36 protein-coding genes and 2 pseudogenes (1 of these 38 cut by a window edge) are annotated in these 45,879 nt (G+C 72.1%); 11 read left to right on the top strand and 27 right to left on the bottom strand.

Going from position 1 to position 45,879, the window contains the following annotated elements:
- Positions 1–222 (bottom strand): annotated as a pseudogene (locus H6X67_RS04900) (hypothetical protein); the annotation flags it as partial.
- Between the two features lie 57 nt (positions 223–279).
- On the opposite strand from H6X67_RS04900, the gene H6X67_RS04895 reads away from it, so the two are divergent.
- Positions 280–819: a SprT-like domain-containing protein gene (locus tag H6X67_RS04895; protein ID WP_249369606.1), complete on the top strand. Its 540-nt coding sequence runs from the start codon at positions 280–282 to the stop codon at positions 817–819.
- Here H6X67_RS04895 and H6X67_RS04890 read toward each other — a convergent pair.
- Genes H6X67_RS04890 through H6X67_RS04870 form a run of 5 tightly spaced genes read right to left on the bottom strand, consistent with a single transcriptional unit; the run spans position 756 to position 8,100 of the window.
- On the bottom strand, positions 756–1,640 hold the full coding sequence (locus H6X67_RS04890; RefSeq protein ID WP_249369608.1) for an anchored repeat-type ABC transporter permease subunit: 885 nt from the start codon (positions 1,638–1,640) through the stop codon (positions 756–758). The genes H6X67_RS04895 and H6X67_RS04890 overlap by 64 nt on opposite strands.
- Positions 1,640–2,389: an anchored repeat-type ABC transporter ATP-binding subunit gene (locus H6X67_RS04885; RefSeq protein ID WP_249369610.1), complete on the bottom strand. Its 750-nt coding sequence runs from the start codon at positions 2,387–2,389 to the stop codon at positions 1,640–1,642. Before H6X67_RS04885 ends, H6X67_RS04890 begins: the two co-directional genes overlap by 1 nt.
- Entirely contained in the window at positions 2,373–3,557 is a 1,185-nt protein-coding gene (locus H6X67_RS04880) for a choice-of-anchor M domain-containing protein (protein ID WP_249369612.1), read from the bottom strand. Before H6X67_RS04880 ends, H6X67_RS04885 begins: the two co-directional genes overlap by 17 nt.
- Positions 3,554–5,257 carry an anchored repeat ABC transporter, substrate-binding protein gene (locus H6X67_RS04875; RefSeq protein WP_249435463.1) on the bottom strand — a complete coding sequence of 568 codons (1,704 nt, stop codon included), beginning with the start codon at positions 5,255–5,257 and terminating at the stop codon, positions 3,554–3,556. Before H6X67_RS04875 ends, H6X67_RS04880 begins: the two co-directional genes overlap by 4 nt.
- Entirely contained in the window at positions 5,254–8,100 is a 2,847-nt protein-coding gene (locus H6X67_RS04870) for a TIGR03773 family transporter-associated surface protein (protein ID WP_249435462.1), read from the bottom strand. The genes H6X67_RS04875 and H6X67_RS04870 overlap by 4 nt, the downstream gene beginning before the upstream one ends.
- Before the next feature lie 563 nt (positions 8,101–8,663).
- Here H6X67_RS04870 and H6X67_RS04865 point away from each other — a divergent pair.
- Positions 8,664–8,993, top strand: a complete 330-nt coding sequence (locus H6X67_RS04865) for a heavy metal-binding domain-containing protein (protein WP_249369972.1) — start codon at positions 8,664–8,666, stop codon at positions 8,991–8,993.
- Positions 8,994–9,456: 463 nt separating this feature from the next.
- On the opposite strand, the gene H6X67_RS04860 is transcribed toward H6X67_RS04865, so the two are convergent.
- Positions 9,457–10,407 (bottom strand): ROK family glucokinase, encoded by a 951-nt coding sequence (locus H6X67_RS04860; RefSeq protein WP_249368675.1) that lies wholly within the window; start codon positions 10,405–10,407, stop codon positions 9,457–9,459.
- Positions 10,408–10,746: 339 nt separating this feature from the next.
- On the opposite strand from H6X67_RS04860, the gene H6X67_RS04855 reads away from it, so the two are divergent.
- Together H6X67_RS04855 and H6X67_RS04850 are read left to right on the top strand one after the other, a co-directional pair.
- Positions 10,747–11,838, top strand: coding sequence for a Gfo/Idh/MocA family protein (locus H6X67_RS04855; protein ID WP_249368676.1), 1,092 nt, complete (start codon positions 10,747–10,749; stop codon positions 11,836–11,838).
- A 41-nt stretch (positions 11,839–11,879) separates the two neighbouring features.
- Complete coding sequence (locus H6X67_RS04850) at positions 11,880–14,252, top strand: prolyl oligopeptidase family serine peptidase (protein ID WP_249368677.1); 2,373 nt, start codon at positions 11,880–11,882, stop codon at positions 14,250–14,252.
- 71 nt (positions 14,253–14,323) lie between these two features.
- Here H6X67_RS04850 and H6X67_RS04845 read toward each other — a convergent pair whose 3' ends face one another.
- Both H6X67_RS04845 and H6X67_RS04840 read right to left on the bottom strand, forming a co-directional pair.
- Positions 14,324–15,805 (bottom strand): DHA2 family efflux MFS transporter permease subunit, encoded by a 1,482-nt coding sequence (locus tag H6X67_RS04845; protein ID WP_249368678.1) that lies wholly within the window; start codon positions 15,803–15,805, stop codon positions 14,324–14,326.
- Between the two features lie 88 nt (positions 15,806–15,893).
- On the bottom strand, positions 15,894–16,619 hold the full coding sequence (locus H6X67_RS04840) for a sugar O-acetyltransferase (RefSeq protein WP_249368679.1): 726 nt from the start codon (positions 16,617–16,619) through the stop codon (positions 15,894–15,896).
- 653 nt (positions 16,620–17,272) lie between these two features.
- Between H6X67_RS04840 and H6X67_RS04835 the strand changes: the two genes are divergently transcribed.
- Entirely contained in the window at positions 17,273–18,979 is a 1,707-nt protein-coding gene (locus H6X67_RS04835; protein ID WP_249368680.1) for a GMC oxidoreductase, read from the top strand.
- A 642-nt stretch (positions 18,980–19,621) separates the two neighbouring features.
- On the opposite strand, the gene H6X67_RS04830 is transcribed toward H6X67_RS04835, so the two are convergent.
- From H6X67_RS04830 to H6X67_RS04795, 8 genes are all read right to left on the bottom strand, one after another.
- Positions 19,622–19,936, bottom strand: coding sequence for a hypothetical protein (locus H6X67_RS04830; RefSeq protein WP_249368681.1), 315 nt, complete (start codon positions 19,934–19,936; stop codon positions 19,622–19,624).
- 67 nt (positions 19,937–20,003) lie between these two features.
- Positions 20,004–21,005, bottom strand: coding sequence for a sugar phosphate isomerase/epimerase family protein (locus tag H6X67_RS04825; RefSeq protein ID WP_249368682.1), 1,002 nt, complete (start codon positions 21,003–21,005; stop codon positions 20,004–20,006).
- Between the two features lie 11 nt (positions 21,006–21,016).
- Positions 21,017–21,430, bottom strand: a complete 414-nt coding sequence (locus tag H6X67_RS04820) for a C-glycoside deglycosidase beta subunit domain-containing protein (RefSeq protein ID WP_249368683.1) — start codon at positions 21,428–21,430, stop codon at positions 21,017–21,019.
- A gap of 149 nt (positions 21,431–21,579) precedes the next feature.
- Positions 21,580–22,596, bottom strand: a complete 1,017-nt coding sequence (locus tag H6X67_RS04815) for a sugar phosphate isomerase/epimerase family protein (RefSeq protein ID WP_249368684.1) — start codon at positions 22,594–22,596, stop codon at positions 21,580–21,582.
- Positions 22,593–22,994: a C-glycoside deglycosidase beta subunit domain-containing protein gene (locus tag H6X67_RS04810; protein ID WP_249368685.1), complete on the bottom strand. Its 402-nt coding sequence runs from the start codon at positions 22,992–22,994 to the stop codon at positions 22,593–22,595. Before H6X67_RS04810 ends, H6X67_RS04815 begins: the two co-directional genes overlap by 4 nt.
- Positions 22,991–23,386 carry a C-glycoside deglycosidase beta subunit domain-containing protein gene (locus tag H6X67_RS04805; RefSeq protein ID WP_249368686.1) on the bottom strand — a complete coding sequence of 132 codons (396 nt, stop codon included), beginning with the start codon at positions 23,384–23,386 and terminating at the stop codon, positions 22,991–22,993. Before H6X67_RS04805 ends, H6X67_RS04810 begins: the two co-directional genes overlap by 4 nt.
- A 3-nt stretch (positions 23,387–23,389) precedes the next feature.
- A complete protein-coding gene (locus tag H6X67_RS04800; protein WP_249368687.1) occupies positions 23,390–24,415 on the bottom strand; it encodes a sugar phosphate isomerase/epimerase family protein in 1,026 nt (341 codons plus the stop codon).
- Between the two features lie 115 nt (positions 24,416–24,530).
- The gene (locus H6X67_RS04795) at positions 24,531–25,655 is read right to left on the bottom strand and encodes a Gfo/Idh/MocA family protein (protein WP_249368688.1); all 1,125 of its coding nucleotides are present in this window, start codon (positions 25,653–25,655) and stop codon (positions 24,531–24,533) included.
- Between the two features lie 254 nt (positions 25,656–25,909).
- Here H6X67_RS04795 and H6X67_RS04790 point away from each other — a divergent pair, with 254 nt between their 5' ends.
- Together H6X67_RS04790 and H6X67_RS04785 are read left to right on the top strand one after the other, a co-directional pair.
- Positions 25,910–27,226: an AAA family ATPase gene (locus H6X67_RS04790; RefSeq protein ID WP_249368689.1), complete on the top strand. Its 1,317-nt coding sequence runs from the start codon at positions 25,910–25,912 to the stop codon at positions 27,224–27,226.
- Positions 27,227–27,362: 136 nt separating this feature from the next.
- On the top strand, positions 27,363–27,524 hold the full coding sequence (locus H6X67_RS04785) for a hypothetical protein (RefSeq protein WP_249368690.1): 162 nt from the start codon (positions 27,363–27,365) through the stop codon (positions 27,522–27,524).
- Positions 27,525–27,894: 370 nt separating this feature from the next.
- Here H6X67_RS04785 and H6X67_RS04780 read toward each other — a convergent pair whose 3' ends face one another.
- The 6 genes from H6X67_RS04780 to H6X67_RS11825 all read right to left on the bottom strand — a co-directional run bounded on the left by H6X67_RS04780 (position 27,895) and on the right by H6X67_RS11825 (position 37,543).
- Positions 27,895–30,792, bottom strand: coding sequence for a glycosyl hydrolase (locus tag H6X67_RS04780; protein WP_249377061.1), 2,898 nt, complete (start codon positions 30,790–30,792; stop codon positions 27,895–27,897).
- Between the two features lie 124 nt (positions 30,793–30,916).
- Positions 30,917–32,449 carry a family 43 glycosylhydrolase gene (locus tag H6X67_RS04775; protein ID WP_249369853.1) on the bottom strand — a complete coding sequence of 511 codons (1,533 nt, stop codon included), beginning with the start codon at positions 32,447–32,449 and terminating at the stop codon, positions 30,917–30,919.
- Between the two features lie 56 nt (positions 32,450–32,505).
- Positions 32,506–33,324 (bottom strand): alpha/beta hydrolase fold domain-containing protein, encoded by an 819-nt coding sequence (locus H6X67_RS04770; protein WP_311765865.1) that lies wholly within the window; start codon positions 33,322–33,324, stop codon positions 32,506–32,508.
- A 303-nt stretch (positions 33,325–33,627) separates the two neighbouring features.
- A complete protein-coding gene (locus H6X67_RS11835; RefSeq protein ID WP_349305312.1) occupies positions 33,628–35,871 on the bottom strand; it encodes a glycoside hydrolase family 3 N-terminal domain-containing protein in 2,244 nt (747 codons plus the stop codon).
- Between the two features lie 185 nt (positions 35,872–36,056).
- A complete protein-coding gene (locus H6X67_RS11830) occupies positions 36,057–36,593 on the bottom strand; it encodes an MFS transporter (RefSeq protein ID WP_250738907.1) in 537 nt (178 codons plus the stop codon).
- Positions 36,575–37,543, bottom strand: coding sequence for an MFS transporter (locus H6X67_RS11825; protein WP_250738909.1), 969 nt, complete (start codon positions 37,541–37,543; stop codon positions 36,575–36,577). The genes H6X67_RS11830 and H6X67_RS11825 overlap by 19 nt, the downstream gene beginning before the upstream one ends.
- A gap of 252 nt (positions 37,544–37,795) precedes the next feature.
- Between H6X67_RS11825 and H6X67_RS04750 the strand changes: the two genes are divergently transcribed.
- Positions 37,796–39,145, top strand: a complete 1,350-nt coding sequence (locus tag H6X67_RS04750) for an ROK family protein (RefSeq protein ID WP_249368512.1) — start codon at positions 37,796–37,798, stop codon at positions 39,143–39,145.
- A gap of 288 nt (positions 39,146–39,433) precedes the next feature.
- Here H6X67_RS04750 and H6X67_RS04745 read toward each other — a convergent pair whose 3' ends face one another.
- Entirely contained in the window at positions 39,434–40,876 is a 1,443-nt protein-coding gene (locus tag H6X67_RS04745; RefSeq protein WP_249368511.1) for an MFS transporter, read from the bottom strand.
- A 259-nt stretch (positions 40,877–41,135) separates the two neighbouring features.
- On the opposite strand from H6X67_RS04745, the gene H6X67_RS04740 reads away from it, so the two are divergent.
- The 3 genes and pseudogenes from H6X67_RS04740 to H6X67_RS04730 form a co-directional block, all read left to right on the top strand.
- On the top strand, positions 41,136–41,999 hold the full coding sequence (locus tag H6X67_RS04740; protein ID WP_249368510.1) for an ROK family protein: 864 nt from the start codon (positions 41,136–41,138) through the stop codon (positions 41,997–41,999).
- A gap of 275 nt (positions 42,000–42,274) precedes the next feature.
- On the top strand, positions 42,275–42,580 hold the full coding sequence (locus H6X67_RS04735) for a nucleotidyltransferase family protein (protein ID WP_249368509.1): 306 nt from the start codon (positions 42,275–42,277) through the stop codon (positions 42,578–42,580).
- 80 nt (positions 42,581–42,660) lie between these two features.
- Positions 42,661–42,942, top strand: a pseudogene (locus H6X67_RS04730) (HepT-like ribonuclease domain-containing protein); the annotation flags it as partial.
- Between the two features lie 315 nt (positions 42,943–43,257).
- On the opposite strand, the gene H6X67_RS04725 reads toward H6X67_RS04730, so the two are convergent.
- The 3 genes from H6X67_RS04725 to H6X67_RS04715 all read right to left on the bottom strand — a co-directional run.
- Positions 43,258–44,847, bottom strand: coding sequence for a DUF5597 domain-containing protein (locus tag H6X67_RS04725; protein ID WP_249368508.1), 1,590 nt, complete (start codon positions 44,845–44,847; stop codon positions 43,258–43,260).
- 111 nt (positions 44,848–44,958) lie between these two features.
- Complete coding sequence (locus H6X67_RS04720; RefSeq protein ID WP_249368507.1) at positions 44,959–45,354, bottom strand: C-glycoside deglycosidase beta subunit domain-containing protein; 396 nt, start codon at positions 45,352–45,354, stop codon at positions 44,959–44,961.
- A 15-nt stretch (positions 45,355–45,369) separates the two neighbouring features.
- Positions 45,370–45,879, bottom strand: the final stretch of a protein-coding gene (locus H6X67_RS04715; protein WP_249368506.1) for a sugar phosphate isomerase/epimerase family protein. The gene runs 516 nt beyond the window's last position; the window shows 510 of its 1,026 coding nt (coding positions 517–1,026); its start codon lies beyond the right edge, outside the window; it ends in the stop codon at positions 45,370–45,372.

Here is a 45,879-nt window from a genome sequence, read left to right as displayed (position 1 = left end):
GGTGCGGGGTGCGGGGCTCGCCTGCTCGGTGGGGCCTGCGGCCCGGGCGGCCGGTGCCGTCGGAGGGGCCTGCTCGGCGGGGGCCACCGGCTCGGTGGCACGGTGGCGGCCGGAGGCGGCACGCGAGGCCCTGGTGGCCGGCGCCGTCGGGGGCGTGGCCCGGTGACGGCCGGCGCCGTCGGGCTGCGCGGCAGTGGGCCTGGGGTCCTGCTGGTCGCTCATCGTGGACATGCTGCCACACCGGAGGGGGTCCGGCATGCCGCTCGCTACCCTCGGGCCATGGAGATCCCCGCCGTGCTCGCCCTCGCGCGCGCCCTCATGCAGGAGCACGGGGTCGGCGACTGGGGGCTCGAGCTCGACCGGGCGCGCAGGCGCGCCGGCCTGACGGACCACGCCCGCCACCGCATCACGCTCTCGCGCGCTCTCATGGGCCTGTACGACGAGACCGAGGTCCGTGAGACCGTCCTGCACGAGATCGCCCACGCGCGTGTGGGCGCCCGCCACGGGCACGACGCCGTGTGGCGGGCGGAGGCCCAGCGCCTGGGCGCGAGCGGCCGCCGCCTCGTGCCCCGTGGGGCGCCGCAGGTCGAGGGACGCTGGCGCGGCACCTGCCCGGCGGGCCACACGGTGGCGCGCCTGCGCCGTCCCTCCGTCCCGCTGGCCTGCGCGGCCTGCGGCCGCTCCTTCAGCCTCGACAACCTGCTGAGCTGGACCTACGACGGGCGCAGCGTCACGGAGCAGGAGATCGGGCCGCGTTACGCCCGTGCGCTGGCGGCGGCGCGGCGGCGGCTCGATACCCACCGCGCGAGCGCGCCGTGACGCGGGGCGGCCAGCCAGGCCAGGGCGAAGGCCGCGGTGAGCAGCAGGACGATCGTCGCCCCCGTGGGCACGTCCACGGCCCAGGACAGGTAGAGGCCGACGACGCCCCCCAGGGCCCCGATGAGCGGGGCGAGCCACAGCATCGTCGTGAGCCGGTCGGTGAGCAGGCGGGCGGTGGCCGCGGGCGTCACGAGCAGCGCGAGGACAAGGACGTTGCCGATGGTCTGCACGGAGATGACGACGGCGAGGGACACGGCCGTGTAGAGGGCGACGTCGAGCAGGAGCACGGGCACCCCGGCGGCCCGGGCGGTCTCCCGGTCGAGGCTGACGGCGGTGAGCGGGCGGTGCAGGAGCAGGACGAGGCCGACGACGAGCCCTCCCCCGGCCAGGACGACGGGCACGTCCGAGGCGGGCACACCGGTGATGGAGCCGAAGAGGAAGTCCTGGAGGCTGCCGGCGTAGCCGGGGGCACGCGAGATGATGACGACGCCGAGGGCGAAGGCCCCGACGAACAGGACCCCGATGACGGAGTCCTCCTTGAGCCTCCTGCTCTGGCTCAGCAGGGCGACGAGCACTGCCGTCGTCACGCCCGCCACGGCCCCGCCGAGCACGAGGGATCCGGACAGGAGGAAGGCGACGGCGAGCCCGGGGAACACGGAGTGGGCGACGGCGTCGCCGATGAAGGCCATGCCGCGCAGGACGACGTGGACGCCGACGAGCCCGCACACGAGGGCGCACACGACCGCCATGAGCAGCGCCCGGGGCAGGAAGGCGAGGACCGGGTTGAACAGGTCCATGAGGAAGTCGAGGGGCGTGAGCATCAGGCCACCCCCAGGGCCGCCAGCAGCGGGTTGTCCTCGCGCAGGCGGAAGGTCCGCACCCAGGGCTCGGGGCTGGACAGGTTCTCGGGGGCGCCGGAGGCGATGACGGTCCCGGCGACGAGGTAGAGGCGGTCGCACTGGGCGCGTGCCGCGACGAGGTCGTGGGTGGTCATGAGGACGGCGCAGCCCTCGTCGGCGAGGTCGCGGAACAGGTCCCCGAGCATCTCCTGGGTGGGCATGTCGAGGCCGGTGAAGGGCTCGTCCAGGAGCAGGAGCCTCGGGCTCAGGGCCAGGGCGCGGGCGACGAGGACGCGCTGGCGCTGGCCGCCGGAGAGCTCGCCGACGGGACGGTCCGCCAGGCCGCGCATGCGCACCCGTCCGAGCGCGCTCTCCACGGCGCGCTGGTGCTCCAGGCGGGGGCGGCTGATGAGCCCCAGGCGCAGGGTGAGGGCGCTCATGACGGCCTCGCGGACGGTGAGGGGGAACTCCCAGGCGAACTCGTGGCGCTGGGGGACGTAGCCGACGCGGGGGGCGGGGTCCGCCGTCGTGACGGTGCCCGCGCGCCGTGGGGTCAGGCCCAGGACGGCGCGCAGGAGGGTCGTCTTGCCGGCCCCGTTGGGCCCGATGAGGCCGACGAGCTCGCCGGGGCGCACCTGCAGGTCGACGTCCCTCAGGACCGTCCGGCCTCCGAGGTCGACGGCCAGGCCGCTGACCTCCAGCGGCAGCCGCGCCTCACTCGTCCCCGTCACGCGGTGCCTCCTCGGTCTGCGGCTCGGCGTCCGTCTCCGGGCTGAGGGAGTCCTGGGCGTCGGCCCACTGACGGGCCTCGTGCTGCTCGCGGGCGACGGCGCGGCTGCGGCGGGCCAGCAGCGCGCCGAGCGCCCCGACGGCGGCGAGGGCGACGCCCAGCCACAGCGCGCCGGTGCTCAGGCCGGTGCGGCGGGTGCCGGCCTCGGCGGGAGCGTCGGCACTGTCAGCACTGCCTGCGCTGTCGGCCTGCGCGGCGCCGTCGGCACTGTCAGCACTGCCGGCAGTGCCGTCCTGCGCGGCGCCCTCGGCGTCGGGGGCCGGGGCGGCCAGGGCCTCGTCGGTGCTCGTGGCGTCGCCGACGGCGAAGCGCAGGAGGGTCGAGCCGGTCAGCTCGGTGCCCTCGGGGGTGGTGGCGCTGAAGGACAGCCTGGCCGTGTACACGCCGGGCTCGGTGAACACCCAGTTGGCGTGCACGTGCGTGTTGGCGTCCACCCACACGTCCTGCGGCTCGTGCTTCTGGCCGTCGACGAGCAGCAGGGGCTCGCCGAAGGTGCCGGACTGGGTGAACATCCAGGAGCGGCCCGGGCCCTCGACGGGGCCGATCGTCATGGTGACGCCGCGGTCGACGGCGGAGACGACGCCGGGGTCCTGGGTGTTCCAGCCCAGCCACACGACGTCGGCGGCCTGGGTCTGGGGGATGACGTACCACTGCTGGCCCTCCTCGGCCCCCATGAAGGCGTAGGCCTCGTCGGTGGGGGCGGGCAGCAGGGCGGTGTCGCGCACGCGCAGGACGACCTCGCCGGGGTCGCGCCACACGGGCGAGGGGCCGGAGTCGTCGCGCATCATGACCCGCCACTGGCCGTCGGCGTAGCGGGGGCCGAGGTCGACGTGGCCGACGTCGATGACGGCGGCCCCCTGGCCGATGGACTCCCCGGAGGTGACGGTCTGCTGCAGGTCGGGGTCCTGGGCCTCCGCGGTCGAGGTGGTGGTGGCCGGGCGCGCGGCGCCCAGGGCCGTGGTCGCCGGCCCCTGGCTGGTCGTGGCCGGCGCCGCGAGGGCGGGGGCGGTGAGCACGGGCACAGGGAGCGCGGGCGCCGCCAGGCCCAGGGCGAGCAGGGCGCCGGCCGCCAGGTGGGCGGCGCGCCGGGCGTGCGGGAGGTGGGTCATGGTCTCTCCTTGGAGGGGGTGCCGCCCAGGCACTGGGCGAGGGAGTCGGCGTTGAACCGCATCATGTCGATGTAGGTGGGGGCGGCCTCGTCTAGGGTGTCGCCGTACAGGGGGCAGACGGCCACCCCGGCCTCCTGGGCGACCGTGCGCAGCACCGAGCGGGTGCGGGCGAGGTTCGGCTCGAGGAAGACGGCGGGGATGCCGAGGTCGCGCAGGGTGGCGGCCAGGCGCACGCGGTCGGCGACGCTGGGCTCGACCCCCGGGTTGGGGGCGATGAAGCCGGACACGCTCAGCCCGTAGGCGTTGGCGAGGTAGCCGTAGGCGTCGTGGGTGGTCACGAGGTGGCGCCGGTCCTCGGGGATGGTGCCCAGGGTGGCGGACACCTGCTCGTCGAGCTCCTCGAGGCGGGCGAGGTAGGCGGAGGCGTTGGCCCGGTAGGTACCGGCACCGTCGGGGTCGACGGCGATGAGGGAGTCCTCGATGACGCGCACGTAGGCGGCGGCGTTGTGGACATCGTGCCACAGGTGAGGGTCGATGTCGCCGTGGACGTGCTTGCCGAGCACCGCCTGGGGCAGGACGTAGGCGTCCGAGCCGGGCTCGCCGACGAAGCGGTAGCCGCTGCTGCCGGGCACCTGGGTGAGGGTGCGCGGCGGGACCTCGAGGACGACGTCATCGAGGCTGACGACGCTCATGGCGGCCGCGAGGCCGCCCGCGTCCTGGGCCCGGGGGGCGAGGTCCTCGGGCAGGGAGGCGGTGTCGACGGCGAGGGCCACGCCGCCGGCCCCGCCCCCGGCGGGCTGCGCGGACAGGTTGGCGGTGAGGTCGGCGTGCCCGGCGCCCAGGAGGCTGCGCCCCTCGGCGGCGGCGACCTCGGCGCCGGAGACGCCGACGGCGAAGACGGCGGTGGCGGAGCCGAGCTCGACGGGCGCAGTCCCGTCTGTGCCGTCTGTGCTGCGGGCGCCGTCGGGGTGGAGCACGGCCCTGAAGGTGAGGCGGTAGATGCCGGGCTTGGTGAAGGCCCAGGACATGTGCTGGTGGGCGTCGGCCGGCAGGACGGAGGTGTCGGAGTCGGCGCTCACGCCGTCGGAGGTGGTGAAGCCGACCTCCGGGGCGCCGAAGGAGGTGACGAGGTAGGCGCTGGCCTGGCCGGGGCCCTCGGCGGCGGTGAGGATGAGGTCCACGGTGGAGGAGCGGTTGGCGCCGTGGGAGGCGCCGTCGCCGAGCACCCTCATACCCAGCCAGACGGTGTCCAGGGAGCGGTCCTCGACGAGCGGCAGGATAGTGGCCCCGTTCTTGGCGGCCTCCTCCGCGACGGACACGCTCATGGCCGTGGCCGGCAGGTTGGAGTCGAGGGTGCGGATGAGGGCGTGCTCCTCCAGGAGGAGGTAGTTCGACAGCGCGAGGTCGGCGTAGGCGACGTCGCGCACGGAGCGCAGCGAGGGCTCCCAGGAGTGGGGGTCGGCGCCGTCGGGCACCATCTGGGTGACGTGGGCGCGGTCCCCGGCGACGTTGCGGGCCAGGTCGGCGAGGATGCCGGTGGTGGCCACGACGTTGAGGACGCCGTCCCGGGCGGGGTCGGTGCGGCCCAGGCTGCTGGCGGGCAGGGCGCAGCCGCCCGCCAGGGCGGTGACCAGGGTGCTCGCGAGGAGCCCCGTGGTCACCGCCCTGCGGGTGAGGCCGTGCCGGGGTGGGCGTCTCACGCGCTCACGGCCTGACGGCGGCGGGCGGCCACGAGGACGAGGCCGGCCAGGACGAGCACGGCGGAGGCGACCAGGCTGTCGCCCGAGTCGGCGCCGGTGCGGGCCAGGCTGAGGTCGCAGGGCTTGCCGTCGGGTGTGCGGCCGACGACCTCCTTGACCATCGGGCGGCCGTTGGGGCCCTTCTCCCCGGTGACGGAGAGGGTCCCGGCGGCGCCGGCACCGCCCGCGCCGCTGGTGGAGCCCTTGAGGTCCGCGCCCGTGGGGGTGACGGTCATGGTGAGCGTGAGCGTGTACGTGCCGGGCTCGGTGAACACCCAGTTCTGGTGGGCGTGGGTGTTGGCCGCCAGGTGGTAGGCGGTGCCCGCGCCGTCGAAGACGTGCTCGCCAACGCCGCTGCCGAGGGACCCGGCGTTGAAGACGGCGACCTTGCCGGGGCCGTTGACGGCGTCGAGGCTGAAGGTGACGCCGCCCTTGGTGCCGTTGACGACCTCCTCGCGCTGGGAGTTCATGCCCAGCCAGGGCACGCCGGCGATCTGGGTGGAGGGGATCATCCACACGGTCTGGCCCTCGTTGGCGACGAAGGACAGGGCCGCGGGGGCCTTGATCGCGGCCCCGTCGCCCAGGGCGAAGGTGAGGGACTCGGGCGAGACCCAGCTCGCGGGCTGGTTGCGGTCGTCCTTGACACGGGCGACGAGGGTGCCGTCCTCGATGGCGGGGCCGAGGTCGAAGTGGCCCTCGGTGGCGTTGCCGGTGGCGCCGGGACCCACCTGGAAGGTGAGGGTCGTCGTCGCGCTGTTGGCGGTGGCGCCGGAGCCGCCCGCGGAGGCGGAGCCGCCGGCGAGGCGAGTGGCCTCCTCCTCGGTGGCCTCGCGGGTGATCGTCGTGGCGACGCACTGACCGGAGGAGGCGGCGCCGGAGGCACCCGCACCACCCGCGCGGCCGGAGGACGTGCCGAGGACGGAGGAGGCCTGGCCGATGACGTTGGAGGACGCCTGGGGGCCGGAGGGCGCCGGGGCGTCGCCCGAGCCGCTGGGGGCCGCGGGGGCAGCCGGCTGCTGGTCGGTGCCCGGCTTCTGCGGGGCGGAGGGGGTCACGCAGCTGGAGCGCTCGCCCACGTCGATGGTGTAGGTGTGCTCGCTCGTCTGGGCGGTGGCGGAGCCGTCGGCCTTGGTGGCCGTCGCCTTGACGGTGAGGACGTAGCGCCCGGCGTGGGAGAAGACCCAGGTCACGTGCTTGTGGGCCGCGTACGGCTGGGTGATGGTGGAGCCGGAGGGGTCGAGGCGGTAGCCGCCGTCGGAGAGCACGGACTCCAGTCCGAGGAGGCTGCCGCCGGCGAAGGCGTGGATGGTCCCGTTCTCCGGGCCGGTGTAGCTCACCCGGAAGGTCGCGGCGTTGTACCCGCCCTGGCGGGCCGCGAGCGTGTCCCAGCCGGGCCACAGGACGTGGGCCTGGTCGGCGCCGTTGGCGTCGAGGACGTAGCCGGCCTCGGGCAGGGTCGGGATCTGGTCACGCAGGCCCTGGGGCAGCTGGGTGTAGGTCGACTCCTCACGGGCGGGCTGGCCGTTCGTGGCGGGGACCGTGTAACGCTCCTTGACCTTGAGCAGGACGCTGCCGGGCTCGCGCAGGACACCCTGGCCGGTGACGTCCTCCTTGAGCTTGAGGGACAGGGTGCCGGAGGCGTCGCTCGTGAGGTCGAACATGTCGACGTGGCCGTGGTCGAGGACGGTCGCGAAGCCCTCGGTGCTGCCCACGAGGTCGCAGGAGGTGGTGCCCGTGGTGCCGGGGGCCGGCGTCGGGCCGGCCGACGGCGTGGCGCCGGGCTCGGTGGTGGCCGGGGCGGTCGGGGTTGCCGGGGCCTGGGGGCTCGGCTGGGTCGTGGGCTCGACGGCGGGGTCGGTCGCGGGCGCCGTGGTGGGCGCTGCCGTGGGCTCGTCCTCCGGCTCGTCACCGGGCTCGTCGGTGGAGGGGTCGGTGGCCGGGGCGGTGGGCTCCTCCGCCTGCGGGGTGGTCTCGCCGACCTGGATCGTGTAGGTCACGGCCTCGGTCCGGTTGGAGTAGACCGACCCAGTGCTGCGCGAGGAGAGCGCGGTGGCGGTGAGGGTGTAGGTGCCGGGCTGGGTGAAGACCCACGTGGCGACGCCCTCCATCGGGGCGGCCTCGGCCTGGCCTGCGCCCTGGCGCCCCAGCGCCAGGGCGTCGTTACCACTCACGCCCTCGTCGTCGGGGCCGACGCCGGGGGCCAGCTCCAGGGAGCCGGAGCGCAGCAGGGGCTTGAGGTCGGCCGTCTCGCCGGTGGGGTCGTACTGGGCGAGGAAGACCTTCGCGCCCTCGGGCCCGGTCCAGCCCAGGCGCACGCTGGAGCCGTCGTAGAGGTAGGGGTCGGCGGCGACGGAGGAGGCGTCCCAGCCCAGGGCGAGGGGGCCGCCGGGGGCGACGGTCCAGCCGGAGGTCGCGCCCGCGGCCACGAGGGCCGGGTCGGTGACGGGGGCGGCGGCGCCGGGGACGGACACGAGGGTCGTCTCCGGGTCGGCGAGGTCGTCGTCGACCGTCATACCCAGGCCGATGGCACCGGTCCCGGCGTCGGTGCCGAAGAGGTGGAAGAGGTTGACCCGGCCGGTGCTCACCCGCTCCTGCTCGTCGGGCTGCACGGCGGCGGCCTGCGGGGCCAGGGCCGGGACGGCGCCGGCGAGGGCCAGGGCGAGGACGGCCAGGAGGCTCAGGAGGGCGGCGAGGGAGGTGGCCGGGGCGCTGGCGCGGGTCGCGCACGAGGCTGCGGGTCGTGGTCCTGCCAGGCGTGGGAGCCGGGGCTCCCGCTGCCGCAGGTGAAGGAAGGGGCTGGCCATGAGACGGACCTTTCCAGCGTCGGGTAATGGGAATCGTTCTCGACCCAAGTAGACCTCAGACCCGCATGACAAGGCAAACCCACAGGACGAGGCAGCAGCACCGGCACCAGGCCAAGGACCCCGCCCGGGGAACACATCCGCAGCCCCGGGGCAGCAGCACCCCCGGCAGTGGTCTCGGTAACACCCTGCCCCGGCAGCACCCCGGCAACACGGCCGGCAGGTCGCAGGCACCGTCTCCAAGCCGCTCGCGCAGGCGCCACCGGCAGCACGGCCGGCAGCGCGGGCGGCGGAGCCGGGCCGCCCGAGGCGCGCGGGCAACCGGACCCGAGCACCCGGGGGCGAGCGCACCCCGCCGTCAGCCAGTCATCTCCGGGCCCGGGCCCCGGGGCGCGCTCTGGCTCGCTCAGGGGCGCGAGTCGTGGACGATTCCGGGCCCACCCCCGGGGGCGCACCCCTCGCTGCGACACGGCCGTCGGCTCGCGGCATGATGTCCACCACACAGGGACCCCGGGCGTCACGGACGCCGCGCACCCGAGCGCGGTCCCCCACCTTGAGGAGGACGCATGATCGTCACCACCACCCCCACCGTCGAGGGCTACCCCGTCTCCCAGTACCTGCGCGTCGTGTGCGGCGAGACCATCGCCGGCGTCAACATGCTCAAGGACATCGGCGCGGGCCTGCGCAACCTCGTCGGCGGCCGGTCGGAGGGCTACGAGCGCGAGCTCGTCCAGGCGCGCGAGACCGCCCTGGCGGAGATGGTCCAGCGCGCCGCGGAGCTCGGGGCGGAGGGCGTCGTCGGCGTCGACATCGACTACGAGACCCTCGGCTCGGACAACGGTATGCTCATGGTGACCGCATCGGGCACCGCCGTGCGCTTCACCCCCGTGCAGTAGCCGCGAGCCCGGTCGGAGCTCTCGCCCCCCGCAACACCCCACGCGCCCCGCGAACGCCCCCACGCACCACGAGCACCCCCACACGCACCCCGCGAGCGCGCCATGCAAGGACAACCTTCACGCGGCAGGACAACTTGCGCCTCCAAGGACAACCCATTGGCATCCAACAGGTTGTCCTTGGACCGGCAGGTTGTCCAGACACACGCACGTTGTCCTTGCGAGCGCAGGTTGTCCTTGTGCGCACACGTTGCCCAAACCGGGACCGCACGTTGAGCCCTGAGCCTTCACGCTGAGACCTGACCGGAAGTGTCAGGCCCCAGCGTGAGAGCTCAGGGCTCAGCGAGGAGAAGCGAAGCGGCTCAGCGCGCGGGCACCCGGGGCACCTGAGACGCCAGGTCCCAGGGCCCCGGACCCCGGGCCCCGACCACTCAGGCACCCGGAGCCCCGGCGGGCGTCCGACCGCTCAGGCGCCCTGGCGGGCGAGGTCGGCGGCGCCGATGAGGCCGGCGTCCTGGCCGGAGGAGGAGATGAGGACGAGGATCTCCGGGCGGCGCGAGCGAGCCGTGAGGTAGGTGGCGAAGGCCTCCTTGACCGGGCCGAGGAGGATGTCGCCGGCCTCGGTCATGCCGCCGGTGAGGACGACGACCTCGGGGTCGAGCACAGCGGACAGGTCTGCCAGCCCCTGGCCGAGCGCGTCACCGAGGTGCCGGTAGCACTCGAGCGCGGCGGCGTCGCCCTCGCGCGCGGCCATCGTCACGGCCTTGCCGGAGATGTCGCGCACCTGGCCGCCCGACAGCTCGATGATGCGGGCGGCGTAGTCGGGACGGAAGCGGGCGAGCTCGAGGCCGTTCATGCCCAGGGCGGTGCCCGAGCCGTAGCGCTCGAGACAGCCGCGCAGGCCGCAGCCGCAGGGGCGGCCGTTCGGCACGATGTTGATGTGGCCGATCTCGGCGGCGAAGCCGGCGGCGCCGCGCACGAGGTGCCCGTCGATGATGACGGCGCCTCCGACGCCGGTGCCCAGGGTGACGACGAGGACGTTGGAGCGGCCGGCTCCGGCCCCGAAGCGGGCCTCGGCCCAGCCGGCGGCGTTGGCGTCGTTCTCCACGACGACCGGCAGGCCGGTGCCGGCGGAGACGACGTCGCCGATCTTGACGCCGGTCCAGTCGAGGTTGGTCCCCGAGGCCATGGTGTTGCGGTCGCTGGAGACGAAGCCGGCGGCGCCGACGCCGACGGTCGCCACGCCCTCGGCCTGGGCCTTGAGCTCGTTGACGCAGTCGATGATCGTCGTCATGATCGCGTCGCGGTTGTTGGCCGGGGAGTCCTTCTGGAGGCGGGCGATGACCTTGCCCTCGTCGTCGACCACACCGGCCGCGATCTTGGTCCCGCCGACGTCGACGCCGATGCTCAGTGCCATGACTTGCTCCTCATCGTTGAGACGAGCCCCGCGAGGGGACTCGTGTACGTGGTGCGGGCCGGTTGGGCCCCTGGTGCTGATTGTCGCCGATCGGGCCGACGACGGCATCCCGCCACCCCGCCTTCTTCTGCACCCTGCACGCAGAAGGGGCGGTGCCACGCTCCCGGCGCCCGGCCGCCCTGAGGAGAGCGAGCCGGACCACCCCTTTTTACCTCACCGCGCACAAGTGGGACCGCCACCCCTGACGGCCCACGGCCCACCGCCCGTACCGTCAGGGCACCGCGAGGCGGACGCGACGATGCGGCCGCTGTGCGCCGAGGAGAACCACAGGAGGTCACCATGTCCACCACCACCCACCGGCTCGTCATCATCGGCTACGGCACCCAGGGCGTTTACCACACCCGCAACCTGCGCGCCCTGGAGGACGTGGCGATCCACGTCGTCGGCGTCTACGACACGGACCCTCGCGCCCACGAGGACGCCACCACGGACGGCCTGGCCGTCTACGACTCCTTCCAGGCCGTGCTCGACGACGACTCCATCGACATCGTCTTCATCTGCACACCCAACGACTCCCACCACGGTTACGCGGTCCGGGCCATGCACGCCGGCAAGCACGTGCTGTGCGAGAAGCCCGCGATGATGACCTCCAAGGAGATGCGCGACGTCGCCGCCGTGGCCTTGGAGACGGGCCGCATGTTCATGGTCCACCAGAACCGCCGCTGGGACCCGGACTTCAACGTCATCAAGAAGGTCTACGACGAGCGTCTCATCGGCGAGCCGACCTACCTCGCCCAGCGCATCCACGGCTCGCGGGGCATCCCCGGCGACTGGCGCCAGCTGCCCGAGCACGGCGGCGGCATGATCCTCGACTGGGGCGTGCACACGGTGGACCGCCTGCTGACGATGGTCGACTCCCCCGTCGTCGACGTCTACGGCGAGCTGTCCTTCGCCCTGGGCCACGAGGTCGACGACGGCTTCCGCGCGCACCTGACCTTCGCCGACGGCTTCAAGGCGGTGGTGGACGTCTCGACGACGGCCTTCGTGCCGGAGGCGAAGTTCTGGATGCAGTCGGCCGAGGGCACGGTCGTCATCGAGGACTGGGAGATGAACGGCCGCCTCGTGCGCCGCACGGGCGCCGAGGAGGAGGACGCCACCCCGATCCAGGCGGGGGTCGGGCTGACGAAGACGATGGCGCCGCGCATCCTCGACTACAAGACGCTGGCGACCACGACCCCGCCGGTGGAGGTCCTGGACCTGCCCGAGGTCGACGTCGACGTCATGGACTTCTACCGCAACGCCCGTGACGTCGTCGACGGCGTGGCCGAGCCGGTCATCACCAACGCCTCCGTCATCCGCTGCCTGGTGGTGCTCGAGGCGCTGGTCGAGTCGGCGCGGCGCCACGAGGTGGTCCACCCCGAGCAGGCCTGAGCGGCCCCTCACCCCCGCCCACTCGTGCTGGGATAACCCGTATGCACGACGACGTGACCGCCGACGCCACGACCGCCGCCCCCGGGGGCGGTGCCGCAGCGCTCCCAGAGGAGCGCCCCAGCGCCCCCGCTCCCCTGCCCGAGGCCCCCGCCTGGCTCGACGAGATCACCGGGGAGCGGGCCCTGGCCTGGGTGGCAGAGCGCAACGCGGAGGCCGAGTCCCGCCTCGCCTCCGAGGAGCTGGAGGACCTGGCCCGGGACCTCACCGCGGTCCTCGACGCCCCCGACCGCATCCCGCCCGTCGCCCACCGCGCGGGCATGGTCTACGGCTTCTGGACCGACGCCGAGCACCCGCGCGGCGTCTGGCGGCGCGCCTCCTGGCTGTCCTACGTCGCCGGCGCCCCCTCCCGGGCGGACCGCGTCCCGGAGCCCACCGAGTGGGAGACCCTCCTCGACCTCGACGCCCTGGCCACGGAGAGGGGGAGGCCGCTCGTGTGGGGCGGCGCCCAGGTCCTCACCACCGGCACCCGCGCGGGCCGCCGCGCGCTCGTGACGCTCTCCGACGGCGGCTCCGACACGAGCACCACGCGCGAGTACGACCTGGACGAGCGGCGCTTCGTGGGGCGCGACGACGGCGGATTCCACCGGCCGCCGTCGAAGGGCTCCCTGTCCTGGGGCGACGAGGAGGGCGAGTGCGTCATCGTCTCGGCGGACTTCGGCCCGGGCTCCCTGTCCGCCGCCGGCTACCCGCGCCAGGTGCGCCGCCTGGGGCGGGGCGCCGCCGTCGAGGAGGCCGAGGTCCTGGTGACGGCCGCCCCCGGCTCGGTGGCGGCGGGGGCGGCGCGCGACCCCTGGGGCCGCACGTGGTTGACGACGATGCCCAGCTTCTACGGCACCCGCATCTGGCTGCTGCCCGACGAGGTCGCCTGCCCCTGCGGCGAGGAGGCGGCGCGGGCGGCGCTCGACGGCGCGCCCCACCCGGCTCTGCCCGCTCCTACCGCCGAGGGCGACCTGGTGCCGGCGGGCGCGGTCCGCCTGGATGTGCCGGAGAGCGCGAGCGCCGGGGTCGGCCGGGACTGGCTCACCATCGAGCTGCGCGCGCCGTGGCAGGTCGGTGGGCGCACCTACGCCCCGGGCACGCTGCTGGGCGCGGACCTGGCCGCCTACCTGGCGGGCGGGCGCGACCTCGAGGTCCTGTTCGAGCCAACGGCGGCGACGACGCTGCTGTCGGCCACCTGGACCCGCAGCCACCTGGTCCTCACGGTGCTCGACGACGTCGCCAGCCGCCTCGAGGTGTGCACGCCTCCGCCCGCGGGCGCGGCCCCGGGCACGCCCTGGGCGCACCACTGGGTGGACCTCACGGGCGCGGGAGACCTGCCCGGCCGCCCGGAGGGGGACAGCACGCTGCTGCGGCCGGGGCGCGCGCTGCTGAGCGTGTCGGTCTCGGCCCTGGACCCGGCGGGCTCGGACTACCTGTGGGTCTCGGCCTCAGGGTGGACGACGCCGTCGACCCTCACGGTCGCCCGGCTGACCGAGCAGGGGGAGATGACGGGGATGTCGGTCGTGCGCCAGGCGCCGGCCCGCTTCGACGCGACGGGGGTGCGGGTGTCCCAGCACGTGGCGAGGAGCGCGGACGGCACGCGCGTGCCCTACTTCGAGATCGGGCGCCCGGTGCCCGGGGGCGGGCCGGGCCGGGTCCTCGTGCACGCCTACGGTGCCTTCGGCACGGCGCTGACCCCCGGCTACGAGCCGGTGACCGGCAAGGCGTGGCTGGAGCGCGGCGGCACGTACATCGTGGCGAGCACGCGCGGGGGCGGCGAGTACGGGCCCGACTGGCACCGGCAGGCGACGGGCCGGGGCCGCCACCTCGTGCTGGAGGACCTGACGGCGGTGGTCGACTCGGTGGTGGCGCGGAGCGTGGCCGAGGCCGGCTCGGTGGTGGTGCACGGCTCCTCGGCGGGCGGGCTGCTCGCCGGCGAGCTGCTGGCCCGCCACCCGCAGCGGGTCGGGGCGGTGGTGCTGGAGGTGCCGCTGCTGGACATGCGCCGCTACTCGCACCTGCTGGCGGGGGCCTCGTGGGTGCCGGAGTTCGGAGACCCCGACGACGAGTCCCAGTGGGAGTGGATGCGCGGGCACTCGCCCTACCACCTGCTTGAGCAGGGGCGCTCGTACCCGCCGGTGCTGCTGCTGACGTCCACGCGCGACGACCGGGTGCACCCGGCGCACGCGCGCACGATGGCGTGGCGGCTGGCCGCGCTGGGCCAGGACGTGACGTACGTGGAGACGACCGAGGGCGGGCACTCGGGCTTCGCGACGAGCGCGCAGCGCGCCCGCACGAGCGCCCTCATCCACGCCTTCGCCTGGGAGCACGCCCGCCACCCCCACCACGAGCTGAGGACTGAGTCTTCGCGTTGAGCCCCGACCTTTCCGATCAGAGCTCAACGCGAGAGCTCAGGGCTCGCGGTGCACGAGGCGACAGCGGGCGCTCAGGCGATCACCTCGGCCGGCTCCTCCCCCTCCGGCACCACCCGTGCGCCCGGCAGGCGGAAGGCGAGGAGCAGGGCGATGCCCATGAAGAGGGTCGGAACCCAGAAGGCGCGGGCGAAGACCCCGGCCGCCTGCGCACGCCCGGCCTCCAGCGCCTGGCCGCTCAGCTCGCCGGCGACGGTCGCGGCGCCCAGGTCCGTGGCCGCGAGCAGCAGGGCGAGGGCGACGGAGACGACGGCGATGCCGACGGCGCCGAAGACCTGCTGGCCGATGTTGAACAGGGTGGTGGCGTTGCCGACCTCGCGGCGGGGCACGGCCTGGAGGGCCGCGGCGGACACGGGCATCATGGTGCCGCCGATGCCCAGGCCCTGGAGGGTCATGATGGCGGCGAGGTACCACAGGCTCGTGCCCGCACCGACCTGGGTCAGCAGCAGGACGGACAGGAACATGGCGCCCATGCCCCAGGGGATGACCCTGCGCGGGGCGAGGCGGTCGATCATGCTCGCGGCGACCGGCATGGTGATGAGGGCGCCGAGCCCGGTGGGGGCGATGAACAGGCCCGCAGCCATGGCTCCCATGCCGCGCACCTGCTGGAAGTAGGAGGGCAGGAGCAGCAGGTCGGCGGTGAAGGCGGCCTGGAAGGCGACGGCGAGGAGGATCGCCGTGCGGTAGGGGCGCAGGCGCAGGATGGTGAGGTCGAGCAGCGGGTGCTCGAGCGTGAGCGAGCGGCGCACGAACAGCGCCACCATGGCCAGTCCGAGGACGAGCGGCAACCACACCGCCGGGCTGGTGACGGCGGTGCCGGAGCCGGCGTTGGACACGCCCCACAGGACGAGGGCGAGGCCGGGGGACATGAGCAGCACGCCGAGCCGGTCGAGGGGGACGGCCCCCGTGCCCGCGGCCCGGGGCAGGAAGACCAGGCCGAGACCCGCGGCGGCGAGGCCGAAGGGCACGTTGATGAGGAAGACCCAGTGCCAGGAGGCGGCCTCGACGAGCCAGCCGCCGAGAATGGGGCCGATGATGGGGGCGATGAGCATGGGGATGCCCATGAGGCTCATCATCCGGCCCAGGCGGTCCCCGGCGACGGAGGCCACGAGGGCGGTGCCCACCGGCATGATGCAGCCGCCGCACAGGCCCTGGATGACGCGCAGGGCGATGAGGGCCCCGAGGCTGGGGGCCAGGGCGCAGGCAACGGAGGCGGCGGTGAACAGCAGGATGGAGCCGATGTACATCCAGCGGTGACCGATGCGCTTGAGGCCGTAGTCGGTCAGCGGGATGATCGCGGCGGTCGCGAGCGCGTAGCCGGTGATCGTCCAGGCGACCGAGGAGTAGGCGGGCAGGGTGCCGTCAGCGGCGGCGTAGTAGTTCTGCAGGGCCGGGATGGCGACGTTGATGATGGTGCCGTCGAGGACCGCCATGAAGGAGCCGATCATGACGACGGCGGCGACCTTGTAGGGGTTCACCGGGGCGTGCGTGGGCATGGGGGTGTGCGCTTTCTGGGAGGACGGTGCGGGGACTGACCTGTCTCGGCGCCGGCCACGGCGGTCGCTGTGGTGGCCGGCCCGGCAGTCAATCCGAGCCCGCGCCGGCGGGGTGCCGCTCGCTGCTCAGCCTGCCGAAGACGGCGGAGGTCGGGGAGGTCACGGAGTCGGCCTCGGTGATCCGGCGGACGGGCCGGGCGGGGGTGCCGACCGCGAGCCAGCCGGCGGGCACGTCGTGGGTGACGACGCTGCCGGCGCCGATGACGGCGTCGTGGCCGATGGTGACGCCGGACAGGATGGCGCTGTTGGCGCCGATCCACACGCGGTCCTCGATGACGACGGGGTCGCCGTACTCGGCACCGCCGGTGTGCCCGTCGGGGTAGGTCAGGTGGAGGCGCTCGGCGGCGAGCAGCGGGTGCGTGCCGGCGGCGATCGTGACGCCAGGGGCCAGCTGGACGTCGTCGCCGATGGTGACGGGGACGTCGTCGAGGAGGGTGACGTTGAAGTTGGCGAAGAAGCGCCTGCCGATGCGGGTGTGGAAGCCGCAGTTGACGTAGAGGGGGCCGCGGATGTGGAAGCCCTCGCCGATCTCGGCGAAGACCTGCGTCGGGATCTCGGCCCGGGCCGGGTCGGCCTCGTCGAGCTGGTTGTAGCGGCGGCACAGGTCGTGGGTGCGGGCCTTGAGCGTCTTGTAGGGAGGCCAGGCGGTGTCGAAGAGAAGGCCGGCGCGGGCACGGGCGTCCTGGTCCTCCATGCCCCAGGAGCGCGGGTCTCCGTCAACGGTCGTCACGTCTGCCCCCTCCCCTGCGGTCATGCGGTCAGGGTATCGGCGCCGGGAGGCGGGGCGAGGTCGTCGTCCCCCGCACTTCCGCCCGGCGGGGGCAGAATCGAGGTCCGGGCGGCGCCCAGCGCTCCGCCCGCAGCCCGCAGCCCGCAGCCCGCAGCCCACAGCCCACAGCCCACAGCCCACAGCCCACAGCCCACAGCCCACAGCCCACAGCCCACAGCCCAGGTTGCACGCTCATGTGAGTCGGCGCTGCGCACGACCCGCGTGATTCCGTGGTTTCCAGCGCACCCGTCTCACGACCTCTGACTCCCATGTGCATGGCTGACACTCACGCACATGGGAGCCGTGTCAGCCGTTTCCAACCCCAGGGCTCAATCGCTGGCATTTCAGCGAAAACCCTGGATCGCGGGAATCACGCCCGTCACATGAACGTGCAACGCCCATCCGGCACCGGCCTGGAGGCCGTGCGGACGGTGGCGGTCCGGGCCCCCACAGTCAGGACCTTTCACTTCCCATGGGCAGAAGCCGGGCGCCAGGGGCCTCCGCCCAGGGGCTGGCCTTCGTAGCCTGGCCCTCATCCGGCAGCGGCGCCGGGCGGTCACCACCTCGCGGGCCCCGACGTCGTCGACCCAGCACCAGCCCACAGCACCACAGCGCCCCGGGCGCGGAAAGGCGGACAGATGTCCCCCACAATCGACCGTCACTTCGACGCGATCGTCATCGGCTCCGGGCCCGCCGGCTCGACGGCGGTGCGCGAGCTGACCGAGGCCGGCATGAGCGTGCTGCTGCTCGAGGCGGGCCGCGAGCTCACTGAGGAGGACTTCACTCCCCCGGTCTACGGCGAGCCCAAGGGCATGGGCCTGGACCTGGGGGTGCGCGCCAGGCGCGTCCTGCTGGACCACCAGTGGAACCAGGCGCGCCGCTCCTTCTACTCGGACACCTCCTCGCGCTTCCTCGTCAACGACGCCGAGCACCCCTACACCTACCCGCTCGACGCCCCCTTCCTGTACATCCGCTCGCGCCTGCTGGGCGGACGCATGCACGCCTACGGGCGCGTGCTCCAGCGCATGAGCGACATCGACTTCAAGGCGGCCACGCTCGACGGCTACGGGGTGGACTGGCCCTTCGAGTACAAGGACCTCGCCCCCTACTACGACCGGGTGGAGGAGCTGGTCGGCCTCTACGGCGACGACGACCCGGGTGTGGAGCACCCTCCGGCCGGCAAGTACATCGGCCCCTCCCACCTCAACGAGATGGAGACGGAGTTCAAGCGCGTCGTCGAGGAGCGCTGGCCCGAGCGCCACGTCATCGGCTACCGCTTCCAGGCCCCGTTCCTGGACCGCACGCCCCCGGGCATCCGTGAGGCCCGTAAGACGGGCAACCTCACGATCCGCACGCACGCCGTCGTCACCCGGGTGACGACGGACCCGCGCACGGGCCTGGCGACGGGTGCGGTCTTCGTCGACGCCCGCACCAAGCAGGAGCACAAGGTGGTCGGGGATGTCGTGCTGCTGTGCGCCTCCGCCTTCGAGTCCGTGCGGCTGCTGCTCAACTCGGGCGGCTCGCGCCACCCGGAGGGGCTGGCCAACCGCAACGGCCTCGTGGGCCGTTACCTGCTCGAGCAGGCGCTGGCGCTGGGCTACGGGGACGACCCGCGGCGCCCGGGTTACTTCGGCCCGTCGACCCAGGCCGAGCCGGACCCGTTCTACGGCGGCAGCGGCGGCTTCCTCATCCCCCGCTACCAGAACCTCCACGGCCAGACCGAGCCCTTCAAGCGCGGCTACTCCTTCCAGGGCCTGGCGGGGCGCGTGCCCGTCCCGCAGGACGCGCCGGGCATGTTCGGCTTCGGCGCGGGCATCGAGATGCTGCCCCAGTACGGCAACCACCTGTCCCTGTCGCGCCGAGTCAAGGACAAGTGGGGGGTGCCGGCGCCGCACATCGTCATCCGCAACAATGACAACGACCGCACGATGGTGGCTGCAGCGGTGCGCGACATCAACGAGATGATGGACGCGGCCGGCCTGCGCAAGAACTTCGTGGCCTCGAGCTTCGGGATCCACTCCAAGACCGTGTGGCCGGACTTCAACCCGCTGCAGCGGGCGATCTTCCGCGTCGGCATCCGCATGTCGGTGATGAACGGCGTCTCGATCCACGAGGCGGGCGGCGCCCGCATGGGTCACGACCCGGCTATGAGCGTGCTCAACGGCGTCAACCAGACGTGGGACGTGCCGAACCTGTTCGTCACGGACGCGGCCTCCTTCCCCACCGGCTCGACGGAGGGCCCGGCCCTGACGATCATGGCGGTGACGGCGCGCGCCTGCGACTACATCGTCAAGGCGCACGCGGCCGGCGAGCTCACGAGGCCGACGCAGGACGTCATCCTCTGAGGCGGGGCCTCACCTCAGAGCGGTTCCGAGTGGTGGGCGGTCCTGGGCGCGTGAGCGCCGGGGCCTCCCACCGCCGTCTGGGCGCCGGGGAGGGGCCAACGGCGTGGGGCGCGTCACCCGGTTCGGGCCGGATCGTGCAAAAGTTGGCAACAAGGACACAATGCAGTGACCGTGATTTTTTGGCGCGATCCCAACAGATTCTACGAGCATAAGATAACCATGTGGGCATGCGCACACCAACCCGTGCACAATCGGCACCGGGATGCCGGTGATATTCTTAAGCCACGACGAACGAAGGCAGCGTTCCATAAGGAAAGTCCTTCGGACGTCGGACACAACAGAACCTCACCGAAAGGAACGCCTCATGTTCTTCAACGCCATTGACGCCAACACCGTCCGCGCCTACGCCGAGATGGTCAGCGAGCAGCTCAAGGAGCGCGCCACCGACGACGAGAACTGACGGAGCAGCGCGCCACGGCCGCGCACCCGGCGCGACCCGAGACACCAGGCCGGAGACACCGTGGTCTCCGGCCATTGTTGTGCCCGCCGCACGGCCACGTGTCACGCCCCAGGCCATTGCCTCAGGGACGGCCGCACTCCACACGGCGGAACCGCGGAATCATGCGGCCGCGTGCACCACTCTCAGCGCCTCGAGGGCGCAATGGCCTGAGCAGTGACAGCGCGCAGGGCCCACAGGCCTCCCAGGCCGATGAGCGGCGGCGCCACCGCGAGCACGACGGCCAGGACGGGGACCACGCCGCCCCAGCCCAGCCAGCTCGCACCGGCGAGCGTGGAGAGCACCACCGCCTCGTTGACCTCCACCATGCGCAGCGCGATGCGCTCACGCACCGGGCACCGGGAGCGCACCCACGGCTGGGCGGTCAGGCCCAGCACGATGAGGCACAACAGCGCCCCCGTCCTGCCCGGGCTCGTCCCGTTCCAGCCGTCGGCTCTCAACAGCCGGGTCCCGCACGGCGGCTCGACCACCACCGTGCGGGACCCGACGTCGCGGAGCCCGACGTCCTCACAGGCTCTCGCGGATGCTCCTGCCCAGCGTGAGGTGTCGCCCGACCTGCTCGTCGGCGTCGTCGAGGTAGAAGGCGTGACCCTCGTACTCGGTGATGAACACGCCCTGGAACCCGCCCTCGGCCAGGATCGACAGCGCCCTCTCGTAGGGGATCGTGGGCTCGTAGAGCCTGCCGTCCTCGTCCAGCTCGAGGTGGTAGAACTTGCCGTGCACGTAGGTGACGTAGGGCACCATCGCGGCGAAGGAGTCGAGCTCGGCCGGAGCGAAGGACAGGTAGCCGAACCACTCGGAGATCGCGACCTTCTCGCCCTCACCGCCGCCCATCCTCATGGCGACGTGCTCCTGCATCTCCTCCTCGCTCATGCCGTTGTGGCGGTTGGCGATGATCCAGTCGAGGTTCTCGCGCGTGGCGCCCAGGCCGATGTAGCGGTTGATGGCGATCTCGGTGGGGCGCTCGATGAACATGCCGAAGTCCGGCACGAGGGCGAAGCTCTTGAGGTTCTTCTCCTTGATGACGCGCATGAACTCGGCGACCACCGGGTCGGCCGGGGTGTGCGGGGCGTGGATCTCGAAGCCGATCCGGATGCCGTGCTCCTCGCCGATGGCGTTGACGGCCTCGGCCATGTCCGGGCCGAAGCCGGTGGCGCGCAGGAACTTGGCGCCGAGCCTGCGGGCGGTCATGATGTCGAGGCGGATGTCGGAGAGGATGTCCTCGCGGCTCATGGCGTGGCCGGTCACGCGCCCGAGGTCCACGTAGCCGCCGTAGGAGAAGACCTCGACGCCGTGCCTGCGGGAGGCCTCGAGCACGGCCTGGATCTCGTCCTCGCGCGGGACGGGGTACTGCTGGAAGGTCTGGGCGCCGACGAGCTCGACCTTGGTGACGCCCTGGGCGGCGACGTGGGCGAAGACCGTGTCGATCGTCCAGTCGTCGTTCTTGATGAACTGCTCGGTGTAGCTGTAGCAGGAGACGCCCTGCTCGATGCCGTTGATCGTTGCCATGGGGTCAGTCCTCAGCTCTCGGAGACGGTCAGGGTGGCGGTGGCGGAGGCGTCGAACATGCCGAAGACGCCGGGCGCGAGCTGCATGTAGACGACGCGGGCCTCGCACACGAGGTCGACCTCGTGCTCGCCGGCGGCCAGCGGGGCGCCGAGGACGTGCAGGCGGATGGGGGTCTTGACGCCCCAGTACTCGGTGTGGGCCAGGGGCACCTCGTACAGGCGCAGGTACTTGCCGTTGACCTCGACGAGGAGGCGCTCGTCGTCGACGCGCTCGCCGTCGACGCTCAGCTCGAGGCGCTCGACGGCGGAGACCGGGGTGCCGCGGTAGTAGTTGAGTCCGACCTCGAGGACGTAGCCGTCGGCCTCGTTCCTCAGGCTGCGCAGCACCTGCGCGTCGAAGCCCAGCTTCATGAACTTGGTGGGCATGGGGGTGTCCCTTTCTGGATGCGATGGACAGGAAAGGTCTGGGGGTCCGACGGCGAGGGCCGGGCCCACCGGGCACAGCCGGGTCGGTCTGTGCGCCGGGTGGCCCGGCCTCCGTCGTCATGTGTGCGCCGGGCTCGGCCGGCGGGCTGTCAGCCCAGGGTGCGGCGGATGAGCGCCCGCTGCTTGGCGACCTGCTCGAAGCCGTCGGCCTCGCCCGGGCCGAGGAAGGAGTGTCCCTCCCACTCGGTGGAGATGAAGCCGTCGTAGCCGGTGTCGCGCAGGATGCCGAGGATGGCGGGGATGTCCATGCTGGGCTCCTCGCCGTTCTCGTCGAAGCCGTAGCACTTGCCGTGCACGTGGACGATCTGGTCAGCGATCTCGCGCCAGTCCTCGACGTCCTGGCGTCCGAACATGGTGAAGGTCATGAGCGTGCCGTCGATGGCGGCCCGGGGCACGCCCTGCTCGGCGGCGAAGGCGGCCCAGCGGCCGTAACGCTCGAAGGTGGTGCCCTCCCCGCGCCAGAGCACGTCCATCACGGGGATGAGGCGCTCTGGGACGCCGTTCCTCACGCAGCTGGCGACCCAGCCCGGAGGCAGGGACCTCATCGTCGCCGAGAAGTCGGGGGTGAATCCGACGTAGGGGGAGTCGAGGCGGGCGTAGAGCTCGCGGTACGGCAGGATCGTCGGGGTGCAGGGGCCCTCAGGGGCGTGCAGCTCCATGCCCATCTTGACGTCCGCCCTCTCGGCGAGCAGCAGCACGCGCTCGATGACGACCGGTGAGGCGCCGAGCTGGATGCGGATCGTGTGGAAGCCCAGGAGGCGGGCCGTCTCGATCTGGCGCTCGAGGTAGGCGACCATCTCGTCGTCGGTCATGAACCGCCCGGTGGGCTGGCCGACGTCGATGTTGGAGGACAGGCAGGAGGCGACGAGACCCCGGGAGGCGAGGCCGTCGCGCCAGGAGGTGATGAGCTCGGGGGTCACGTCCGGGTAGGTGCGGATCGTCTGGAAGCCGACGATCTCGATGCCGGGTCCCAGGTTCTCGGCCGCCACGCGGTCGAGCATGGAGTCCAGGTCGTACTGCCCGGACCACCACTCGTTGGACAGCGAGTAGAGGGTCAGGCCGGTCTTGATCTTGGTGTCGCCGACACCCTTGACGTCGAGGGTCATGCGTCCTGCACCTCCAGGGCGAGGGTCTGGTGGGTGTGCTTGACCATGCACTGGTCGGGGCCCACGAGGATGTACGGGATGCGCTGGCGGGTGCTGGCGGCGACCTCGACACACCCGCCGACCCCCTCGGGGGCGGGAAGACGCACGTAGCCGGTGTCCTGCATGAACCAGAACTTCTCCGTCAGGTCCGCGAGCTCCGCGAGCGCGTAGGAGTGCCCGTTGACCTCCAGGCGCACGGTCGCAGGGTCGATGGCGGTGCCGTTGAGGCTGAGATCGAGGCCCTCGAAGGTGGACAGGGCCAGCGAGCGGTACCAGGGCAAGCGCAGTGGCACGAGCAGGTCGTCGCCGTCGCGCAGGACGGGCGAGCCGTCCATGACCATGTCGGTGAAAGAGGTCATGCGGCCACCGTGACCTTTCTCGTGTAGCGGTTCTCGGACAGGAAGGGCAGGTAGGACACCCGCAGGCGCAGGTTGACGAAGAGCTCGTGCTCGCCGTCGGCCAGGCCACCGTCGGTGAGGACGGTGATGGTGGCGAAGGTCCGCAGGTCCCAGCGCACGTCGGTGACGTCGGCCAGCTCGGCGAAGGTTCGGGTGACGCCGTTGTAGGTGAGGCGCAGGCTCTCCTCGCTCATGGCGACGCCGTCGACCCTCACCTCGGGGACCTCGACCATGGACAGGCCCAGGCCGCGGTAGTAGGGCATGTGGGTCTCGAAGGAGAAGCCCGTGACGGTGCCGTCGTCGGCGACGACGTTCCTCACGCTGCCCTCGCGGATGATCATCTCGTCGAACATGGCTCAGCCCTCCTTGCTGGTGCGGTCCGCGAGCAGGGCGGCGAGCATGCCCTGGTGCGCGGCGACCTGGGTGACGGAGTCGACGGTCTCGACGTCCTCGATGTGGCGGTTGCCCTCGTACTCGCTGGAGAGGTAGCCGTCGAAGCCGATCTCGTCGAGGACGGGGACGATCTCGTGGTACGGGATGGAGTACTCGTGCCAGTAGCTGAAGCCCTCGACCGGGTACATCTCGTAGAACTTGGCGTGGATGTGCTTGATGAGCTCGGCGTGGCCGCGCAGGCAGTCGACCGGCTGGGCGATCATGTGGACGCCGGTGCGGGCCAGGCCCAGGGTCACGGGGTCGGTGCCGGCCTTCTCCAGGCGCTCGAAGAGGCCCTGGGTGTCACCGTGGGAGTTGTAGGTCTCGACGATCTCGCGGGTGGTCCCGGGGTCGGCGCCGTCGCGCAGAGCGCGCTCGACGACGACGCGGGGCAGCCGGTGGACGAAGATGCCCATGTCGGGCACGCAGCCGACGACATCGGAGCCGACGCGCTCGCCGACCTCGAGGTGGCGCTTGATCCAGTCGTCCTCGAAGGAGTACGGGGAGTGGATCTCGACACCCATCCACACGCCGTGCTCGGCCGCGTAGGGGGCGGCGGCCTCGACGACCTCGGGCGGGGTGTTGACGATGACGCGGATGCCCTGGGCGCCGAGCTTGGCGGTGTGGCGGATGTCCCGGTGGAGGGACTCGACCATCTCGTCGAGGTTGAGCAGGCGGCCCTTGTAGCGCTTGGTGTCGAGGAACATGTCGTGGACGGTCGGCGTGGTGCCGTAGGTGTCCATGAGCTCCTTCCACCGGGCGTAGAAGGAGTCGGGCAGGTCCGGCTGGCCGGGGAAGGGGAAGCCGGGGATCATCTGCTCGCCGAGGGTCTCGATGCCGAGCGCGCCCTCCTTGGCGGCGGCGGCGATCGCGTCCTCGAGGGTGAAGGTGCCGTGGGCGTACTCGTGCTGGTACGAGTAGAGGCTGACACCACGCTTGATCTGGGTCATGGGCGCGCTCCTCTCTGAGTGCTCCGGGTGCGGTGGAGGTTGCTGTGGGGCCGGCGCCTGGCGCCGGCTGCGGGTCGGCCCCGGCCCTGCGGCGGGCCGGGGCCGACCCGGGTGCTCAGTCGAAGTAGACCGGCTTGCCGCCCTGCTCGGCGGACTTGTAGATGCCGTCGAGGATCTCGGTGACGACGACCGCCTGGTCGGCGGTGACGTAGGGGTCGGTGTCGTTGAGGATGGCGTCGATCCACAGGCCGGCCTCGAGGCCGCCCATGTAGGCGAAGCCGTTCTGGGCGCCGCCGACGCCGCCGGCGGAGAAGTAGGCGCCGCCCTCACCGAAGGAGGTGTTGACCTGCTTGCCGCCCTCGATGAGGTTGACGTCGACGACGAGGTTGGCGGAACCGCCCGGGTCCTGGACCGTCTCGGCGCCGGCCTCGGTGCCGTGGATCGTGATGCAGCCCTCGCGGGCGGCCTTGAGGTTGAGGGCCCAGGAGGCCTCGACGAAGAGGGAGGCGCCGTTCTTGAAGGTGACGAAGCCGAAGGCCGAGTCCTCGACCTCGTAGGTGGCGGGGTCCCACTCGCCGCCGATGTTGCCTGCGGGCTTGTCGCCGAGCTTGTAGTTGACGACGCCGGCGACGGAGGCGACCTCGTAGTTGTTCATGAGCCACAGGGCCACGTCGATGGAGTAGCCGCCGAGGTCGATGAGGGGGCCGCCGCCCTGCTTGGACTTGTCGGTGAAGACGCCCCAGATCGGCACGCCGCGACGGCGGGTGGCGTGGGCCTTGGCGGCGTAGATCTCACCGAACTTGCCCTCGTCGGCGAGCTTCTTGAGCCACTGGTACTCCTCGCGCTGGCGGTACTGGAAGCCGACGGTGAGCTTCTTGCCGACGCGCTTGGCGGTGTCGCGCATCTTGCGGGCGTCCTCGGCGGTGACGGCCATGGGCTTCTCGACCATGACGTGCTTGCCGGCCTCGAGGGCGGCGCAGGTGATCTCGCAGTGGTTGGCGTTCCAGGTGCACACGTGGACGACGTCGATGTCGGGGTCGCGCACGACGTCCATGTAGTCGGTGGTGGTGTAGGCGGCGTCGTTGCCCCACTGGGCCTTGCCGGCCTCGGCGCGCTCGATGTCGAAGTCGCAGAAGGCGACGACCTCGGCGCGGTCCTTGTGCTGGGCGAGGGCGACCAGGTGCTTCTGGGTGCCGATGAATCCGAGGCCGATGATGCCGATGCGGAGCTTGTCAGACATGGGGGTGAACTCCTGTGCTCGTCATTGAGACGACCTGCGGTGGCCGTCCTCGGCGGGGTGTGCCCCCCGCCTCACAGGACCCATTTAATCGGTGCGCGCAGGCCGATCCCAACCTCACAGACCCCCACTTACGCCCCAGCCGTACATAAGCGCAGATTGCCTCCGCGGACTCCGTCGCCACCGTCACTCATGCGCGAAAGTGCATTTTTGGGAAAAATCTTCCTGAGACGGCATGCTCGCAATATACTTATCTCATGCTGCTCGACTTCACTGTGGAGAACTACCGCTGCTACGCCGAGGAGACGACGCTCGACCTCACCCACGAGCCCCTGCGGACGCTGACACCGCGCCCGGGCTCCACCTGGCAGGAGCAGACCTGGCGGGTTGCTGCACTCTTCGGCGCCAACGCCTCCGGCAAGTCCACACTCCTGGACGCCCTCAACTGCCTGCACCACGCGGTCGGCGGCAAGCGCGACATCCCCTACCAGCCCTTCGCCCTCGACCACGAGCACAGCAGCCGGACCTCACGCTTCTCGATCAGCTTCACCCACGACGGCCAGCGCTACAGCTACAGCGTCGAGGCCCACGCCTGGGGCATCTCACGCGAGGAGCTGTGGGCCGCGGGTCAGCGCTGGCGCAAGGTCTTCATCCGCACCCAGGCGGAGGGAGAGGACACCCCCACCATCGACGCAGGCGCCTCCCTTCGGGGCGCGACCCGCGAGGTCAGCCGGATCACGACGATCAAGGACCTCTTCCTCGCCGTCGCCCTGAGGTACAAGCACGCCACGCTGGCTCCCATCGCGCGCAGCCTGCGAGCCGTGCGCTTCATCCACCACAGTGACGAGGAGCGTTCCGCTCGGTTGCGGTGGCTTATGAGTCGTCTTGCCGAGAAGCCCACGTGGTGGAGCGACGTCTCGGACGCCATCGCCCATTCAGCGGACCTCGGCATCACCAGGGTCGAGCTGGAGGAGCGCGACCTGCCACCGGAGCTCCTGGAACAGTTGCAACGTATCATCCGACTCGGTACGGAGGAGGGTGAGGATGAGGCGGCAGAGATTCCCGAGGAGATTCTCAGGGAGGTCCAGCGCTCTCTCGTGTTCATCCACCACGGCGCCGACGGCCAGGAGCACCGCCTGTCCCTGGGCGCCCAGAGTCAGGGCACATTGACCTGGCTCGCGACCCTCGGTCCAGCCATTGACGCGCTACGTCTGGGCCAGGTCCTCGTCATTGACGAGCTCGACGCGAGCCTTCACCCGACACTCACGGCCACCCTGGTGGACCTGTTCAAGGACCCGGACCTCAATACGCATGGCGCCCAGCTCGTGTTCACGACGCACGACACCTCACTGCTCGACAACTCGCCTGTCCGGCTGCTCGAGAGCGGCGAGGTCTGGCTGTGCGAGAAGAACACCGACGGCAGCAGCGAGCTTATCCCTCTGTCCACCTTCACCTCGACCAGGAAGGGCACGAACAAGCAGCGCCGGTACCTGGTCGGCGCCTTCGGCGCCATTCCGCACGTGGACACCTCCCAGATCCGTCGATTCGTGTCGACGTCATCGGACGGCAAGTGACATGGCCCCGCACCGGCGTGACAGGCGCCGCGAGCAAGCGGGCCGTCGGACCGTCCTTCTCGTCACCAACGGGAGAAACACCGAGATGGCTTACCTCGCTGCTCTCGGTCGTCGTGCTGACCGCAAGCGGTACTCCGTGAGAACCAAGTTCATCAACGGGGACCCCCTGACCGTGCTCAAGGAGCTCGCGGGACCGCGCTGCCACCTGCCCACCACCGGCGAGCCCCCGATCGACACGCAGGGCCCCTGTCCATCAACCACCATGCCCCACCGGCTCAGGAGCCTCGGGCTCATCTGAGACCGGACGAGGGCTGGACACCTGCCGCTGCGTCCGGCTGACCATCCCGGACGGACCCGGGCACCCCGGCCGCACGCTCAACGCTGACGGACAAGCGCCAGAACCTGGGTTTTTCGTTGAGGCCGTGCGGAACACGGAATCATGCCACCAGCGGTCGCCGCCCTCCCATGTGCGTCGCGCACACGCACGCACATGGGAGCAGGCAGCCGCATGCCAGCTTGGATCCTCTACCGCGGAATCTCAACGCTCACGCCCACCACCTGTTGACATGAGCGTGCGCCCCACAGAAGCGGAACGCGCCACGCCGTCCCCGGCACAGCGCGTCCACACATCAACCGGTCACTGAGCGGGCGTCCGCCGGCCCGTCCTCTCAGGCGAGCAGCCGCAAGGGCCCGATCAGGCCGTGGGGCGCGCTCGGGTGGGTCACGGCCCACGGGCCCTTCATGTAGACGTCCGCCGCCAGGGTCGCGTTGCGCAGGGTCGTGCGGACCTCGATCTCGATGGCCGGCTCGCGGCCGGCCGCCGCCTCGGCCGCGAGCGCCGCCCCGGCCTCCACGACGTCGTCGGGGCGCAGGACGGTGGCGAGGACGTGCCCGCCCACGCTCACCGTGGCGACGCCGCCGACCCGCCCGAGGGACAGGCGCGCCCCGGCCAGGGCACCGGCCGTGGCGGGGCCGCCGTCCACCCCGGTGACGAGGGCGCGGTAGCGGCCCGTGCCGGAGACGTCCTCGAGCCCGGGGACCTCGCGCCAGTCGGCGGGCCCCTGGTCGGCGAGGGTGAGCGCCCGGGCTCCGCCCTGCTCCTCGGTGGTGACGACGAGGTCGCCCCAGACGAGGCCGAGGTCCTCGCCGGCAGGGTCCAGGGCGCCGGCGTCGGCGCCGGCCCCCACGAGCGCGCCGGCCACGCGCACGGGCGCCTCCGGCTCCGCGCCAGCAGACGGCGCCGGCTCCCCCACGCACAGGACGGCGAGGCCGAGTGGGGCCAGGGCGAGGTCCACGAGGGTGCGGCCCTGGGCGGTGCGGGCCGCCACCGGGCGCACGGCCCCGGCGTCGAGGTCGACGGCGGCGGCCGCCCCCTCGCCCTCGACGTCGAGCACGAGGCTCACGGCCTCGGACGCGCTCGGGTTGTAGACGAGGGCGTAGCGGCCCTCCTCGGCGTCGCGCACCTGGGACAGCAGGGCCGGACCGGACCAGCCGGCGCGCGCCCGCACGCCCAGGTCGGCGAGTGCGCCGGGCACCTCGTCCCAGCCGGCCACCCGCCGGGTGCGCGCGGCCGCGAGCGCCTGTGCGACGTCGGCCGCCACCTGGGGCGAGCGGTCCTCGCCGCCCCAGCCGGTGTCGCGTGACGGCGGGGTGCCGACGATGACGAGGGCGAGGCCGGCCTCGGCCGCCCGGGCGAGGGCGCGGGCGGCGTCGGCGGTCAGCGACTCGGACTCGAGGGCGAGGACGCGGTAGGCGGGGCCCTCAGGGAACAGGACGGTGGCGCCCGTCGCGTCGGTGCCGAGGACGCCGGGCTCGGCCAGGCCCACGGGGTCGAGGACCTGGACGCCGTAGCCGGCGCGCTCCAGGGGCTCGGCGTCGAGCAGGCGGTCAGGGGCGGTGGCGTCGGCCTCGGCGTTGCCGCGGGCGGCAGTGGCGAGGAAGCCGTCGCGGTAGACGGCGACGTCGGTGCGGGGCGTGCCGGTCTCGAGGACGGCGGTGCCGCGCGCCCAGTAGCGGGCCAGGGCTCCCCAGGCCTCCCACTGGGGGAAGTGGCGGTGGTTCCAGGACTCGGAGACGACGGTGCCGAAGCGCCCCTGGGTGGGCCAGGCGGCGTCGGGGGCCTGGGCGGCGAAGCCGTGGACGAAGGGCTTGGTGACGCCCAGCGCCCACTCCTTGTCGAGCATCTGGCGGTAGCCGGACAGGCTGAAGTCGTAGCACTTGTCCATCTGGGCGCCGAGCTCGGTGGACACGCGCACGGCCCCGCCCTGGTGGGCTCCGGCCACGGCCGAGCGCTGCCAGTCGGTGCTGAAGCGCCAGGTGGGGTTGGTGGTGGACATGGGCACGCGGTCGCCGGAGTTGAGGGACTCGACCTCGGCGCGCCCGCCCACCCGCACGAGCTCTCGGAAGGAGCGCACGGGCTCGAGGTTCTGGCCGTAGGCGGCCTGGGCCTTGTGGCGCATGCCGTGGCCGACGGCCCAGTCCTGGATGAGGGCGAGGTGGTCGGTGGTGTAGAGGTCGGTGATGAGCCGGTCGTAGTCGGCGCGCACCCGCTGGCCCAGGTCGGTGACGGTCCCGTCGGGGCGAGCGGGGGCGAAGTCGGGGCGCGGCGCCTCCTCGGGCACCCAGTAGCGGCACTGGCCGTGGGCGATGAGCAGCGGCAGGTAGACGGTGGGGTCGTAGCCGTGGCGCTCGGTGAAGCGCTCGATCATGGTGGGGGACCAGAAGAGGCAGTCGGCGTTGAGCTCGAGGGAGTCCTCGAAGAGCTCGGTGGCGGTGGAGCCGGGCTCGTGCAGGGCGCCGGCGGCGGCCCCGATCTGGTGCTCGTCGAGGTAGTCCAGGGCGGCGCCGGCGTCGAGGAAGCTCGTCACCCCCTGCTTGGAGTCGCGCGACCAGAAGGCGGTGAGCACCCAGGTGCCCTCGCCGGGGAGCCAGGAGACGACGGCGCTCGTGCCCTCGCCGCGCACGGCGCCGGTGAGGACGGTGAGGGTGTCCTGGTCGATGAGGGTGGAGCGCTCGGGCTCGATGATCTTGGTGGGCTCTCCCCAGGGGTTGCCGGAGGGCACGACGCGCGGGGCGGTGCCGCGCTCAAGGACGCGGGCGGCGACGACGGCGACGAGGTGGCCGCCGCGCTCGCGGGCGGGGTCGTCGAAGGGGGCGGGCACGGGGGTGGTGAGGTGGGTGCCGGTGCCCTCGACCCAGGTGGCGCCGTACTGGAGCTCCTGGCTGGCGTGCTCGGTGCCGGTGGTGGTGTTGGGGGTCTGGAGGGGCCAGGCGGCGCCGAGGGTCATGGCGACGCCGACGTCGAGGCGGGCGGCCTCGTCCAGGACGGCGGCCAGGGCCTCCTGCTGGGCGTCATCGGCCCAGAAGCCGGGTGAGAAGGCGATCTCGACCTCGCCGAAGCCGGCGGCGGCGATGGCGCGCAGCTCCTCGATGAGCTCGGCGACGGGGGTGGGTGACTGCCACCACCAGCGGGTGCCGGGACGGTCGGTGCGGGGCGGGTCGGCCAGGTGCTCGGCGCTCAGGCTCGTGCGGGTGGCGGGGCGGCGCAGGGCGGGGGTGGTGGTCACGTCGGTTCCTCCGGGCGTTGCGGGTGGGCGGGGGCGCTGCTGAGGGGTGGGACCGTCGGGCCCGACGGCGGGGTCCCGTCCTTCCTGTCCCGGCGGGGCGGGCGCCCTGCCGGGACCGGTGGTGTCACAGGGCCCGGTAGGTCACGCCGCGGAAGCGGGTGCGGCCGTCCCCGGTGGCGAAGACGGCGGGGCGCAGGGACACTAGGTCATTGACGGTGTTGGCGTGGTAGCCGGAGCACTCGAGGGTGAGCGGGTAGCGCGTCCAGGTCTCGGACCCGGGCAGGCGGTAGTGCATGTCGACGATGTTCTCGCGCTTGGTGATGGCCAGGTCGAGGGCGGTGACGGACTCGTCGAGCGGCTCGCTGCCCCAGGTACGGGTGCCGCCGGTCCAGGCCTGGAGGCGGCCGGGGGCCAGCTCGAGGCCGAGGAAGAGCCGGTGGTTGAAGAACAGCAGGAGGCCCGCCGTCGTCCCGCCGTCGACGAGCTCGACGCTGGTCTCGACGCGGTAGGAGCGGTCGGGGGCGCGCAGGGTCATGGGTGAGGAGGTGGCGGGGTCCGTGCCCTTGCCGGCCAGGAGCAGGCCCTCGGTGCCGAGGACGGCGCGGTCGGTCTCGTGGGCGTCGGGCTGGTCGAAGGTCCAGCGCCAGCCCCAGCTCGGCTCGGTGAAGTCGTCCGAGAGGGCGAAGCCGTGGGGGCGGGTCGCGCCGCCGGGCAGGGGCAGGGGCTCGGTGAGGTCGCCGCCGCGGGCGACGGGCCAGCCGTCCGCGGTCCAGTCCACGGGCTCGAGGAGGATCTGGCGGCCCAGCCCCTGGGCGTCCTTCTCGTAGGCGTGGTAGATGACGTACCACTGGCCGCCGGGGCCCTCGAGGAGGGTGCCGTGGCCGCGCGAGTGCCAGGGCTGGGCGGGGTCGGTGCAGCGCAGGAGCGGGTTGGTGGGCATGTTCTCCCAGGGGCCGTCGATGCTGCGCGAGCGGGCGACGATGACCATGTGGCCGGTGGCGGGCCCGGCGGTGCCGCCGACGGCGGAGACGAGGTAGTGCCAGCCGTCGCGGACCACGTGCTTGGGGCCCTCGAGGGAGTAGGCCTCGACCACCCAGTCCTCGGGGTAGTGCCAGCCGTCGTAGACGTGCTCGATGGGGCCGTCGGTGGCCAGGCCGTCGTCGGTCAGGCGCACCCGGTCGACGCCGTTGAGGAGGAGGTAGCGCTCGCCGTCGTCCCCGACGGCGTGACCGGGGTCGATGTAGCCGCGGATGCCGAGGTCGACGGGCCCCTGCCACCCGCCCTCGATGTCGTCGGTCCACATGACGGCGATGGTGGGGGCGTCCACCGTGGACCAGGAGGTGGGCATGAAGGGGATGTAGAGGTAGTAGCGCCCCTTGTGCTCGACGAGGTCCATGGCGAAGACACTGCCCCAGGACTCCTCGAGGACGGGGCCGACGGGCTCCCAGTCCACGAGGTTCTCCGAGCGCAGGAGGACGATGGCGGGGCTGGACTCGAAGGAGGAGAAGGTCATGTAGTAGCGCTCCCCCACCCGTAGGACGGTGGGGTCCGGGTAGTCGCCGCCCATGACGGGGTTGCGGTAGGTGCCGTCGCCGAGGTTGGCGCGGCGCTGGTTCTCGATGCCGTGGCCCCAGGTGGGGGTGGTGCTCGTGCTCATGTCAGTGTCCTCAGGTCCTTAGCTTGTGCCGGGGTGTTGCCGGGGGGCGTGTCTGGTCAGGCCGTCGTGCCGGCCCTGCCGGAGCGGGCCGAGGTGACGACGTCGATGATGAAGGCGGCGAAGTGGGCGCAGGTGGTCTTCCCCGCGGGCAGGCCGGGCACGGACAGGTGCCCGTGGGTCTCGCCGGGCACGGTGTGGGACTCGACGTCCGCGCCGGCCGCCTCGAGCTGGGCGACGAAGGCGTCGCCGGAGGCGCGCAGCGCGTCGGCCTCGCAGCTCTCCACGTAGGTGCGCGGGTAGCCGGCGAGGTCCGTGGCGTTGCCGGGCATGGCGTAGTCGAAGTGGGCGACGTCGGTCATCCGCGGTCCGAGCAACGCCCTCATGAGCCTGTCGTTCTGCGCCTGCTCAGCCTCGGGGCCCGCGTAGAGCAGCGGCGGCAGGGTGGCGAGGACGGCGGCGAGCTCGGCGGAGGGCTCGGGCAGGGGGTAGTGGACGAGCGGGTAGGCGAGGACGACCCCGGCGGGAGCGGGGCCCTCATCCCGGCCGCGGTGGCCGATGGTGGCGGCCAGGGCGGCGCCGGCGCTGCCGCCGCCGACGATGACGAGTGACGGGTCGGTGGCCAGGCCGTGCCCGCCGTCGCGGGCCCAGCGGAAGGCGGCCCACACGTCGTCGTGGAGGACGGGGTGGTGGCGGCCCTCGGTGGCGAGGCGGTAGTCGACGTTGATGACGGGCAGGCCGGTGGCCTCCGCCAGGCGGGCAGCGGTGTGGTCGCCCTCGGGCATCTTCGCCTCGCCGACGATGAAGCCGCCGCCGTGCATCCACACGATGGCGCCGCGGCGCCCCTGGGCGTCGGGCTCGGCGAGAGTCGTGGGGATCGTGACGATGACGCGGACGGGGCCGTTGGGACCGGGGGCGTGGGCCTCGCGGCGCTCGACCTCGGGCAGGTCGACGGGCTCGACGGGAGCATCGAACTGCTCGAGCCTGGCCCACTCCTCAGGGCCCCAGTGGGGGCGGTCCGGGGACAGACCCTCAATGAGGTGGAGGCGCTCGGCGTGGACTCCGGTGAGACGGCCGACCTTCTCGGGGCCGTCGGTGACGACGACGGGGCGCCGTCACGGGTGGTGCCATTTGCTCGGGTTCCGGTCTGCATGGAGCTCTCCTCTCGAGGCGGGTGGTGCTCAGCGCGTGACGGTGAGAGTGAGCGCGGCGGCGTCCGGGTCCGGTCCGAGGCGGATCTCGAAGTCGCCGGGCTCGACGCGCCAGCCCTCGCCGTCGTCGTCCCACAGGGCCAGGTCGCGGCGGGTGAGGCGGAACGACACGTCAACGCTCTCACCCGCGGCCAGGCCCACCCGTTGGAAGCCGGCGAGCCTCCTCACCGCAGGGGCCAAGGTGGCCACGACGTCACGAGTGAAGAGCAGGATGATGTCCTCGCCGTCGCGCCCGCCGGTGTTGGTGACGGTGACGGTGACGTCGACGCCGCCGGCCAGCTCGGCGAGGCTCACCACCGGGCGCGAGAGGGCGGCGCCGGTGTACTCGAAGCGCGTGTAGGACAGGCCGTGGCCGAGGCGGAAGCGGGGCCCGCGCTCGAGGTCGCGGTACTTGGAGGTGAAGAACTCCTGGAGGTTGGCGGGCCCGTCGAGACCCATGTCGTACTGGGGCTTGACCATCTCGCCGCCGCGGCTGGCGGGGCGGCCGGTGCGCTCGTGGGCGTCGTAGGTGGCGGGCAGCTGGCCGGAGTGGCGGGGAAAGCCCATGGGCAGCCGGCCCGAGGGGTTGACAGCACCGGTGAGCAGGTCCGCGATGACCTCCGGGGCAGTGGTGCCCAGGTGCCAGGCCATGAGGACGGCGCCCGGCTCCTCGATCCACTCCTCGGTGACGAGCGGGCGTCCGGCCACGAGGACGACGGCGACGGGGGTGCCGGTGGCGGCCGCGGCGTGCACGAGGGCGGCCTGGCCCCCGGGCAGGTGGAGGTCGGCGCGGGAGGTGGCCTCGCCGGTCAGCTGGCTGGGCTCGTCCAGGGCGAGGACGACGAGGTCCGCCTCGGCGGCGGCCGTGGCGACGGCGGCGACCTCCTCCTCGGTGACGCCGAGGGGGTCCTGGCCGCCGAGGACGGTGAGGGTGGGGGCCTGCTCGCCGCGGGCGGCGGCCTCGCGCGCCAGCGCGTCGGCCAGGGCGGCGTCCAGGCCGTGGGCGGGCGGGGCGGCGAAGTGCTGCACCCAGGCGCCCAGGTGGTCGGTGTGGGTGGCGGCGGGGCCGGCCAGGAGGATGCGCCGGGCGGTGGGGGCGATCGGCAGGGTGCCGTCGTTGGTGAGCAGGACGGGGGCCCTCTCGGCAGCGGCCCGGGCGGCGGCCAGGTGCTCCTCGGTGGGGGCGGTGACCTCGGCGGAGGCGTCGACATAGGGGGTCTCGAACAGGCCGAGGGCCATCTTGAGGGTGAGCAGGCGGCGCACGGCGTCGTCGACACGGGCGACGAGCTCGGGGGTGGGCTCGAGGAGGGCGGGGGCACCGGGGCGGGTGTCGGGGTCGTAGAGGCGCCCTCCCATCTCGACGTCGAGGCCGGCGAGCAGGGAGGTGGTGGCGGCCTCGGCCAGGTCGGTGGCGACGCCGTGGGGGACGAGGTTCTCGACGCCGCTGGCGTCCCCGACGACGGCGCCGGTGAAGCCGAGCTCGTTCTTGAGCAGGTCGGTGAGCAGGCGGCGGCTGGCGTGGACGGGGCGGCCGTTGACCGTGTTGAAGGAGGCCATGACGGAGCCTGCACCGGCCTCGACGACGTCCTGGAAGGGCGGCAGGTACACGCTGCGCAGGCGCTGGTCGGAGATGTCGACGGTGTTGTAGTCGCGTCCGCCCTCGGCGGCGCCGTAACCGATGTAGTGCTTGGCGGTGGCGATGAGGGTGCCGGGCTCGTCGAGGCGCTCGTGCTGGTAGCCCTCGACCATGGCGGCCCCCATGGCGCCGGACAGCAGGGGGTCCTCGCCGAAGCCCTCGGCGACGCGGCCCCACCTCGGGTCGCGGGAGACGTCGACCATCGGGGAGAAGGTCCAGGTCACGCCCCCGGAGCGGGCCTCGGCGGCGGAGACGGCGGCGCAGGTGCGGGCGGCGTCGGGGCTGAAGGAGGCGGCCATGGCCAGGGGGGTGGGGAAGGTGGTGCGCTGGCCGTGGATGACGTCGAGGCCGATGAGCAGGGGGATGCCGTGGGCGGACTCCTCGACGGCGGCGCGCTGGACGGCGTTGGTACCAGCGGCGTCGCCGGGCCAGAAGAGGGCGCCGATGCCGCTGCGGGCGGCCTGAAGGCACTCCTCGAGGCTCATCTTGAAGGTGATCTGGGCCTGGTTGAGCTTCTCCTCCCAGGTGAGGGAGGCGAGGAGCGTCTCGATGTGCTCACGCTGGGCGTCGGTGAGCTGGTCGGCGGGGGCGGTGGTCACGGTGGGCTCCTCGGTGTGCGGGGCGGTGGGGCTGTGCTCGTTGGGGCCGTGGTCCGGGCGCGGCGCCCGGGCCACGGCCCCAACGGTGTGTGCCTGAGCATGTCAGGCGGGGCGGTCACCAGTTGGCGGTGGCGTCCCTATGAGGTTGTGCCGACGGCGGGTGGTACCGGTGCCGGCACCGCGGGTCAGGACTCGGCCTCCTCGACGGCGTGCTCGGTGACGGCCTCGGCCTCCTCGCGGCTCAGGCCGTGGGCCAGGGCCTCGGCCTGGGCGGCACGCTTGACCTCGAGCTCGGCGGCGATCTCCTCCATCTTCCTCGTGGACAGCTTCCAGAACAGGAGCGGGATGAAGGCGATGAGGGCCGCGATGGCGGGCATGAGGTTGGCGGCGACGTTGATGCCGGTGATGGCCTCGGCGGTCTGCTGCTGGGCGGCGCCGTCGTAGCCGAACCAACCGATGATGTAGAGCGTGAAGGCACCACCGATGGCGGAGGCGAACTTGGTGGACAGGGAGACGGCGGCGTAGGAGGTGCCGTCGGCGCGGATGCCGGTCTTGAGCTCGTAGTAGTCGACGGCGTCCGGGACCATGGACAGGGCGATGGGGGCGGCGAAGCCGGCCATGCCGTAGCAGAACTGCAGGATGTAGAAGACGGTCATCCCCATGGAGTCGCCGATGAAGAAGATGAGGAAGAGGAACAGCGCGCTCAGGAGCACGGACGCCATGAGCATGTTCCGCTTGCCCAGCTTGAGGGCGAAGGGGGGGGCAGGAGCACCTGGCCGGCGGTGGACCCGAGGGAGAAGGCCAGCATGACGGGGGCCATGAGGACCGGGTTGCCCAGGATGTAGATGCAGTAGAAGTACATGACCCCGAGGCGGCCGAAGAGGCCGATGAGGTTGACCAGGAGCATGAAGAAGATGACGAGGAGCTGGCCGTTGGAGACGACGGCCTTGACGGTCGCACCGAAGGAGACCTTCTGCTGCTCGGGGGTCAGGGTGATGCGCTCGCGGACGTTGAAGCCGGTGACGAGGAAGGCCGGCAGGGCGATGCAGGCGAAGACGACCATCGTGAGCAGGTAGGAGCGGGCGTCGCCACCCTTGTCCTTGGCGATCTCGGAGGCGGCGAAGAAGACGAGCAGCAGCGGGGTGACGACGTTCATGACGTTCTGCGCGATCATCGAGCCGATGGAGCGGATCCAGTTGAGGGTGACGCGCTCACCGGAGTCGGTGGTCATGACGCCGGCCAGCGAGCCGTAGGACATGTTCGCCACGGTGTAGACGAAGCACAGCAGGACGTAGGTGATGCCCGCCCATGCGACCTTCACGCCGGTGCCGCTGCCGCCGAAGGGCATCCAGAAGGCGAGGATGAGGGAGATGGAGAGCACTGGGGCGCCGAAGATGACGTAGGGGCGGAAGCGGCCCCAGCGGGACTTGGTGCGCTCGGCGATGTAGCCGAAGGCGAGGTCCTGGATGCCGTCGAGGACGCGGGCGACGAGGAGGATGTTGCCGGCGACCACGGCGGGGATGAGCGCGACGTCAGTGTAGAAGAGGAGCAGGTAGGAGCCGACGGTGTTCCAGACGAACTGGGAGCCGAACTCGGCGAAACCGAAGGAGATCTTCTCCTTGAGGGGGACCATGCCGCCCTTCTTGGCGGGAGCCTCTGACTGGGTGGTCATGACAGGCCTTTCTGTGATGCGATCTTCGGGCTGCTCTGCCCGGAACCTCCGGGGCCGGACTGCCGTGTCGGGCCCCTCGCGTTCTGGATCACAGTCAACGCAGGCGGACAGCCTATGACTACGCCCCCCACCACCTCTTTTGCACCACATGTGCACAAGCATGGGCGAACTTACGCTTCTCCAGCACTCATGGGACCGACGGCCCACCTCGTTGACCTTCAGGGCCGCAGCCCCGTTGGCTACACTTCCCGTGTGACGACGCACGAGGACACCCCCGGAGGCGCCGCAGGCGACGAGGCCGACGCGCCCATGTCACGACGTCGTGCCCCGCGTCCGCCCTCCTTCGTCCACGTCACCCAGCTCTCCCACCTCATCGCCGAGGCCCGCTCCTACTCGCAGGGCGTCGCCCGCGCCGACCTCGTGGACTCCCTGTCCATGGGGCGCAACGCCGTCGACCGCCGCCTGCGCACCGCCGTCGAGATGGGACTGCTCGTCCCCGCCGGCCGCGGCATGTCCACCGGCGGCCGCGCCCCCGAGATGTGGCGCTTCAACCCTGACGCCGCCACGATGCTCGCCCTGGCCGTCTCCTACCGCCAGAGCACAGCGGCCCTCATGAGCATCGGCGGTGAGGTCCTTGAGCGCGTCACCTGGGAGGCGGGCCTCATCGACGACCCGGCCGCCGTCGTCACCACCGCCATCGACCACCTCACCGCCCTGCGCGGCAGCCGCCCGGACCTGCCCGCCCCCTGGGGCCTGGGGGCGAGTCTGCCGACCCCCGTCGACTTCCGCGACGGCAGCATCGTGCCGCCGGTCGCGGGAGCCGGCTCCGGCCCCAGCTGGACCGGCTACCCGGCGCGCACACGCCTGGCCGAGGCGCTGCAGATGTCCGTGTGGGTCGACGACGAGGTCAACATGATGGCCCTGGCCGCTGCCTCGCGCGTGGGCGCCCCCAAGGACCTGCTCTACGTCCGCGTCTCACTCGGCCTGGGCATGGGCATCGTCTCCTCCGGCCAGGTCCACCGCGGAGCGGGTGCCGCCTCCGGCGAGATCGCCCACATCCAGATGTCCGGGGCGGGCGGGGCCGCCTGCCGCTGCGGACGCCGCGGCTGCCTTGAGACCGTCGTCTCCGGTGGCGCCATGGAGGACGCCGCCACGACACCCCAGGTCCTCAAGACCTCCTCGTACCTGCGCGAGGTCATGAGCGAGAAGGACACGATCCGCGACATCGACGTCTTCCGCGGTGTCGCCCAGGGCGACCGCGTGTGCGTGCGCATCGCGACCGAGGCGGCCGACCGCCTCGCTGTCGTCCTCGCCGTCGTCACGACGACGTACAACCCGGGCGAGGTGGTGCTGGGCGGTGACGTCACGGCGTCGGGACAGCTCTTCGGGCAGGTGGTGAGCCAGGCGCTGCGCCGGCGCGTGCTGCCCTCGACCTCGGAGCGTCTGCGCATCCGCATGGGCCACCCCGACGACGCGCTCATCGGGGCCTGCCGCCTGGCGGCCGACCGCCTCCTGTCCCCGCACGTCATGCACGTCTGGCTGGCGCAGGGCTCGCCGGTCGGTGTCGCCGAGCTCGTCACCCACAGGCGCCAGGACGCCTGAGGCCGGCGAAGCCGCTGAACGACTCCGACGGCAGCCCATGCCCCTACTTGACAAAACGCACGGTTTCTACTTGACAAAACGCACACGCTGAGCCGCTCGTTCCCGCCGGAGCCGCAGGCGCCGGCGCCCCCTGCGGCTCCGGCGGGAGCACCCGGGTCTCTCGGCCTCCACCGGCAGACCGGGCCCCGGGGCCGCCTCGCACGCTCGCATCACGCGTGCTCGGCGGGCCCGGGGCCCGGTTCCATCGGGAGCGGTCGGCGCGACACGGCCACGCGCCGACCGCCCAGGTCACTGCTCGGCCCGGTCCTGCCCGCCGGCCTCAGCGCTCATGCCGACCTGGGCGAGGGCGGCGGCGCGCTTGGCCTCGAGGGAGGCGGTGATCTGAGCCATGCGCTGGTGGTTGAGCTTGTAGAACAGGAGCGGGACCACCGCCAGGAGGGAGAAGATCGCGGGCATGAGGTTGACGGCGATGTTGATGCCGGTGAGCGTGTGGGCGGACTGGACGGCGAGGGCACCGTCGTACCTGAAGCCACCGATGATGAACATGCCGAAGGAGGCGCCCACAGCACTCGCGATCTTGGTCGAGAGGGAGACGGCGGCGTAGGAGGTGCCGTCGGCCCGGACACCGGTCCTCTCCTCGTAGTAGTCCACGGCGTCCGGCACCATCGAGAAGATGATCGGCTGGCCGAAGTTGGACAGGCCGTAGAGGAACTGGACCACGAGGATCGCGGTCGTGTTGTGGGGGTTGAGGAAGAAGATGGTGAGCAGGAGGCCGCTGATGAGCACGTTGGAGATGATGAGCACCTGCATCTTGCCCAGGACCCGGGCGAACTGCGGGAAGACGAGGCCACCGATCATCTGGCCGACGGAGAAGGCGAGGAAGACGCTTGCCACCAGGCGCGGGTCGCCCATGTTGTTGATCGCGTAGTAGGCGAGTGTTCCCAGGCGGCTGAAGATGGACATGCAGCCCAGCAGCAGGGCGCAGAAGATGAGCATGAGGGGGCCGTTGCCGACGACGGCCTTGACCGTGCGTGAGAAGGGGACCTTCTTCTGCTCCGGGGTGAGGGTGATGACCTCCTTGGAGTTCGCCCCCGTGATGATGAAGCACGGCAGGGCGACGACCCCGAAGATGATCGCCATCATGAGGAAGGAGCGCGAGTCGTAGCCCTTGGCCGCAGCGGCCGAGCCGAAGAGGAGCAGCAGCGGCATGGTGACCGCGTTGAGGACGATCTGGGCGAGGGAGGAGCCCTGGGTGCGCAGCCAGTTGAGGGTGAGGCACTCGTTGGTGTCGGTGGTCATGACGCCGGGCATCGAGCCGTAGGCCATGTTGACCACCGTGTAGACGAAGCACAGGAGGATGTAGGTGGTGGCGGACCACCAGATCTTGCCGGTGGAGCCGGTGGCCGGGTTGACGAAGGCCATGACCAGGGTGAGGGTGAGGAAGGGCGCGCCGAACATGACCCAGGGACGGAAGCGCCCCCACCTGCTGCGGGTGCGCTCGGCGATGTAGCCGAAGCCCAGGTCCTGGACGCCGTCCAGGACGCGGGCGACGAGCATGATACCGCCCGCGACGGCCGGAGCGATGAGGGCGACGTCGGTGTAGAAGAGCAGCAGGTAGGAGCCGACGGTGCTCCAGACGAGCTGGGAGCCGAACTCGGCGAGCGGGAAGGTGCCCTTGTGCCTCAGGGGAACCTGAGCCTTCGTGGCGGGGGCCGCTGACGTCGTCGTCATGGCAGACCTTTCTGTGGGGTCCGAGTGGGGGTTCACGTACGGGAGAGCCGGGTCGTCCGGGACTTCGGTTCGTCCCGGTGGTGGCTACGACATGAGTAAATCCCCCTCACTTCCGCACCAGCAAGGCCGAAGTGGTGACATACTCGTGAAACGGAAGTAACCCCGGAGCGGACGGGTCTCACATACCCTTCCCAGATGAGCACCGACGGCGCTTCTGCAGTGGGAGCCCCCGCCCCTCTCCCCCACGGGCATCACGGGCATGCACCCCACGCACGTGCGTCAGCTCGCGGCCCTCATCGGCCACGCACGCGCCTACCCGCGCGGTGTCACCCGCACCGACCTCATCGACCTGCTCGACCTGGGCCGCAACGCCGTCGACCGCCGCCTGGACGCCGCCCTCGCCGTCGGCCTGCTCACCCACAGCGGCAAGGCGGACTCCACCGGCGGCCGCGCCCCTGAGAACTGGGCCTTCAACCCGCGCGCCGGCAGCGTCCTCGCGCTACAGCTCTCCTACCGCCACAGTGTCGCGGCGCTGCTGGACCTCACCGGGACCGTCATCGATCAGGGCACGCTCCCGGTCGGGTTCCTCGCCGGACCGCCAGGGGCACTCAACGCGGCTCTTCCGGCGCTGAAGGAGCTGCGCGAGCGGGCCGACGCCGAGAGACTGCCGTCCCCGTGGGGCCTGGGAGTCTCCATCGCCCTGCCAGTGGACTTCCGCGACGGCTCGATCCTCTCCTCGCACACGCACGACGTCGAGGTCGCAGCCTGGCCCGGGTTCGCCCTGCGCCAGCAGCTCACGCGCGCCCTCGGCCTGCCCGTGTGGGTCGACGACGAGGTCAACGCTCTCGCCACGTCCGCGGCGGGCCGCACCGGTGCTCCCAAGGACATCCTCGTCGTGCGCCTGAGCGTCGGCATCGGCCTCGGTCTCGTCGTCGACTCCCACGTCCACCGCGGCTCCGGCGGCGGATCCGCCGAGCTGTCCCACATCCCGGTCGCCGTCGTCGGCCTGGGGCACCTCGTGACGGACCGGCTGCTCGCCCCCGAGAACCTCATCCGCTGGCTCCCGGCCGGCTCGTCCACCGCCGCCCCCGAGATGCTCACCCTGCGCCGCCAGGACGCCTGAGGCCGGCGCTCCTGCGGGAGGCCTGAGACCGGCGGCGCAGGCCCGCGGTCTGAGCCTGCGCCCGCGGCAGCCCCACATCGGCAGCTCTGCAGGACAACCTCCTCGCGCAAGGACAACCTCCTCGCGCTAGGACAACCTGCTGCGCCAAGGACAACCTGCTGGCGTCCACCAGGTTGTCCAAACGCACGCAGGTTGTCCTAGCACAGGCACGTGGTCCACCGACGCGCCCGGTCCGGCGCAGACCAGGCCACGGAGCCCGCTGCTACCCTCGTTGCATGGCTGGGATCGCTGCGCTGGATCGTGAGGCGCTTGCGCGCGCCTGCGAGCGCCATGGCGTCGCACGCCTGCGGCTCTTCGGCTCAGCCGTCACAAGTGCCTTCGACGCACGAACCAGCGACCTCGATTTCCTTGTCGACTTCCGCCCCGAGGCCGGTCGTGGCATCACCCCGTTCCTCGCTCTGCAGCAGGACCTTGAGAAGATCACTGGACGACCGGTCGACCTCGTAGAAGCCAGCGCGGTCCGCAACCCCTACTTCGCTCGGCAGGCATTCTCCGAAGCAGTGGACCTCTATGCGCGGTGAGTCAGCAGCGCTCCTGTGGGATGCGCTGACCGCAGCACAAGCGATCGCCGAATTCACAGCCGGGATCTCTCTCGGGCTACGAGCACGATCTGCTCCGACGCAGGGCGGTTGAGCGGGAGTTCGAGATTATCGGTGAGGCACTGGGCAGGCTCCGCCGGGACGACCCCCAGACGGCGGGCCGGATCCCAGGACTCGCTGAAGCCGTTGGCATGCGCAACGTCCTCATCCACGGCTACGCCACCATCAATGACGCCCGAGTGTATGACACCGCGATCCTCAATATCCCAAGCCTCATCACAGCACTGAACGATGTGATCGCAGAGGCCAACGAGGCAGACACCTCACGCCGCCAGGACGCCTGAGGCCGGCGCTCCTGCGGGAGGCCTGAGGCCGGCGGCGCAGGCCCGCGGTCTGAGCCTGCGCCCGCGGCAGCCCCACATCGGCAGCTCTGCAGGACAACCTCCTCGCGCAAGGACAACCTGCTGCGCCAAGGACAACCTGCTGGCGTCCACCAGGTTGTCCAAACGCACGCAGGTTGTCCTAGCACAGGCACGTGGTCCACCGACGCGCCCGGTCCCGTCCGGCACGGGCCGGGACCGGGGCCCGCGCCCTCCGCTCATGCGCGGCGCAGCACAAGGGCAGCGTTGTCATGGTGGACAACGTGCCCTGCCCTCAGCTCAGCCGCGGCGCAGCACCCTCACGCGCACGGCGCCCAGGGAGTCCGGCGGCAAGAGGTTGAGGCGCTCGTCCCCGTTGAGGTTGCGCCCCGGGACCCACTGCCCGTCCTCGTAGCGGCCCTCCCAGGCGTCGTCGATCTCGACGAGTGAGCCGTCCGCCCCCTCGACGTCGAGCATGAGCCCCTGGCCGATGGCGAGCAGCTCGTCGCCACCCAGGTCCACGAGCACCGCCATGGCACGCGTGTCCGCCGGGGAGGCGACCAGCGCGGCCCCCGTCGACTCGCTCGGGGCCTCGGCGGCCTCGGTGCGCACGGCGACGCCGGCGTCGAGGAACATCGCCCGCAGCACGTCCATGCTGCCGCGCAGGGTCCACCTCAGAGCGCCGAGCTCGACGACGGCGCTGTCCCCCGCCTCCAGCAGCACGGGCCGCACCCGGCCCTCGCGCTGGGCGGCGCGGATGAGCTCACCGGCACCGCCGAGGAGACGGTACCCGGCAGCGAGCTGCCCGTCGGTGCGCACGTCGTCGACGCCGAAGACGTTGAAGCCGACGGCGCCCGAGCCCACGGCCCAGAAGAGGTTGCCGACAGCCAGGCGCGACTCCGGCACCACCACCTCGTTGTCCTCGCGCAGGTAGGGGGCCAGGGCGGACTTGACGTCATCGACGTAGATGTCCGGCCCGAGGAAGGCGATGGCGGGAGCCAGGGCCCTCCACACGTCCACCTGGCCGCCCACGGGGCCGCCCGAGGGGTACTGGCCGGGCAGGTCCTGGCCGGGCTGCGGGCCGAGCCAGGCGTTGGCGTAGTAGGTGACGTCCAGGCGCCCGGCCCCGGCGGCGGCCAGTTCCCCGCAGTAGGCGGCGAAGCCGGCGGCCATGAAGGTCTCCTCGGCCCAGACGTCCTGGCCGAAGAGCTCGGCCCAGGTCCCCGCGGTCCTCGAGCCGTGCTCGCGCCACAGCCGGGCGGCCGTGCCCTGGGCACCGGGGTGGGCGGCGAGCCAGTCGGTGAGGGCCGCCGGGACCGGGCCCGCCCAGGCGGCGTCGGCGACGGCGCTGTGGTCGCGTCCAGCCCCGAGCAGGCCGGTCTCGTTCTCGACCTGGAGCATGACGAGAGGGCCGCCGTCGGCGCCGGTGGCCGCCAGGTGCTGTGTGAGGGCCTCGAAGGCGCGGCGGTCGGCGGCGCGCAGGGCGGGCGAGAAGACGGACAGGACCGGCGTGCCGGGGCGTGAGAAGGCGCCCGGCCCGGTGCTGCTCGCGCCGAGCCCGGCGCGGGGGAAGCGCTCGGCGTCCGCACGCACCCAGCGGGGCGCGTAGGTGGAGGCGGCGTTCTTGTAGGCGCCGAACCACAGCAGGGTGAGGGCGAGGCCCCGCTCGCGCGCCATGTCGACGAGGGGGTCGACGCCGCTGAAGTCGAAGACGCCCTCCTCCGGCTCGACGAGGTGCCAGGAGACGGTGGCGGTGACGGCGTTGCCGCCCATGGCGGCCACCGTGTCGTAGGCAGCGCGGGCGTGGTCGAGGTCCGAGGAGGAGGAGTTGTGCAGCTGGCCGCCGAGCAGGAGACCGGCGACGGTGGGGGCAGCGGGAGAGCGGGTCATGATGGGGCCTTTCAGGTGCGCTGAGCCCTGAGCCCTCGCGCCGGGGCCTGACGGGAGGCGTCAGGTCTCAGCGTGAGATCCCGGGGCTCAGGGTCGGACGTGGCGGGAGGCTCAGCCGATGGTGACGGTGCGCCTCATCTCACCCGAGAAGGGCACGGGGATGTAGGCGACGCGGGCACTGACCCGCAGCAGGACCTCGTGCTCGCCCGGGGCGAGGCCGCCGGGGGCCAGGACGCGCACGGTGGCCTCGTCCTCGTACTCCCAGCGGAAGGAGGTCACCGTCTCCATCTCGGCGAGGGTCCACCAGTGCTCGCCGCCGTCGGCGGTGAAGCGGATGTCCTCGCGGGCCACCGCGGCACCGTCGACCTCGACCTCGACGTCGTGGACCATCGACAGGGGGATGCCGCGGTAGTAGGGGATGCGGGTGCGCATCTCGTAGCCGATGACCTCGCCGTCAACCTCGACGTTGGCGAGGGAGCCCTCGGTGAAGATGTATCCGTCGAACATGCTTCCTTCTCGCTTTCAGTTGAGGCCGTCGTTGAGGTGCGCGCGCATCAGGGCCTGGTGGCGGGTCACCTGGTCGATGTCGTGGACGGGCTCGCCGGGCAGGGCGAAGCGCTGGCCCTCGTACTCGGAGCAGACGAAGCCGTCCCAGCCGATCCGGTTGAGGCGCTCGAAGACGCGCCCGTAGTCGATGGAGTACTCCTCGCCCTCGTCGGTGACCTCCCAGAACTTGCCGTGGAAGGACTTGATGTAGGGGGCGAACTCGTCGAGGGTGTCGAGGCTCGTGTTCTCGTAGCCGGTCGACATCATGCAGTAGAAGCGGTCCTGGAAGTGCCTGAAGTGGCGGGTCAGCTCCTCCGGGAACATGTAGTCGTCCGGGTTGTCCGGGTTGCGGGGGAAGAACTGGCGCGGGTCCGTGCCGGAGGCGAAGATGTCGTCGATGTAGGCCACGACGTCGTCGTTGACCCCCAGGGTCTCCTGGAAGTAGCGGGTGGACACGCGCGGGTGGCGCTGGCAGTAGATGCCGAA

The organism is Actinomyces sp. AC-20-1 (assembly GCF_023369555.1).
Classification (GTDB): Bacteria; Actinomycetota; Actinomycetes; order Actinomycetales; family Actinomycetaceae; genus Actinomyces.
The sequence above is the reverse complement of the archived record's forward strand: the minus strand, read 5'-3'. Positions and strand labels throughout refer to the sequence as shown.

Excerpts from the sequence above, each read along its gene's own strand:
- H6X67_RS04870 (WP_249435462.1), bottom strand. The coding sequence starts at position 8,100 with ATGGCCAGCCCCTTCCTTCACCTGCGGCAGCGGGAGCCCCGGCTCCCA.
- H6X67_RS04720 (WP_249368507.1), bottom strand. The coding sequence starts at position 45,354 with ATGTTCGACGGATACATCTTCACCGAGGGCTCCCTCGCCAACGTCGAG.
- H6X67_RS04845 (WP_249368678.1), bottom strand. The coding sequence starts at position 15,805 with ATGCCCACGCACGCCCCGGTGAACCCCTACAAGGTCGCCGCCGTCGTC.
- H6X67_RS04895 (WP_249369606.1), top strand. The coding sequence starts at position 280 with ATGGAGATCCCCGCCGTGCTCGCCCTCGCGCGCGCCCTCATGCAGGAG.
- H6X67_RS11825 (WP_250738909.1), bottom strand. The coding sequence starts at position 37,543 with ATGACCACCCAGTCAGAGGCTCCCGCCAAGAAGGGCGGCATGGTCCCC.
- H6X67_RS04740 (WP_249368510.1), top strand. The coding sequence starts at position 41,136 with ATGCACCCCACGCACGTGCGTCAGCTCGCGGCCCTCATCGGCCACGCA.
- H6X67_RS04835 (WP_249368680.1), top strand. The coding sequence starts at position 17,273 with ATGTCCCCCACAATCGACCGTCACTTCGACGCGATCGTCATCGGCTCC.
- H6X67_RS04795 (WP_249368688.1), bottom strand. The coding sequence starts at position 25,655 with ATGTCTGACAAGCTCCGCATCGGCATCATCGGCCTCGGATTCATCGGC.
- H6X67_RS04805 (WP_249368686.1), bottom strand. The coding sequence starts at position 23,386 with ATGTTCGACGAGATGATCATCCGCGAGGGCAGCGTGAGGAACGTCGTC.
- H6X67_RS04800 (WP_249368687.1), bottom strand. The coding sequence starts at position 24,415 with ATGACCCAGATCAAGCGTGGTGTCAGCCTCTACTCGTACCAGCACGAG.
- H6X67_RS04815 (WP_249368684.1), bottom strand. The coding sequence starts at position 22,596 with ATGACCCTCGACGTCAAGGGTGTCGGCGACACCAAGATCAAGACCGGC.
- H6X67_RS04725 (WP_249368508.1), bottom strand. The coding sequence starts at position 44,847 with ATGACCCGCTCTCCCGCTGCCCCCACCGTCGCCGGTCTCCTGCTCGGC.
- H6X67_RS04855 (WP_249368676.1), top strand. The coding sequence starts at position 10,747 with ATGTCCACCACCACCCACCGGCTCGTCATCATCGGCTACGGCACCCAG.
- H6X67_RS04825 (WP_249368682.1), bottom strand. The coding sequence starts at position 21,005 with ATGGCAACGATCAACGGCATCGAGCAGGGCGTCTCCTGCTACAGCTAC.
- H6X67_RS04850 (WP_249368677.1), top strand. The coding sequence starts at position 11,880 with ATGCACGACGACGTGACCGCCGACGCCACGACCGCCGCCCCCGGGGGC.
- H6X67_RS04820 (WP_249368683.1), bottom strand. The coding sequence starts at position 21,430 with ATGCCCACCAAGTTCATGAAGCTGGGCTTCGACGCGCAGGTGCTGCGC.
- H6X67_RS04775 (WP_249369853.1), bottom strand. The coding sequence starts at position 32,449 with ATGAGCACGAGCACCACCCCCACCTGGGGCCACGGCATCGAGAACCAG.
- H6X67_RS04790 (WP_249368689.1), top strand. The coding sequence starts at position 25,910 with ATGCTGCTCGACTTCACTGTGGAGAACTACCGCTGCTACGCCGAGGAG.
- H6X67_RS04890 (WP_249369608.1), bottom strand. The coding sequence starts at position 1,640 with ATGCTCACGCCCCTCGACTTCCTCATGGACCTGTTCAACCCGGTCCTC.
- H6X67_RS04810 (WP_249368685.1), bottom strand. The coding sequence starts at position 22,994 with ATGACCTCTTTCACCGACATGGTCATGGACGGCTCGCCCGTCCTGCGC.
- H6X67_RS04840 (WP_249368679.1), bottom strand. The coding sequence starts at position 16,619 with ATGACCGCAGGGGAGGGGGCAGACGTGACGACCGTTGACGGAGACCCG.
- H6X67_RS04880 (WP_249369612.1), bottom strand. The coding sequence starts at position 3,557 with ATGACCCACCTCCCGCACGCCCGGCGCGCCGCCCACCTGGCGGCCGGC.
- H6X67_RS04735 (WP_249368509.1), top strand. The coding sequence starts at position 42,275 with ATGGCTGGGATCGCTGCGCTGGATCGTGAGGCGCTTGCGCGCGCCTGC.
- H6X67_RS04865 (WP_249369972.1), top strand. The coding sequence starts at position 8,664 with ATGATCGTCACCACCACCCCCACCGTCGAGGGCTACCCCGTCTCCCAG.
- H6X67_RS04745 (WP_249368511.1), bottom strand. The coding sequence starts at position 40,876 with ATGACGACGACGTCAGCGGCCCCCGCCACGAAGGCTCAGGTTCCCCTG.
- H6X67_RS11830 (WP_250738907.1), bottom strand. The coding sequence starts at position 36,593 with ATGGCGTCCGTGCTCCTGAGCGCGCTGTTCCTCTTCCTCATCTTCTTC.
- H6X67_RS04860 (WP_249368675.1), bottom strand. The coding sequence starts at position 10,407 with ATGGCACTGAGCATCGGCGTCGACGTCGGCGGGACCAAGATCGCGGCC.